Below are 55528 nucleotides of genomic sequence, written 5' to 3' on the forward strand. Positions count from 1 at the left end.
AGCAGCACGGTCAGGGAGGCCCAGGCGAGGTCCTGCCGCTCGCTGTCCTTCCCGATCGCGACGTCGGAACCGCCGGCGAAGCCGGGCGCCGCCTTGCCGTCGGGCGAGGCGCCGCGCGCGCCGACGGCCGTCGTTTTCCGGGCAACGCCGGGCAGCGGGCCGAGGGCCGGCGCGGCGACGGTCACTCCTCCGGCGGCCGTGGCGCCGGCGCGACCGGGTCCTCCGGCGGGGGCGGCGCGGCCGCGCGGAGCAGGGCGTTCAGGCCGGCCCGGCGGGCCACCACCGTCAGCCGGTCCCCCGCCACGATCACCAGCCGCGGGTCGGGCGCCCAGTCGAGGCGCTGGCCGGCCCGGGCGTGCGCCAGCAGGCGTACGCTCTCGGCCCGCCCGACCGCGGCGAGCGGCCGACCGTCCAGCGACGACCCGGCGGCGACGGAGACCTCGGTGACCAGCAGCGCGTGCCGGCCGACCGGGATGGTGGCGATCACCGCGCGGTCCAGCAGCGCGGCCGCGAACGACGGCGCGGCGAGGTACGACACGCTGCGCGAGACGCCGATGCCGAAGGCCTGCTGGATGCGTTCGGCGAAGTGGCCGTCGAAGAGGCGCAGCACCACCTGGAGTTCCGGGTTGACGGCCCGGCCGTTGAGCGCCGCCTGGAGGTTGGTCTCGTCGTCGGTGGAGACCACCACCAGGGCCTGGCAGCCCCCCACGGACGCCGACTGGAGCGTCTCCTCCAGCGCGGCGTCCCCCACGATCAGCGGCACGCCCAGCCGCCGGGCCAGCGCCCCACCGCGCGGCTCGGGCACCTTGTCGATGGCGACCACCTCGACGCCGAAGTCGCAGAGCTGGGCCATCACCCGGGTGCCGACGTTGCCCAGCCCGACCACCACCACGTGCCCGGAGCGCTCGGGCTGGATGCGGCCGGAGTGCAGGGCCAGTCGGGCGTTGACGATGCCGTCCACCACCACGGCGGTGATCAGCGGGATCAGCGCCAGCCCGGCCAGGTTGAGCACCACCTGCATGATCTGCTCGCCGGCCGACTTGTCCGGGTTGGGATCCTGCCCGGTCAGCGTGGTCACCAGCGTGAGGTAGAGCGAGTCGGCCCAGTCCTCCTGCGCGGCGTAGCCGTTGAGCCAGCCGAGCACCCCGATCACCACCAGCAGCACGATCACCGCGACGCCGATCTTGCGGGTGGCGAAGCTGCGCACCGCGCGCAGCAGCACCGTCAGGGGGCGGCGACGCCGGCGGGCCCGTCTCAGCCGGCGGGCGGCCAGCTCCGTCCCGGGCGGCGCGCCGGTCGCCTCGGCGATCACCAGGTCGGCCGCGCGCTCGTCGGCGGGCAGCAGCCGGACCTGCTGCGGGTCGCGGGTGTCGGCCACCCCGCACACCACGTCGGTCGGGCGTACGTCGTCGCGGCGGGCCACGTAGAGGGTGCGCCCGCCGTGCCGGAAGTGGGTGGGGGCGACCTCGCCGAGCGCGGCGGCCACGAAGGCGGGGGCGGCCATGGAGGCGTCGGAGAGCACCGCAGAGTCGGGGAAGATCTGCCGCACCCCGTTGGCGAGCCCGGTGTTGAACATCCGCACCACCAGGCGCAGCCGGGGCTCGACCTCCTGCGCGCAGAGCGCGGCGTGCATGTTGCCCACGTCGTCCTGGTGCAGCAGGGCCAGCCCGTCGGCGCCGGCCAGCCCGGCCCGGCGGAAGGTGACCTCGTCCAGCCGGTCGGCGCGGACGACCTCGACGCCCTGGAGGTCGCGCCCGTCGGGCTCGTCCGAGCGCGGTCGCTCGGGCACGACGAGGGTGATCCGGACGCGGCCGGCCTGGAGCTCGGTGGCGAGCAGCGCCCGCACCACCCAGTAGGCGAGGGCGTCGCGGCCACAGATCACGTAGTGCGCCCGCGCGTCCCCGTTGACCCGGAGCCGCCGGCCGGCACGCCGCGCACGATCCAGCAGGGGCTCCGCCATGTGCCGCATCGTAGTCAGCCGGTCGCGCCGCGCGCAGCCCCTTGATCATGAACGCTGGTCGCACGGCATGTCCCCTCCGGGGGCGGGTAGAGCACCGCCATGCAGACGTTCCTGCCGTACCCGGACTTCCTGGCCAGCGCCCGGACGCTGGACCAGAAGCGGCTGGGCAAGCAGCGGGTGGAGACCATCCAGGTGCTGCGCGGGCTGACCTGGCCCACGTACGGCTGGCGCAACCACCCGGCGGTGAAGATGTGGGCCGGGTACGAGGAGGCCCTCACCCGGTACGGGCTGGACGTCTGCGCGGTCTGGTGCGAGCCCGGCCGGGCCGACACCTGCGCGGGCACGATGACCGCCGACCTCGCCGCCGCCTGCGGCCTGACCCGGGTCCGCACCCAGCGGGAGCTGGCCGAGGCCGGGGAGCTGCCGCCCTGGCTGGGCCGCGACGACCTGCATCTGAGCCACCGCTCGTCGCTGCTGCGCAAGGACCCCGCGCACTACGGGCCGATCTTCGGCGACGACGTCCCGCCCGACCTGGAGTACGTCTGGCCCGCCTCGGACCGGCAGCGCCGCTGCCTACCGCCGACGTGAACGGAAGGGCAGCGTGCGGTCGGGGAAGGCGCCCTTCCCGACCGTCGAGCGGGTCAGACTGGAGACCCACCCGCCGGGAAGGTGCACATGGCGCTGTCGAAAGTGGTCGGTCGGCTCATCGGCGTACGCGAGCACGAGGTGGACCCCGGCGGTGGCGGCGCCCCCCGCGTGCCGGGTCCGGTCGAGGCGGTGGTGGTCGGCGGCGGGATCGCGGGCATGTCGGCGGCGGTGGTGCTGGCGGAGCGCGGGGTGACGGTGACCGTGCTGGAGGCCGCGCCGACCCTCGGCGGCCGGCTCGGGGCCTGGCCGGAGACGCTCGCCGACGGCACCCGCCAGATGAACGAGCACGGCTTCCACGCGTTCTTCCGGCAGTACTACAACTGGCGGTCGATCCTGCGCCGCGCCGACCCGGGGCTCGGCTTCCTGCGGCCGGTCCCGGGCTATCCGATCCTGAGCGAGCGGTGGCCGACGGAGGAGTTCGGCAGGCTGCCGCCCGCGCCGCCGATGAACCTGCTGGCGCTGCTGCTGCGCAGCCCCAGCCTGCGCCTGCGGGACCTGCGCGGGATGGACCGGGACGCGGCGCTGCCGCTGCTCACCTACGACCCGCGGCGCACCTACGCCGAGTTCGACGACACCACCGCCGACGCGCTGCTCACCTCGCTGCGGCTGCCCGACCGGGCCCGCGCGATGCTCTTCGAGGTCTTCTCCCACTCGTTCTTCAACCACGAGGCGGAGATGTCGGCGGCGGAGATGATCGCCCAGTTCCACTTCTACCTGCTGGGCAACCCGGAGGGGCTGGCCTTCGACTGCCCCGACGAGGACTACGCGACGGCGATCTGGGAGCCGCTCGCCCGGCACGTGGAGAAGCACGGCGGCCGGGTGGTGACGGACGCCGCCGCCACCGCCGTGACCGGCGAGGGCGCCGGCTGGCGGGTGGCGACCGCCGACGGCACGTCCTACCCGGCCCGGCATGTGGTGCTCGCCGTCGACCCGCCCGCCCTCGCCGCGCTGGTCGCGGCCTCGCCCGGCCTGGCCGGGCACGCGCCCCGGCTGGCGGCGCGGATGCCCGCGTTCGGCCGGCCCGGCCCGCCGTACGCGGTGGCGCGCTACTGGTGCGACGGGGACGTCTCCGCCGACCGGGCGGTCTTCAGCGGGGTGTCCCGGCAGCCCACCCTGGACTCGGTGACCCTCTACCACCGGTTGGAGAACGAGTCCCGCCGCTGGGCCGCACGCACCGGCGGCTCCGTCGTGGAGCTGCACGCGTACGCCTGCGAGGCGGGGGTGCCGGCCGGGGAACTGGCCGAACGGATGCGGGTCGAGCTGGCCGCGCTCTGGCCGGAGGCGGCGAGGCTGCGGGTCCGCGAGCTGCGCGCCCGGGTGGAGGCGCAGGCGCCGGCGTTCACGCCCGGCAGTCACGCCTGGCGGCCGGGGGTACGCACCGACGCCGACGGGCTCTACCTGGCCGGCGACGGCGTCCGGACGGGCTTCCCGAGCGCGCTGATGGAGCGGTCCGCGGCGACCGGGATCATCGCGGCCAACCACATCCTGCGCGCCGAGGGCGGCGCGGCCGAGCCGGTCCGCTCGATCCGGCCCCGGGGCCTGCTCGCCGGGCGGGGATGAGCAAAACGGGCAAAAGGGTCGACCGGCGGGCATAGGCTGACCGTCTGGGATGAGCCGGGAGGTCAGCGGGATGTCGCCGCGCACGGACGACGACCCGCTCGTCGCCGACGTGCCGCGGGACGACGCGTACCCGCTGATCCGGGACGAGCGGGCCTGCGTCGTGACCGCCCTGCGGCTCGGCTGGTGGATGGCCGACGCCTACCACCACGCGCAGACGGCCGACCTGCTCGACCCCGGGGCCGACCGGCCGGCGGGCGCACCGGCGAAGCTGTCCAACCTGACCGAGATGTCGGGGCGGCGGCGCATGCAGATGTACCTGGACGGCGTGGACGTCGCGCTCGCCCAGATCGCCGAGCTGACCCGGCGCGTCGGCCCCGCGCCCGCCACCGCCGACGCGCGGGACCGGGTGGCCGACGGTTCCGGGGACGTCCTGCTGCTCGCCCTCGACGACCTGAACGTGGAGCTGCTGCGCTGGACCATGGCCACCAACCAGCGGGTGGGGCTGGCGTACCGGCTGGGGCGCTCGCTGGCCGACACCGTCCGGTACGGCGAGGCCGTGCGCAACGGCGACGCCGGGCAGGTGGCCCAGCGCTTCGGCGGGCGGCAGTTCGAGATCGGCCGGTGGCTGGGCGAGCTGGCCAGCGTGCTGCCCCCGTACTCGGCCGCGGTGGTCCGCCGGTCGCTGTCGGCGTGGGCGTCGGCGGTCACCAGGGCGGGCGTGGGCGACCCGACCGAGGCGGGACTGCCCGAGCTGGCCCGCGAGCTGCGCAACCAGGGCGAGCTGTGGCGGGGCGTGCTCACCGGCGGGCTGCACCCCAGGGACCTGCTGGACGAGGAGGACTACGCCATCGTCGCCCGAAACCTGATCATCCGGGACCGGAGGCTGGTGGTGCAGGCCGTCCGGGGCATCTTCTGGCCGGTGCTCGTACCGCTGCTCGCGGTGCTGTTCGCCGTCGTCGGGGTGAGCGCGCTCGCCGCCGCCGGTTCGCCGGTGACGCGGGCCGCCGTGGCCCTGCTCGGGTTGGGCGCCGGGCTGGCCGCGATCTGGCGCACCGTCTCGGGACCGGCGCTCACGGTCGCCGGGGAGGTCAACCGGCCGCTGCTGGAGGCCGAGCTGACCGCGCGGATGGCCGTACGCATCGACCGGCCGCTGGCCGCCGCGCGGGCCGCCGGCCGGGCCCGCCGGCAGCGCCGCCCCGACGAGCCGGGGCCTCGATCGAAATCCGTTGCCCCTCTCTCCCCCGCCGACCTACCGTGATCGCGCAAGGTCAACCACCGCCGCGGGAGCTGGTCATGTCGATGTCGCACGTCACCGGTGTGCCGTCGTGCCTGCCCGTGCGTCCGGCGTCGCCGGCGAGCGGCGGCGGTCACCGCGCCGAAGACCCCCGGGGCGGCCGGCCCGACTGACGTGTGCCCGCACGACATCGAGCCGCCCGTCCGCACCCCGGACCGGGCGGCTCTTTCGCTGTCCGGCCCACCCAGATCGTCACCGCCACGAAGGGAGACACCGGTGGACGCCGTCCTCGTCGTCAACGCCGACCTCGGCCCGCTGCACCGGGTCACCGTCCAGCACGCGATCCGGATGCTCTGCCGGCGGGTCGCCGAGATCCACGAGGCCGAGCCGGACCGGCTGATCGGGGTGTTCCCGGTGCCCCGGGTGGTGCGCCTCGTCCGCTACGTGGTGACCCGGTGGCGGTTCAGCGCCGGCCCGGCCTGGTCCCGCGCCGGGGTGCTGCGCCGGGACGGGCGCTGCTGCGCGTACTGCGGAGGGCCGGCCGACACCGTCGACCACGTCCTGCCCCGCTCGCGCGGCGGCCGGAACACCTGGCGGAACACGACCGCCGCCTGCTACGGGTGCAACCAGCGCAAGGGCGACCGGACGCCGACCGAGGCGGGCATGCCGCTGCGGCGCGAGCCGGTGGCTCCGAGCTGGGCGGCGCTGGCCGGGCGGTGACCGACCGGCCGGCGGGAACGGGGGGCCGCGTCGGGGGTACGACCCTCGGCGCGGCGCCCGCCGGCCCCCGGCGGTCAGTGCCCGGCGGGCGGCGTCCAGCCGAAGCGGGGCGGGCGGCGCTCGTGGAAGGCCGCCACGCCCTCGCGGGCCTCGCCGCTGGCCCGGACCTGCCCGTGCCACCAGGCGATCCGGTCCTCGTCCGCCCGCCCGTCGACGATCTCCTTGGCCGCGGCGACGCTGAGCTGCGACCGGGCGACCACGGCGGCGGTGAGCTCGTCCACCCGGGCGGCGAGCCGGTCGCCCGGCAGCACCTCGTCGACCAGGCCCACCCGCAGCGCCCGCTCGGCGTCGACCAGCTCGGCGGTGAAGAGCAGGTGCTTGGCGGCGGCCGGACCGACCAGCCGGGCCAGCCGGCGGGTGGTCGGCGCCGGATACACCAGGCCCAGCCGCGCCGGCGGCACGCCGAAGCGCGCGTCGGCGGCGGCGACCCGCAGGTCGCAGGCGACGGCGAGCTGGCAGCCGCCCCCCACGCACGCGCCCCGGACGGCGGCGACGGTCGGCTTGGCGAAGGCCGCGAGCCGCTCCTCGGCGGCCACCGCGATGCTGGCGTCGCCGGCGTCCAGCAGCTCGTCCAGGTCGCCCAGGTCCGCGCCGGCGCAGAAGGTGTCCCCGGCGCCGGTGAGCACCAGCACCCGGACGGCCGGATCGGCCTCCAGCCCGTCGAGCAGCTCCGGCAGCCGCCGCCACATCCCGGTGGTCATCGCGTTGCGCCGGGCCGGGTTGTGGATCACCACCGTCGCCACCGGCCCGGCCACCTCGACGAGGAGTTCCGCGTCCGCCACCGTCACCACCCCTTCGACCGTCCGCCGGGACCGGCGGCACGTGCGGCGACCATAACGGCGGGGGCCCGGCGACCATCCTGGCGGGGTGGTCGCCGGGCCCGGCGACGTCAGGAGACGTTGAGCGCGGTGTCGTCCACGACGAAGGACGTCTGGAGCGACGCGTCCTCGGTGCCGGTGAACTTCAGGGTCACGGTCTGTCCCTTGTACGCGGCCAGCGACAGCGACTTCTGCGCGTAGCCGGTGGCCTTGTTCAGGTTCGAGTACGTGGCGAGGGTCGCCAGCACCGTCCCGGAGGAGTTGAGCACCTGCACCCGCAGGGTGTCGTACGCGGTGCCGGTGGTGGTCTCCGCCGAGTCGACGTGCAGCCAGAAGCTGAGGTTGTACGACGTGCAGCCCGCCGGCAGGCTCACCGACTGGGCGAGCGTGTCGGTGCGGGTGGTCCCGTACCCGTTCAGCCACGCGCTCCAGGTGCCGGTGCGGGCCGGCTGCGCCGTGCCGTGCTGGCCGATCACGCCCGAGGTCTGCGACCAGGTGGTGGCCCCGGACTCGAAGCCCGGGTTGCCGAGCTTCTGACCCGGGCTGGTGCAGCCGCCCCCGGTGCCGTTCACGGTCAGCGTGTAGGTGGCGCTGCGGGTGACCGAGCCGGCGCCGTTCACGGTGACCGTGTAGGTGCCCGCCGGCGTGCCGGCAGTGGTGGCGACGGTGAGGGTCGAGGAACCGCCCGAGGTCACCGACGCCGGGCTGAACGAGGCGGTCGCCCCGCTCGGCAGGCCGGTGGCCGACAGCGTCACGGTCTGCGCCGAGCCGCTGGTGGTGGCCGTAGCCACGGTGGTGGAGACCGAGGCGCCGGGGTTCACCGCGCCGGAGGTCGGCGAGAGCGAGACCGAGAAGTCGTTGCCGGTCGAGCACGGCGCGTCGTTGCCGGCCACGTTCACCGCGGTCCAGGCCGCCTGGACGGTCCGGTACTCGGTGGAGCAGCTGCCGTACAGGTCGGTCGCGGCGCGCAGGCTGTACGCCCGGGCGGTGTTCGCCGGGTTGCTGGTGTTCACGTAGGAGGTGTTGGAGGTGAAGTACGTGTCCAGCGCCCGCCACCAGATCTTCTCGGCCTTGGCGCGGCCGATGCCCGTCACCGCCGGGGCGGAGCCGCAGATCGGCGAGGTGCCGTACGGGGTGGCCCCGGTGCCCTCGGCGAGGTTGAAGAAGAAGTGGTTGGCCACGCCGGACGAGTAGTGCACGTCCTTGCTCTTCGTGGCGGTCGACCAGCAGCTGTCGCCCGAGCCGTCCAGGGACGGGTTGTACATGTAGCGCAGCGGCGTCCCGTCACCGTTGATGTTGATCTTCTCGCCGACCTGGTAGTCGCCCGGGTCGGCGGGGCTGTTGGCGTAGAACTCGACCATGTTGCCGAAGATGTCGCTGGTGGCCTCGTTGAGGCCGCCGGACTCGCCGGAGTAGGTCAGGCCGCCGGGGACCACGTTCTCGGTCACGCCGTGGCTCATCTCGTGGGCGGCCACGTCGATGGAGACCAGCGGCCGGGAGTTGCCGCTGCCGTCGCCGTAGGTCATCCGGGAGCCGTCCCAGAAGGCGTTGACATAGTTGTTGCCGTAGTGCACCCGGCTGGGCACGCCCCGGCCGTCGCCGAAGATGCCGTTGCGGCCGTGCACGTTCTTGAAGTAGTCGTACGTCCGGGCGGCGCCGTAGTGCGCGTCCACGGCGGCGGACTGCCGGCTGGAGGTGGCGCCGGTGCCCCAGGTGTTGTCGGCGTCGGTGAACGTGGTGCAGGTGGACGTGCCGTTGTTCATGTCGCACGTGGAGCCGTTGCCGCGCAGCGGGTCGATCATCTGGTACGTGCTGCCGGAGAGCGTGGTGTCCACCGTGACGGCGCCCGAGTAGACGCTGTTGCCCGTGCCGGCGACGGCCTCGATCTCGTCGTACGAGCCGATGGTCTTGCCGGTGACGGCGTCGGTGACGACGTGGAACACCGACGGGGTCTGCCCGTCCGGGTGCCAGCCGGTGACGACGGTCTCCCAGGCCAGCCGGCCCTTGCCGGAGCTGGCGTCGACGAAGAGCTCCGGGGCGCCCACGGCGGTGAGCGTGCCGGAGAACTGGGCGCGGGCGGCCTTCTTCGCCGCCGCGGCCGGGACCTTCGCCGTGGTGGGCAGGGTCAGCGGGGCGTCCAGACCGACCGAGGAGCCGGCGTAGCCGCCGTCGGGGGCCGTGTGGATGACGAAGTCACCGCCGTACACCCGCAGGCCCTGGTAGGTCCGGGTGTAGCGGGTGTGCGCGGCGCCGTTCGGGTCCACCTTGGTGCTGTGCACCTGGTAGGACTCGGCGCCGGTGCCCTGGACGGCGCCGGGGTTGGTGCGCAGGACGCTCGCCGCGGCGGCGGCGGGCCCGCCCGGGGCGGGGGCGGTGGGGGGTGCCGCGAGCGCCGGGGTGGCGACGCCGGTCAGCAGGCCGCTGGTGAGCAGGGCTGTACCGACGGCGGCAAGGGGTCTCTTCACGTGCCCTCCTGAACGGGGGTATGCGTGACGGGGGATAGTCACACATGTAGATATAACGATGGGACGACCCAAAAGAGAAGGGGTGATCCGGATTCCGCCCGGGACACTGACCGTTCGGTGGAACCGGGGCCGACGGGAACCGCGCCGGCGCGCCGCGCGTCCGAGCGGCATGAGATCAGCTTCGATGGCCGGGGTCAAGATCGCGCTGGTGGCGACCGTCCTGTCCGGCTGCGCGGCGACGCAGCCGGCGCACCGGGTGCCACCGCCGGAGAGCTTCCCGGCGAGCCCGTCCGCACCCGACCGGCCGACGGCCGCGCCGCCCACCCCCGCACCGACGGCCGCGGCGCGCGTCGTGCTGACCCGGTCGGGCGGGATCGCCGGGCGCGGCGACACCGTGACGGTGGAGCCCGACGGACGGTGGACCGCCGTCGACCGCGCCGGCTCACGGCGTACCGGCCGGCTCTCCGGCGCGGACCTGGACCGGCTGCGCCGGCTCGTCGCCGACCCCGCGCTCGCCGCCGAGGCCGGCCGCCCGTCGACCCCCACCGCCTGCCGGGACGCCTTCAGCTACCGGCTGACCGTCGGGGCGGTGGAGACCGGCTACGTGGACTGCCCGTCCGACGGCGACGCGCCGACGACGGCCCGCGCGACGGCCCGCGCGGTGGTGGAGCTGCTGGTCGGGGCCACCGGCTGAGCGGGGCGCGGGCTCAGAACCGGTAGCACTCCGGCAGGCCGGTGCCGCGCAGCTCGGGCGGCAGGTGGGCGACGTCGTTGACGGCGACCAGGGTGGGCGGCCCGTCGGAGCGGTAGCGGATCACCGTGAGCCCGCAGTGCTGCGCGTTGAGCCCCAGCCAGCGCCGCTCCGGCGCGTCGAGCGCATGCCGGACGAACCAGGCGATCAGGAACGTGTGCGTGACGACGAGGTCCCGCCGGTCGCCGTCCACCGGCGCGGTGGCGAAGCGCCGCACGGCTGCCGCCGCCAGTCGCGGCCCGTCGGCCCGCTCGGCCGGAGAGAAACCCGCCAGCAGCCGGGCGTACGCGGGCGGCAGGCCGGCCGGGTCGGTGTCGTGCGGCAGGTGGTCGCCGACCTCCTCGGCGGCGTACACGCCGGTCCCGGGCAGCGACGCCGCGACCAGCTCGGCGGTCTCGGCGGCGCGACGCAGCGGGCCGTGGTGGACGGCGTCGACGGGCACGCCGCGCAGCCGCTCGCCGAGCAGCGTCGCCTGCCGGCGGCCCCGTTCGGACAGGCCGGTCGTTGGCGGGTCGACGTCCGGCGGTGTCCCCGCCGGCCGGTCCTGCTCGCCGTGCCGGGCCAGGTAGAGCAGGCGGGTCCCCACGTCGTCCCCCTCGTACGCGACCGGAGGCGTGCCGCCGGCGGCACGCCTCCCGATCATGGCCCCTCGGCGCCAGGGTCAGCCCCGGGGGAACATCTGGCCGATGCGGATCTTGTTGCCGAACGGGTCGCGGATGCCGAAGTCGATCCCGTACGGGCGCTCCATCGGCTCGTCGGTGATCTCGACGCCCTTGGCGACCAGGTCCTCGTACGTCTTGTGCGCGTCGTCGGTGGTCATGAAGAGGTACCCGCCCAGGGCCCCCTTGGTGAGCAGCTCCCGGACCTGCTCGGCGGTGGCCGGGTCCAGAGCGGGCGGGCCCGGCTTCTCCAGCAGGATCTCGCGCTCCGGGTCGCCGGGCAGGTTCACCGTCAGCCAGCGCATGAAGCCGAGATCCTGGTCGGTGTTGACCTCCAGGCCGAGCTTTCCCACGTAGAAGTCGAGGGCCTCGTCCTGGTCGAGGACGTAGATCTGGGAGCGGCTGATCGCGTTCATCGTCATGCCGGGAACGCTACGGGGCCGCCCCGACCTGCTGCTTATCCAAAACTGACCTCTGCTAGCCGAAGCTGCTGGGCCGGGTCCAGGCCTTGGTGAAGCAGGTCGGCACGGCTGCGGACGGCGCCTTGCGCCGGCGGTACTCCGACGGCGGCTCGCCGACGATCTGACGGAACGTGCGGCTGAACGTGCCCAGGCTGGAGAAGCCGACCGCGTAGCAGACATCGGTGACGTCCCGGTCGGTGTGCAGCAGCAGGTACATGGCCCGCTCCACCCGCCGCCGCTGGAGGTAGCGGTGCGGGGTCTCGCCGAAGGTGGCCCGGAAGGTGCGGATGAAGTGCGCCTCGGAGACGTACGCGATGCGGGCCAGGGCGGGGATGTCCAGCGGCTTGTCGTACGCGCGGTCCATGGCGTCGCGGGCGCGCAGCATGGCCCGGTTCGACTCCTCCGCCGCCCTGCTCACGCCGCCCAGCATAGGGTGCCGCCACGCGGGGCCCGCTACCTCGGCGCCATCGCGAGGATGGTGTCGAGGCCGTGTCGAACAAGTCGTCGTCCCATCGAGCGTCGTCGAGATGGCCGGAGGCGCGCCGGGGCCACCTGCCGTTCGGCCACGGCACCGGCCGGGCCGCGTCGTGGCGGCCCACCGCGCGCGTCGGCTGTCGTGACCGCCGCTGCGGCCGGCGCTGCATCCGCGCCGCCCTCGGTGACAGGCCGGTCGACCGCACGGACGGACGACAGCGCCGAGCGCGACGTGACTGATGGAATTGGAGCCCCCGGCCGGGATCGAACCGGCGACATCTCGCTTACAAGGCGAGTGCTCTGGCCAGCTGAGCTACAGGGGCGTGTGGTGCCGACGTCAGCATAGCGACTGACGTCCGGATTTCCCCCTCGGCAGGCCCCCCGAGCACCGGAAACGTCGCCGACCCACCGCGAAGTACCGGTATCGGCGGTCGATTGATGTCCGCCCGTGCCCGAGTGCCCGGAATGTCTATGGAACCTGTCCCATCCCGTGCTCCCCGCCTTGGCACGTGGCGAAAAGCCGTTTACCGTGCAGTGACACGGACGACATCTCGATCATCGAGAGGCTGCCCGTGGGCCGGCGCGTTCCCGTGCCGGCCGCTCCTTCACTCGGATCGTCCGGCACGTTCCTGCCGGTGAAAGGAAGCAGCCCACCATGGCTACGGTCACCTACTCCAAGGCGTCCCGGATCTACCCGGGCCAGGAGCGTCCCGCCGTCAACCAGCTGGACCTGGAGATCGGCGACGGCGAGTTCCTCGTCCTGGTCGGCCCCTCCGGTTGCGGCAAGTCCACCAGCCTGCGCATGCTCGCCGGCCTGGAGGACGTCGACCAGGGCTCGATCCACATCGACGACCGGGACGTCACCCACCTGCCGCCGAAGGCCCGCGACATCGCGATGGTCTTCCAGAACTACGCCCTCTACCCGCACATGACGGTGTACGAGAACATGGCGTTCGCGCTCAAGCTGCGCAAGACCTCGAAGGCCGAGATCGACCGGCGGGTCAAGGAGGCGGCGGCGCTGCTCCAGCTGGAGGAGTTCCTCGGCCGCAAGCCGAAGGCCCTCTCCGGTGGTCAGCGCCAGCGGGTGGCCATGGGCCGGGCGATCGTCCGCGAGCCGCAGGTCTTCCTCATGGACGAGCCGCTGTCGAACCTCGACGCGAAGCTGCGTGTGCAGACCCGTACCCAGATCGCCTCGCTGCAGGCCAAGCTGGGCGTCACCACCGTCTACGTCACCCACGACCAGGTCGAGGCCATGACGATGGGCCACCGGGTGGCGGTCATGCTCGACGGCGTGCTCCAGCAGGTGGACACCCCGCGGGCGCTCTACGACACCCCGGCCAACGTCTTCGTCGCCGGCTTCATGGGCTCCCCCGCCATGAACATCAAGACCGTGCCGCTGACCGAGCAGGGCGCCGCGTTCGCCGACCTGCAGATCCCGCTCACCCGTGAGCAGGTCGAGGCGGCCCGCGCCGACGGCGGCAACAACAAGGTGACCGTCGGCTTCCGCCCCGAGGACTGCGACCTGGTCAGCCCGACCGAGGGCGGCATGCCGGTCGTCGTCGAGCTGGTCGAGGACCTCGGCTCGGACGCCAACATCTACGGCCACGCCGCGCTGGAGGGCAACAACGAGCGCTTCGTGGTCCGTACCGACCGGCGCACCATGCCGAACATGGGCGACACCGTGTTCGTCAAGCCGCGCGAGGGCCGCAGCCACGTGTTCAACGCGGGCACCGGCAACCGCATCTGACGTACCACCGCGAAAGGGGCGGCCCGCCGTTGGCGGACCGCCCCTTTCCGTGTCTGCGGGATCAGCCCTCGGCCGCCCGGCGGCGGGCCACCTCGGCGAGGGTGACGGCGGCGGCGACGCTCGCGTTGAGCGACTCGACGTCCGAGACCATCGGGATGCTGACCGTGAGGTCGCAGGTCTCGCCGACCAGCCGGGAGAGCCCCCGGCCCTCGGAGCCGACCACCACGACCAGCGGGCCGACGGCGGCCTCCAGGTCATAGAGGTCCGTCTCGCCGTCGGCGTCCAGGCCCACCACCAGGAAGCCGGCGTCCTGGCATGCCTTCAACGACCGGGTCAGGTTGGTCACCTGGGCGACCGGCACCCGCGCCGCCGCGCCGGCACTGGTCCGCCAGGCGGTCGCGGTGATCCCGGCCGCCCGCCGCTCCGGTACGAAGACGCCCTGCGCGCCGAAGGCGGCGGCGGACCGGATCACCGCGCCGAGGTTGCGCGGGTCGGTCACCCCGTCCAGCGCCACCAGCAGCGGGGCGGCCTGCTCCAGCGCCGCCGCGACGAGGTCCTCGAACGGCTCGTACGCGAACGGCGGCACCTGGAGGCCGATGCCCTGGTGCAGCACGCCGCCGGTCATCCGGTCCAGCTCGGCCCGGCTGACCTCCAGGATCGCGATGCCCCGGTCGGCGGCGGTCCGGACGATCTCGTTGACGCGGTCGTCGGCGTCGATGCCCTGGGCGGTGTAGAGCGCGGTCGCCGGCACCTGGGCGCGCAGCGACTCCAGCACCGGGTTGCGCCCGACCAGCAGCTCCGGCGTGTCCTTCGACGGGTTGGACTTGCGGCCCGGGGCGACCCGGGGGCCGCCCCGACCGGCGGGCCTGGCGCCCCGGCCGCCGCCCGTGCCGCGCCCGCCGCCGGTCGGCGTGCCCCGGCCACCGCCCTTGCCCCAGGTGGTGTCCTTGCTGCCCGGCTGGCCGATCTTGGGCGCGCGGCCCTCCTCGGCCGCCGCCCGGCGCTCCTTGTCCTGCTTCCAGGCGGTGCGCTGGGGCAGCTTCTCGGTGCCCGAGTAGGCCTTGTGCCAGGGCCGCTCGTCGGCGGGCAGGGTCCTGCCCCGCCCGGCGAGGGCGTCCTTGTTCTTGCCACCGGAGCCCTTGGGGGCTCCCGCCTTCGGCGTCAGACGCCGGCCACGGCGCTGCGAGTTGCCGGCCATCAGTCCTGCTCTCCAATAGTCCAACGGGGGCCCTGGGGGGTGTCCTCGACCACCACGCCGGCCTGCTTGAGCTGGTCGCGTACGGCGTCGGCGGCGGCCCAGTCCTTGCGACCGCGGGCCTGTGCGCGCTGCTCCAAGGCCAGCGCGACCAGTGAGTCCACCACGCCGCGCAGGTCGTCCGTGCGGCCGCCACCGGTCCACGCCGGGTCGAGGGGGTCGACCCCGAGGATATCCAGCATGGCGCGGGCCGCGGCCAGCGCCGTGCGGACGGTCACATCGTCGCCGCCGGTCAGGGCGGTGTTGCCGTCGCGGACCACCTCGTGCAGGACGGCGAACGCGGCGGAGGTGTTCAGGTCGTCGTCCATGGCCGCCGCGAACGCGCCCGGCAGCTCACCGAGCTGGCCGGCGCCGACGCGCTCGACGGCCCGCTGCACGAATCCCTCGATCCGGCGGTACGCGACGGCGGCCTCGCGCAGCGCGTCCTCCGAGTAGTCGATCCGGGACCGGTAGTGCGCGGCGGCGTAGTAGTAGCGCAGCTCCACCGGGCGCACCCCGAGCGAGTCGACGTACGTCAGGTCGAGGGCGTTGCCGAGCGACTTGCCCATCTTGGCGCCGCCGATGCTGAGCAGCCCGTGGTGCACCCAGTAGCGGGCGAACGGCAGCCCGGCGGCCTGCGATTGGGCGATCTCGTTCTCGTGGTGCGGGAAGGTGAGGTCGAGCCCTCCGCCGTGGATGTCGAACTCGGCGCCGAGGTAGCGCCAGCACATCGCCGAGCACTCGATGTGCCAGCCCGGTCGGCCCCGCCCCCACGGCGACGGCCAGTAGGCGTCCGCCGGCTCGTCGGGCTTGGCGCCCTTCCAGAGCGCGAAGTCGCGCGGGTCGCGCTTGCCCCGGTCGGGGGCGTCCCCGGCCGACTGCATCGCGTCCGGCGACTGCCCCGACAGGGAGCCGTACGCCGGCCACGAGCAGACGTCGAAGTAGACGTCGCCGGAGTCGTCGGTGGCCGGGTAGGCGTGCCCGTCGGCGATCAGCTTGGCGATCAGCTCGTGCATCTCCGGGATGTGCCCGGTGGCCCGCGGCTCGTACGTCGGGGGCAGCACGTTGAGCGCCCGGTAGGACTCGGCCAGGATCAGCTCGTTGGCGTACGCGATCGACCAGAACGGCCGGCCCCGCTCCATCGCCTTGACCAGGATCTTGTCGTCGATGTCGGTCACGTTGCGGATGAAGGTGACCTCGTAGCCGGCGGCGAGCAGCCAGCGGCGCAGCACGTCGTAGTTGACGCCGGAGCGAAGGTGACCGATGTGCGGCGGGGCTTGGAGGGTGAGACCACACAGGTAGACCCCCACCTTGCCGGCTTCCCGCGGGACGAAGTCCCGCACCGATCGGGTGGCGGTGTCATACAGGCGTAGCGTCACCGTACAAGGGTAGCCGTCCACGCATTCCGGGGTTGTCCGGAGCCGGGTCGTACGCTGCTGGTCGTGGAGACGACGGCGCGGGGCGGGGAGACGGCGCAGACGCTGGACCGGGGGCTGCGACTGCTGCACCTGGTGGCCGACGCGCCGGGCGGGCTGACCGTGACCGAGGCGGCGAACCGGCTGGGCGTCGGCCGCGCGGCGGTGTATCGGCTGGTCGGCGCGCTCGCCGCGCACGGCATGCTGCGCCGCGACGGCGACGGCCGACTGCGCCTCGGCGCCGGGGTGCTGCACCTGGCGCGGCGGGCCCAGCCGCTGCTCGCCGAGGGGGCGCTGCCCGCGCTGCGCCGCCTCGCGGAGCAGGCCGGCGCGACCGCCCACCTGACGGTGGTCGAGGGCGGCGAGGGGGTCGCGCTCGCCGTGGTCGAGCCGAGCTGGACGTCGTTCCACGTCGCGTACCGGACGGGGGCGCGGCACCCGCTGGAGCGCGGTGCGGCCGGGCGGGCCATCCTCGCCGGCCGGGCGGGCGCCGCCGGCCCGGTGAGCACCGCCGGGGAACTTCAGCCCGGGGCGTACGGGGTGGCCGCCCCGGTGCTCGGCGTGCCGGGCCTGGAGGCGAGCGTCGGGGTGGTGGCGCTGGCCCCGCTGGACGCCGAGGTGGTCGGCGCGCAGGTCCTCGCCGCCGCCACCACCATCGCCGCCGCCCTCTCCTGAGCCGCGACCTTCCTTACCCGAGTCACCGCCCTTCCCGGGCCGTCGCCCGCCCAGGTCCGGGGCGGTCCCCTACCACATCAGGCGGCCGCCGGGCCGGTTGTCCACAGTCGGCGCTGCGCGGGGCGGCCCCGGTTGTCCACAGGGGTGCCGGGCGGGGCCGGACGGCGGGCACGCTGCCCACATGCCACCTCCACCGCACCGGCCCGCCGTCCTGGCCTGGCAGGTCTTCCGCGGCTCCGACGCGATCCGACAGGGGCTGGTCACCGAGCACCAGCTGCGCAGCTCGGCCTGGCTGCGACTGCGCCACGACGTCTACGCCGACGCCCGGCTGGACCGGGACCACGCCCTGGCCTGCCGGGCCGCCGTCCTGCGGCTGCCGCCCGAGGCGGTCGTCGCCGGCCCCTCGGCGGCCTACCTGCACGGCGTCGAGCACGCCGCCTCCTTCACCGACGACGTGCACGTCCTCGTCCCGAGGGCGATGCGCCTCGGCCCGCAGCGGGGCCTGCGCGTGCACTCGACGGGCCCGGCCACGTCGCCGTCGTACGCGCCCGTGCGATCCCGAGGGGCGGGCGACGGTCCGGGCGTGCCGGGCCGCCCGCCCGCCGACCGCCGAAACGTCGCGGTCCGCCCACCCGGCGGGGGCCGGAGGACGGCGGCCCGTCCGTCCGCCACCGGCCGGAGCAGCGCGGTCCTTCCGCCCTCGGGCGGCCTGCTGGTGGCGGAGCTGCGGACCGCCGGCGCGCCGGCCCGCACGGATCCCACTGCGGCGGCGTGGGAGACGGCGGTCTGGTTGGAGCCGCTGCGGGCGGTCGGCATCGTCGACTCGCTGCTCCGGCAGGGGCTGACCAGCCGCGAGGCCCTCGTCGGCGTCGCCGACCGCAACGCCGACCGGCCCGGCGGTCGCCGGGCACGCTGGGTGTTCGAGTTGGCGGATCCGGGCGCCCGGTCGCCGGCGGAGTCCGAGTTGCGGGTGCGGCTGGTGCTGGCCGGGCTGCCGCGCCCCGCCGTCCGGCACCCGGTCCGGGTCGCCTCCGGGCTGGTCCTGCACGCCGACCTGGGGTGGCCGGCGTACCGCGTCGCCGTCGCCCCGGACGGGCGGCACGCCGGGGCCGGTGGCGGGCACCTCGACCGGATCGCCCAGCTGGTCGGTGCCGGCTGGCTCGTGCTGCCCGTCACCGGCAGGCGACTGCGCCACGACTTCCCGGGCGTCCTGCGCGAGGTGCGCGCCGCGCTCGGCGCCCGGGGCTGGCGCCCGTGACCGACGTTCCCCCCACCGTGCGCCCGATCGGCCGCCCGCCGCCGGACATGCGAGGCCCGGCCAGGGTCGGCCAGGCCCCCGTCTTCATCCACAGTCGGGGGCGGCAGGGCGGCCGCCGGCGAGGGCCTGGGCGCTACCATCGGGGCGTTCGCCGCCGGTCTGGTTCAGGTCACGGCAGGGCGGGCTCGGTGGCGCGCGGCTCCGGGCGACCCTCGGCGCGGGGGGCGCGCAGCTCGTCGACGCGCACCAGGGCGACCCCGGCGACGATCAGGGCGCCGCCGAACAGTTGCACCACGGTGGGCAGCTCACCCAGCACCAGCCAGGCGATCAGGACGGCGAACATCACCTCGGTCAACCCGACGAACGACGACAGCCGGGCGCCGAGGATCCGGGTGCCGGCGATCCCGGCGAGGTACGCGACGACGGCGGCGACCAGCGACAGGCCGACCACCGGCACCAGCCAACTGGTCTGCTGCCCGGCGAAGGTGACCTCGCCGAAGGCCGCGCGCAGCGGCAACGCGCCGACCGACCCGAGCAGCAGCAGGACGGCGGCCCCGACGGCCATGCCGCCGCTGGCCAGGGCCACCGAGGGCAGCTCCTCGTCGACCCGCCCGGCGAGCACGAAGTAGCCGGCGAGGCCGACGGCCGCCCCGAGCCCCCAGAGCACGCCCACCGGGTCGAGCCGGCCGGCGCCGGTCAGGTCCAGGACGAAGAACAGGCCGGCGAGGGCCGCCACCGAGCCGGCGACGGTCAGCCGGCGGGGACGCTGCCCGTGGACCAGCCACATCCAGCCCACCACCAGGACGATGCCGAGGTACTCCAGCAACAGCGCGACCCCGACCGGCAGGTAGCGGACCGCGTTGAAGAAGCAGACCTGGGCCGTGGCGACCCCGAGCAGCCCGAACACGCCGATCGCGGCGAGGTTGCGGCGCAGCACGTCCCATTTGCCGCGCAGGGAGAGCACGGCCGGGACCGCCACGACCAGCGCGGCGATGCCGACCCGGGCGGCCACGGCCGCTTCGGCCGACCAGCCGGCGTCGATGAGGGACCGGGCGAACGTGCCCGACGTGGCGAAGGTGACGGCGGAGAGGAGGGCGAGGCCGAGGCCGAGGCCGGCGGCGGGTGGTTGACGCATCGATCCACTCCCACTGTCATGAGTAAACTGCCACTACGCTCGTGACGCTATGCGGGCACCCCGACAGGAGTCAAGTTGCTTTTCACCCATGACACGGAATGCTCCCTGACTGCCATGGCCGCCCTGGTCAACACAGCCGGCCGCGACGGTGAGGGCCTGCCCGACGTCGCCGCCCTGGACGCGTTCTTCGTCGCCCACACCTACAGCGGGCGGCACGAGCACACCGAGGACGAACTGCGGGCGGTGCGCGACCTCCGGCCCCGGCTGCGCCGTGTCTGGTACGCCGACACCGAGGGGATCGTCTCCATCGTCAACGGGCTGCTCCGCGAGAACGACGCGCTGCCGCAGCTCATCACGCACGACGACGAGCCGTACCACATCCACGCCGTGCCGCGCGACGCGCCGCTGGCGACCCGGATGGCCGTCGAGGCCGCAATGGCGCTGGCGGATCTCGTACGCACCGGGGAGCTGCGCCGGCTGCGGATCTGCGACCACCCGGACTGCGAGAACGTGCTCGTCGACCTGTCGAAGAACCGGTCCCGACGGTTCTGCGACGCGGGCTGCGGCAACCGCGCCGCCGTCACCGCCTACCGCGCCCGCAAGGCCGCCGGCGGGCGCTGAACCGAAGGTGGGGAATCGTCAGCGACACGGCCCGTCCCGGGACCGGCTGCCCCCGGCCTTTGAGCTGATGTCGCAGACGACTCACGCTAGACCGACAACAGGCACCGAAGGCGAGAGCACACCGGACGACACCACGCGTCGGCGACGCGAGGGCCGTGATGTCGTAGACGATTCAGCTCCGAAGGCTCGCGGCAGCATCGCCTCGACCAGCCCCGCCGGCATCGCCTCCCGGAACGCCGCCGAGATGCCGAGCCCCACCGGGCCGGACCAGCCGGCGGCACCGGCACGGCTCAGGGGTGGGTCATCCGGAGCAGGTCGAGCGCCTCGTCGAGCTGGGTCTCGGTCAGCTTGCCCGAGTCGACGTGCCCCCGGGCGATGACCACCTCGCGGATGGAGATCTGCTTGGCCAGCGCCTCCTTGGCGATCGAGGCGGCCTCGTCGTACCCGAGGTGACGGTTGAGCGGGGTGACGATCGACGGCGAGCCCTCCGCGTACGCCAGGCAGACCTCGGCGTCCGCGACCAGGCCGACCACCAGCCGGTCGGCGAAGAGCCGGCTCGACGCGGCGAGCAGACGGACCGACTCCAGCAGGTTGCGGCCCATCACGGGAAGCATGACGTTCAGCTCGAAGTCGCCCTGGGAGCCGGCGAACCCGACGGCGGAGTCGTTGCCGATGACCTGGGCGCAGACCTGCCGCATCGCCTCGGCGACGACCGGGTTGACCTTGCCCGGCATGATCGACGAGCCGGGCTGGAGGTCGGGGATGCGCAGCTCGCGCAGCCCGGCGCGGGGGCCCGAACCCATCCAGCGGATGTCGTTGGCGATCTTGTAGAGGCCGACGGCGATCGTGCGCAGCTGCCCGGAGGTCTCCACCAGCGCGTCCCGGGCGCCCTGCGCCTCGAAGTGGTTGCGCGCCTCGGTCAGCGGCAGCCCGGTCGAGCCGCGCAGCTTCTCGATGACCTTCGCGGCGAAGCCGAGCGGGGTGTTGATGCCGGTGCCCACCGCCGTGCCGCCCAGCGGCAGCTCGGCCAGCCGGGGCAGCGCCCCCTCCAGCCGCTCGATGCCGTAGCGGATCTGGGCGGCGTACCCGCCGAACTCCTGCCCGAGGGTCACCGGCGTGGCGTCCATCAGGTGGGTGCGCCCGGCCTTGACCACGGTCTCGAACTCCGCCGCCTTGCCCTCCAGCGCCTCCGCCAGGTGGGCCAGCGCGGGCAGCAGGTCCCGCGCGACGGCCTCGGTGGCGGCCAGGTGGATCGAGGACGGGAAGACGTCGTTGCTGGACTGCGAGGCGTTCACGTCGTCGTTCGGGTGCACGTCGCGGCCCAGCTCCCGGCTGGCGAGCGTGGCGATGACCTCGTTGGTGTTCATGTTCGACGACGTGCCGGAGCCGGTCTGGAACACGTCGATCGGGAACTGGTCGTCGTAGCCGCCGTCGGCCACGTGCGCCGCGGCGGCGGCGATCGCCGCGGCCACGTTCGCGTCGATCACGCCCAGCTCGCCGTTGACCTCGGCCGCCGCCCCCTTGATCTGGGCCAGCGCCCGGATCTGGGCCGGCTCGATCCCCCGGCCTGAGATCGGGAAGTTCTGCACCGCGCGCTGGGTCTGCGCGCGCCACAGCGCCTCGGCGGGCACCTCCACCTCGCCCATCGAGTCGCGTTCGATCCGGTAGCCCGTCGCCTCTGGAGTCGTCACGCGTACCATCCTGCCGCGCCGCGCGCCGACGTGCAGATGATCGCGGCGAGCCGGGCCGGCGCCGGCGGTCACGGCGCCCCGGACGAAAGCCGACAGCGTTCCGAGAGCGGATCGACAGTCCTCACACCGACACTCGTGACCGGGTCGCCGCCGACGGCGACCGAACGGGGGCGGTGCGCCCGCCGACTCCTCAGGTCGGGCGCACCGACGTCACTCGAAAAGCCGAGCGCCTTCCGCGGACGACGTCGTCGAGTACGTCTACAGCTTCGACTACGGCGACCCGCAGACCGTTGCGGCCGGCGGGGTCGTCACGGACGCGCAGTACTACTCGTTCCGGGTCGACCCGCAGAGCCCACTGGTCACCTCCGACGTCTTCAGCTACCAGGGCGGCGCGTGGTCGGCCAGACCGGCGACTTCGTGTTCACCGCTCAACTGCCGGGAACCACCACGTTCCTGTACTCCTTCGACGGCGGGCCGGAACAGTCCGTCGCGGCCGGGCCCGACGGCACGGCCCGGGTCAGCTGGACGGCGGATTCGGCGTACGGCCACCACCTGACCGTACGGAGCCGGACGGCGGCCGGGGTCGTGTCCGGTGAGACGTACTACAACATCTGGATCGACTGGAACTGACGGGCAGGAGCCCTGAGGGGCGCCGGGCTTGCTCCCCGGCGCCCCTTCGCGTACCCGGCCCGGACCGACCGGGCGCGCCCGGGTCGGTCGAAAGTCCGGTGCGTCCCACGTGGTCATGAATCTAAGATCGTGGAAGTATTCGCACTCCATCGGGGGTCTTCCATCTTGCACGGACAACGGGGTTCCACCGGCGTGCCCGCCGTACGCCGTCGGCGCGTTCCGCGCCGACTTCTGGCCACCGGCCTCACCGCCCTGCTCACCGCCACCAGCGCCCTGGTCGTGACCGCCACGCCGGCATCCGCCGGGACGAGCCGGTTCATCCTGCCGACCAGCGGCAGTTGGACGGACGCCCGTCAGCCGTCGACCGCTTTCCCGGAGACCGACGGCACCGTGCCGGTCGGCACCTGGGAGTCCGGCGACGACAGGCACATCTCGCGGGCCTACTTCACCTACAACCTCTCTCCGTTCCAGGGCAAGCACATCATTCGTGCCCTCGGTCTCAGCGAGGAGACGGCGGTCAACGACTGCTCGAAGCCACGCGAAATCGAGCTGTGGCGGACCGACGTACCGACCAGCGCACCGACCTGGGAGACGTCACCCGCGGTTCGAGAGAAGATCGCCGACATCGCGCCGACCGCTCCTTGCCGGGGGCAGCTGGAAGTGCCGCTCACCGAGGCGGTACGGCAGGCGGTCGAGGCCGGACAGACCTCGATCACCTTCATGACACGGATCGCCGGAGATCACGAGGAGAAGCTGCCCTACGGCCGCTGGATCAGGGAACTCGGCATCTCCATCGAGGCGAACACGCCGCCGGACGTACCGACCGACCTGGGAGTCAACGGGCTCCCCTGCGCCGACGAGCTGCACATCGGCACGACCACGCCGTACCTGGCGGCGAAGGTCACCGACGCGGACGCGGCACCGTCGAACGCCGAGCCGGTGACCGCCACCTTCGCCTGGTGGCCGGTGACCGACCCGACCAGGCGGACCGAGTCGACATCCCCGGCCAAGGCCGCCGGGTCGTCTTTCTCGTACAACGTTGCGGCCGGCCAGATGGTCGACGGGACGTACGCCTTCGCCGTCCGGGCCACCGACAGGACGGGCGACACCTCCGCCTGGTCGGCGGAGTGCCGGTTCACCGTCGACAGCACCAGCCCCGCCCAGCCGACGGTCAGCTCCACGGACTACCCGGCCGACGACGGCTGGTACGGCGGTCCCGGCATCCCGGGCCAGTTCACCTTCTCCGCCGGCGGCGACACCGACACGGTCAAGTTCCGGTACGTCCTGGCCGGGCAGCCGACGATTGAGGTGCCCGTGGACGCGCCGGGCGGCTCGGCGACCGTCACCATCACGCCGGACCGGGACGGGCCGAGGACGCTCACCGTCGAGGCGGTGGACCGCGCGGGCAACCGCTCCCCGGCCACGAGCTACGTGTTCCGGGTGCGCACCACCAGCCCGACGATCACCGACGGCAACCCGACGGCCGGGTACGGCCAGCCGCGCACCCTGACCTTCTCGCCCCGGATGGAGAACGTCGTCGAGTACACCTACCGGCTCAACGACGGGCCGGAGCAGACCGTCGCCGCGGTCGCCGACGGCACGGCCACGGTCACGATCACGCCGACCAGGCCGGGCTACAACGACGTGTACGTCCGCAGCCGGACGGCCGGTGACCTGCCCTCCGGCGAGGGCACCTACCGGTTCTACCTGGCGACCAAGCCCACGGTCAGCTCCGTCGAGTACCCGATCAACAAGTTCCAGGGGGCGGTCGCCGGCACGCCGGGGACGTTCGTCCTCCAGGCCGGCATGCCCGGCGTGGCGGAGTTCGTCTACTCCTTCGACGGCCAGCCGGCCCAGACGGTCGCGGCGGGCGCCGACGGGTCGGCGTCGGTGGGCTACACCCCGACGACCGCCGGGATCCACCGGATCACCGTCCACACGCGGACCGGCGACGGGATCGTGTCGGAGACCTTCAGCGGCACGTTCTACGCCAGCCGGGCCAGCTGACCCACGCGAACGACGAGGGGCGCCGGGCGACTGCCCGGCGCCCCTTCGCGTACGTCGGGGTCAGCGGCGGCCGACCGTCAGCACCGGCTTGGTCACCTCGGCGAAGAAGTCGTTGCCCTTGTCGTCGACCACGATGAAGGCCGGGAAGTCCTCCACCTCGATCTTCCAGACCGCCTCCATGCCCAGCTCCGGGTATTCCAGGACCTCGACGTGCTTGATGCAGTCCTGCGCGAGCCGGGCCGCCGGACCGCCGATCGAGCCCAGGTAGAAGCCGCCGTGCTGCTGGCAGGAGCGGGTGACCTGGGCGGACCGGTTGCCCTTGGCGAGCATGACCTGCGAGCCGCCCGCGGCCTGGAACTTCTCCACGTACGCGTCCATCCGGCCGGCGGTGGTCGGGCCGAAGGAGCCGGACGCGTAGCCCTCCGGGGTCTTGGCCGGGCCGGCGTAGTAGACCGCGTGGTCGCGCAGGTACTGCGGCATCGGCTCGCCGGCGTCCAGCCGCTCCGCGATCTTGGCGTGCGCGATGTCGCGGGCCACGACGAGCGGGCCGGTCAGCGACAGCCGGGTCTTCACCGGGTACTTCGACAGCTCGGCGCGGATCTCGTCCATCGGGCGGTTGAGGTCGACCTTGACGACCGTCTCGGCGTCGAGCGTCTCGTCGGTGACGTCCGGCAGGAAGCGCGCCGGGTCGGTCTCGAGCCGCTCCAGCCACACGCCCGACGGGGTGATCTTGGCGACCGCCTGCCGGTCGGCCGAGCAGGAGACGGCGATCGCCACCGGGCAGGAGGCGCCGTGCCGGGGCAGCCGGACCACCCGCACGTCGTGGCAGAAGTAGCGCCCGCCGAACTGCGCGCCGATGCCGAAGTTGCGGGTCAGCTCCAACACCTCCGCCTCCAGCTCCAGGTCCCGGAAGCCGTGCGCGGTCATCGCGCCGGCGGTGGGCAGCGCGTCGAGGTACTTGGCGCTGGCGTACTTGGCGGTCTTCAGCGCGTACTCGGCGGAGGTGCCGCCGATGACGATGGCGAGGTGGTAGGGCGGGCAGGCGGCGGTGCCGATCAGCCGCAGCTTCTCCTCCAGGAACTGCATCATCCGCGTGGGATTCAGCAGCGCCTTGGTCTCCTGGTAGAGGTACGACTTGTTGGCCGAGCCGCCGCCCTTGGCCATGAAGAGGAACTTGTACGCGTCGGGCTGCCCGTCCGGGTCCTCCGCGTAGAGCTCGACCTGGGCCGGCAGGTTGCTGCCGGTGTTGCGCTCCTCCCACATGGTCAGCGGGGCGAGCTGCGAGTAGCGCAGGTTGAGCCGGGTGTATGCCTGGTAGACGCCGCGCGAGACGGCCTCGGCGTCGCTGCCGTCGGTGAGCACGTGCCGGCCGCGCTTGCCCATCACGATCGCGGTGCCGGTGTCCTGGCACATCGGCAGCACGCCGCCGGCCGCGATGTTGGCGTTGCGCAGCAGGTCGAGCGCGACGAACCGGTCGTTCGGCGAGGCCGCCGGATCGTCGATGATCGACCGCAGCTGGGCCAGGTGCGCGGGGCGCAGGTAGTGCGCGATGTCGTGCATCGCCTCGGCGGTCAGCGCGGTGAGCGCGGTCGGCTCCACGGTGAGGAACCGGCGGCCCCCCGGCCCGTTGACGACGTCGACGCCCTCGTCGGTGACCAGGCGGTATTCCGTCTGGTCGGGACCGGTCGGCAGCAAGGGAGCGTACGAGAACGCGGCGGCACTGCTCATGAGCGGAAAGCCTAGGGCAGAAGGGTCGATCAGTCCCACCCGCCGGGTGGGTCCTGGGACGACGCTCTCACCCGGGGCAGAGCTCCCGCTTCGGGCCACAGCTGTCCTCGGGCCCGGGGACCCCCGCCGAGCCGCCGGGACCGGGTACGCCGCCGTCACGCGGCGGGGCGGGGGCGCCCGGCGCGCCGCCGAAGCGGACGTAGCCGATCTCCCGCCCCTCGCCGATGATCATCCCCCGCGGGCCGACCGCGAGGGCGTTCGCGGAGGTCCGCAGGCTCGCCAGCTCCCGCCCGGTACGCGGGTCCAGCGCCACCAGCCGGGACGGCTTCTCGTCGGCGATCACGGCCGCGTACGGGGTGAGCGCGGCGCCGGCCTTCGCCCCGGTGGGACGGGTCCACCGGACGCGCCCGCCGCCCAGCTCCCGGCCGATGACCGCACGCCTGTCGGCCGGTCGGACCAGGGCGTACCGGTCGTCGACCGCGAGCAGCCGTTCCCCGGCGGCGGTGACCAGCAGCAGCCGCCCGTCGTAGCCGTCGAGGACCGCCTCGCGGGCGTCCGGGGCCACCCCGATCAGCACGTTGCGCGCGCCGTGCGGGTCCTCCCGCTGTGCGCAGCCGGCGTTGTCGGCGGTGCGCAGGTTGATCCCGGCCCGCCGCCACGTCTCCTGGCCGGTCGCCGGGTCCCGGCCGGAGATGGCGAAGTAGCAGGTGCCGTCCTGGGAGCGGGCGGTGACCCGCAGCAGCCGGCCGCCGACCACCGACAGCCGCTCGTCCCGGCCGGGCTCGACGTCCTGGAGCACCCGCCCGGTGGCGGTGTCGAGGACGTGCACCCGGCCGTCGATGGGGAAGCCGAGCAGCGGCGGTACGGGCTCCGGGCCCGCCACCTCCTCGTCGATCCGGACGGCGTCGAGCCGGCGGGTGCCGAGCAGCCCGGGGTTGTCGCCGAGCAGCCCGCTGCGCACCCCCGGCACGAAGGCCGTCCAGAGCGGGTCGGTGCCGCGCGGGTCCCAGGCGCTCACCGTGCAGTCGGTGGCGTCGACGCAGCGGGCGTCGAGCAGCATGTTGCGGTACGTCCAGACGGCCACCGCGTCGCCGTTGCGCCGCCGCGTGGCGCCGGTCGTCGGGTCGAGCACCTCGTACCCCTTGACCAGCAGCTTGCCCACGACGACGACCGGGTCCCCGTCGCCGCCGGCCACCGCGGACCAGTCGGCCTTGCGCTCCCACAGCTGGGCGCCGGTGGCCAGGCTGCGCGCCTCCACGCGGGTGCGCTGCTCGACCACCACGGTGTCGCCGGCGATGGTCACGCTGCGCGGGGTGCCGCCGACGCGCTGCTGCCAGACCACGTCCGGCTCCGAGATCGGCTCGCTGCGGTCGACCCAGTCCCACACCCCGGGGAACGGGTTCCACACCCCGGTCGCGGCGAGCGCGACGACCACGGCGAGCGCGAGCAGCAGCCCGCCACGCCACCCCCCGAGGCCGCCCGCCTTCGCCACACGCACACGGTAGCGACGACCGCCGCGCCGCCGCCCTCCCGCGCGCCCGTGTCGCCGCCCTTTCTGGGGCGCCCGATGGCGTACGGAAGAACGCGCGCGAAGGGCCCAATCCTCACCGCTGGGCGGCGGAGCGGACCAGGGGGAGGGTGCGGTAGGGGATCTGTTCGGCCAGGGCGATGATCGTCGAGGCGCGGCGGATGCCCTCGTACGAGACGATCTGGTCGATCACCCGCTGGAGGTCGGTGTTCGAGCGGGCCACGATCCGGCAGAGCAGGTCGCTGGAGCCGGTGATGGTGTGCGCCTCCAGCACCTCCGGGATCGCGGCCAGGTGCGCGGCGACCAGGTCGTGCCCGTGCCGCTGGCTGATCTCCAGGGTGACGAAGCTGGTCACCCCGAACCCGATCGCCGCCGGGGAGATCTCCGGCCCGAAGCCTGAGACGACGCCCCGCTCGACGAGCTTGTCCAGCCGGGCCTGCACGGTGCCCCGGGCGACCCCGAGGCGCCGGGAGCACTCCAGCACCCCGATCCGCGGTTCCTCCGCGAGCAGTTCGATCAATCGCGCGTCGAGGGCGTCGAGCTGTACACGTTGACCAGCAGTCATGCCGTTGCACCCTACTGAATGCGCAACCTGACCAGGCGCTGGCCCGACAGTTGCCCAGTGCGGCACCTCACCGCGATCCTCGCCACAGGAACACCGGCACACGACCGACGGCGGCGGCCACGAGGCCGACCGGAACACGAGGGAGACCGCGATGACCCAGGCGATCGACCGACCCCAGGCGACCGACGACGTCGACGTCGACGTGCTCGTCGGCGCAGTCGACCACGACATCAGCCGCGACCCGTTCCCGGTCAAGGGCCTCGACCACGTGCACTTCCTGGTGGGCAACGCCAAGCAGGCCGCGCACTACTACTCCACCGCGTTCGGCATGACCTGCGTGGCGTACCGGGGCCCGGAGCAGGGCTACCGGGACCACGCCCAGTACGTGCTGACCAGCGGCTCGGCCCGGTTCGTGCTGACCGGCGCGGTCCGCCCGGACGCCGAGGGCGCCGAGCACGTCGCGAAGCACAGCGACGGTGTCTCCGACATCGCGCTGGAGGTGCCGGACGTCGACGCCGCGTACGCGCACGCGACCGCGCAGGGCGCCACCGGCCTGCTGGAGCCGCACGACGTCAGCGACGAGCACGGCACCGTCCGGCTCGCCGCCATCGCGGCGTACGGCGACACCCGGCACACCCTGGTCGACCGGTCCCGCTACACGGGCCCGTTCCTGCCCGGGTTCGTGGCCCGCAAGCCGATCGTGGACCGGCAGCCGATGATCGACGCCGGCCTCCAGCCGAAGCGCTTCTTCCAGGCCGTCGACCACGTGGTCGGCAACGTCGAGCTCGGCCGGATGGACGAGTGGGTCGACTTCTACAAGCGCGTCATGGGCTTCTCGAACATGGCCGAGTTCATCGGCGACGACATCGCCACCGACTACTCGGCGCTGATGAGCAAGGTCGTCGCGAACGGCACCCGCAAGGTGAAGTTCCCGCTCAACGAGCCGGCGATCGCCCGCAAGAAGTCGCAGATCGACGAGTACCTGGAGTTCTACCAGGGCCCGGGCGCGCAGCACATCGCCGTGGCCACCAACGACATCCTGGCCAGCGTCGACGCGATGCGCGCCGCGGGCGTCGACTTCCTGGACACCCCGGACTCGTACTACGACGACCCGGAGCTGCGCGCCCGGATCGGCCAGGTCCGGGTGCCGATCGAGGAGCTGAAGGCCCGCAAGATCCTGGTGGACCGGGACGAGGACGGCTACCTGCTCCAGATCTTCACCAAGCCGGTGCAGGACCGCCCGACGGTCTTCTTCGAGCTGATCGAGCGGCACGGCTCGCTCGGCTTCGGCAAGGGCAACTTCAAGGCGCTCTTCGAGGCCATCGAGCGGGAGCAGGAGAAGCGCGGCAACCTGTAACACTGACGGCGTGACGCAGCCTCCGACGTACCCGACGCCGCCGGCCGGTGGGCCCCCGCCCGCCGCCGGCGGCTTCGCGCCGCCATCCGGTCCCGCCAGCCAGGGGTACGCGGTGCCGCCGCAGTACGGCCCGCCCGGCCAGCTCCCGCCGCCGGGCTGGACCCCGCCGCCGCCCGGCTGGGCCCCACCGCCGCCGGGCTGGGCCGGGCCGCCCCACCCGCCCCCGGCGCTGGCGCCGGGCGGTCAGCCGCTCGCCAGCTTCGGTGACCGGCTGCTCGCCGCGCTGATCGACGGCGCGTTGAGCGCGCTGGTGGTGATGGTTCTCCTCCTGCCGCCGTTCGTGTTCCTGTTCTGGAACATGACGACCGAGCTGGCCCGGACCAACCCGGACGGCACGGTCGGCCCGCGTCCCGACGTGTTCCTGAACGAATTCGTGCTGCCGCTGATCCTGCTCGAACTGGGACTGATCGTGGTGATGCTCGGGATCTACTGGCTCTACCACGTGGAGTACATGAAGCGCACCGGGCAGACGTTCGGCAAGCGGGTGATGAAGCTGCGGGTCGTGCCGCTCGACCCGGCCGCCACGCTGGACCGGCGGATGGCCGGCAGGCGGTACGCCGTGCAGTACCTGGCCGCCGCTTTCCTGCCCGGCCTCAGCTACCTCGACGGCCTCTGGCAGCTGTGGGACAAGCCCTGGCAGCAGTGCCTCCACGACAAGTTCGCCGGCACCGTCGTCGTTAAGGTGTCTGCGTGAGCGAGCGCAGCGAGGCCAGGCCATGAGCGTCGAACCGGGGTGGTACGTCGACCCGGCCGATCCGGACACCCGGCGCTACTGGGACGGCGGGGGCTGGATCGGCGCGCCGATCCCCGTCGACGCCACCCCGCCCGAGGGCCCGCCGCCGGCCGAGCCGCCACCCGCGCCCGCCCCGACGTCGCCCGTGGCCCCGGTTCCCGCGCCGGGCGTCCCCGCGGACGGGCCACCCCTGCCGGGCCAGCCGCACCCGGGCCAATCCTATCCCTGGCCGCCGCCGCAGGGGCACGGCCACCCGCACGGCCACCCGCAGGGCCCCCCGCCCGGCTGGCCGCCCGGTGGCGGTCCGCCGCCCGGCTGGCCGCCCGGGGGTTGGCCCGGCCGGCCGCCCGAGCCCCGCCCGCACGGGCTCCCGCTGGCCGGGTTCGGCGCCCGGCTGGTCGCCCGGCTGATCGACTTCGCAATCGTCTTCGCGCTGAACGCCGTGGTGAACGGCTGGTTCGTCTGGCGGCTGGTCGAGGAGGTCACGCCGTACTGGCGGGAGGTGTTCCGGCGGGCGATGGCCGGCGACAGCTCCACCGACGGCCTGCCGCAGCCCAGCGAACAGGCCGGCGGCCTCCAGGTCGTCATCCTGCTGATCGCCACCGCGCTCTGGCTCGCGTACGAGGTGCCGACGATGGCCTCGGGCGGGCAGACCTTCGGCAAGCGGCTGGTGGGCGTCAAGGTGGTGCCGATGAGCGCGAACGAGCCGCTCGGCTTCGGCCGGGCGCTGCGCCGGTGGAACACCCTCGGCCTGCCCACCCTGCTCTGGTACTGCTGCGGCCTCGGCCTGCTGCTCCAGCTCGTCGACGCGCTCTCGCCGCTCTTCGACCACCCGCTGCGGCAGGCGTTGCACGACAAGCGGGCGCAGACCGTCGTGGTCCAGCTCCCCCGCGGCAACCGCACCACCAACGGCGCACGCACCACCCCGGACGAGCGCGCCGCCCCGAACGACCGCACCCCCGACGACCGCACCGACCCCTCGGGAGACACTCCATGACCGACCCCGGACGTCACCAGCCGGCGCTGCGGCTGACCCGTGCAGACCTGGACGCGCTGCCCAACTACGTGCCCGGGCGCAGCCCGGCAGACCTGGCCCGCGAGCTCGGCCTGCCCGAGGCGATCAAGCTGGCCAGCAACGAGGTGCCGTACGGGCCGCTGCCCGGCGTGGTGGAGGCCGTCGCCTCCGCCGCCGCCGGGGTGCACCGCTACCCCGACATGGGCGTGCTCGCGCTGCGCGAGGCGCTGGCCGAACGGTACGGCGTGGACGTGGACCGGATCGCCACCGGCTGCGGGTCGGTGGCGCTGGCCGAGCACCTCGTCCGGGCCACCTGCCTGCCCGGTGACGAGTTCCTCTACGCGTGGCGCTCCTTCGAGGCGTACCCGATCATCGCGGCGACCAGCGGCGCGACCAGCGTGCGGGTGCCCAACGACGCCGGGCACGGGCACGACCTGGCGGCGATGGCGGCGGCGGTGACCGACCGGACCCGGCTGATCGTGGTCTGCAACCCGAACAACCCCACCGGCACGACCGTGCGCCGGGCGGAGCTGGACCGGTTCCTCGACGCGGTCGGCGAGGACGTGCTGGTCGTGATCGACGAGGCGTACCGCGAGTTCGTCACCGACCCGGAGGTGCCGGACGGCCTCACCTACCTCGACCGGCCGAACGTGGTCGTGCTGCGGACGCTCTCCAAGGCCTGGGGCCTGGCCGGCCTGCGGATCGGTTTCCTGGTCGGCCAGCCGGCGGTGGCGGCGGCCGTGCGCAAGGTCGTGACGCCGTTCTCCAGCAACATGGCCGCGCAGGCGGGGGCGCTCGCCGCGCTGGCCCAGGAGGACGAGATGCGGCGGCGGTGCGCCCTCGTGGTGGCCGAGCGCGACCGCGTGACGGAGGCGCTGCGCAAGCTGGTCCCGGACGTGCCGGACAGCCAGGCCAACTTCGTCTGGCTGCCGCTGGGCGACCGGGGCGTGGACTTCGGCAAGGCGTGCGAGGCGCGGGGCGTCATCGTCCGGCCGTTCGCCGGCGACGGGGTCCGGGTCACCATCGGCACCCCCGCCGAGAACGACGCCTTCCTGGCGGCGGCGGAGGCCGCGCTGGCCTGAGGCGGGTGCCGGTCCGGTCCGCCATCCCCTCGCGGACCGGACCGGACGTCTCAGGCGGCCGCCACCGGCTGCCGCACCCGGGCCCGACGTCGGTACGCGTGGACCGCGAACAGCACCAGGACCAGCCCCGAGGTGGCCAGCCCCCCGGTGAGCACCTCGTCGGAGCGGTCGGCGGTGGTGGCCGCGACCGGGAGCGGCCCGAAGCTGACCCTGCCGGTGGCGGAGCGCTTCGTCCAACCGCTGGCCAGGTCGAGCTTCGCCGCCCAGGGTCCGTCCGGCAGCCGACGGTCCAGGGCGACCCGGGCGGTGGTCGTGCCGCCCAGCGCGAGAGTGCCCGCCTCCACCTTCACCGGCCCGACCGAGAGCCCGCCGGGGCCCTCGGCGAGCCGCAGCTCGCCGGCCAGGTCGAGCGCCCGCCTGCCGGTGTTGCGCACCTCCGCGGTGAGGACGGGCGTGCCGTCCTTCTCCCGCCCGCCGGTCAGCGGGCCGATCTCGAAGCCGGAGGGCGGCTCGCCGCCCGGCCCGACGGAGAGGTAGACCCGAACGCCGACCCGGCCGACGTTGCGAATGGTCTGCCCCTCGGCACCGGCGACCTCGGCCCACACGACCGCGTACCGCTCGGCGGCCTCGGCGTCGCGCGGCACCTCGATGGTCACCAGGACCTCGGTCTCCTCGCCCGGTTCCAGGTCCAGTTCCGGGCGGTTGACCGTGATCCAGCTGCTCAGCTCGTTCTCGGTGCGGTCGGGCGCGAGGACGAACCCCGCGCCGGTGACGTCGGCGGCGGCGGCGTAGACCGCTACCGGGCGGCGGTCCTCGGACAGGTTCTTGACCATGATCCGGCGCTCGATCGTCGTGCCGGGGCGTAGGTGGTCGACGATGTACTTGTGCGCCCGGCTGTCGTCCCGGCGGTTCACCGGCGCGTCGAGCAGCCTGATCCCGACGGCGGACGCCGGCCCGACCGGGCTCGGGCTGGGCGACGGTTTGCGTGGGCCGTCCCGGCCGGGCCGCTTGGCCGCCGGCTGGTCGGCGTCGGGCAGGTCCGGTGCCTGCGCCATCGAACCGGAGCGGACCGGCGGCCCCGACCCGTGCGGTGCGGCCGACGCCGGTGCCCCGACCGTGACCAGGAGGGTCAGGGCCAGGGCGACGACGCGGGCCGGGTCATGCCACCGAATGGGTCACCGTCGCACTGTAGGTGCCGCTCACCGCCGTTGCCGGAACGTCGACGCGGATGGTCGGGTTCCAGGTGGCCGAGTTGTTGCCGCTGCCGGAGGTCTTGGAGAAGGCGGTCCGGGGAGTGGAGAGGGTGACGGCGTCCGCCTCGGTCGGCTGCCCGGGCACGAACGTGCCCGGGCCGGTGGTGGCGGTCGCGGGTCCCGACCAGTACTCGACCAGGTTGGGCGTGATGGTCTCCTCCGGGCTGCCGGCGCCGCTGACGAACTCCGTGACGCTGACGGTGGCGACCCAGGTGGCGTTGAGCGCCGCGCGCTGGTCGACGACCTGCACCGGGCCGATCTGCCCCTCGATGGTGCTGCCGGCGAAGGTGGACCCGAGGTTCACCGCGGGCGGCGCGAAGACGTCCAGGTTCGCGGCTCCCACCGTGAAGGTGACGATGGTGTCGTCGGTGGGTGCGGCCGTGGCGGGCGAGGCCAGGACCACCACGGCGGCCGCGGCAGCGGTCAGGGCAACAAGTGGCTTCCTCATGGGGTCCACACTAAGGCAGAAGTCGGACATTAAGGGCTTTTCGTCAAATAACTCATCACGCGACGGAGTGCACGATCTCGCCACGGTAGGAGCCCCTGACGACGCCGGTCGGGATGGCGATCCGGATCGTCGGCCCCCAGGCCACCGTGTTGCTGTCGGCGCCGGTGGTCTTGCGGAACGCCTCGCGGGCGACGTCGAGGGTCACCGCCTGCGCCGAGGTGGGCTGCCCGGGCACCAGCGTGCCGCCGCCGGTGCTGCGCACCGCGGGTCCGGACCAGTACGAGACGCGGCCGGCGTCGATGGTCCGTTGGGGACCACCGGCACCGGCGACGAAGGCGGTGGCGGAAACCGTGGCGACCCAGGAGTTCGGATTCACCGGCCCGCGCGAGTCGCGCACCTCGACCGTGCCCAACCGCCCGGTCAGGGTGCCGCCGACGAAGCCGGCGCCGAGGTTCACCGCGGTGGGCACGATGATGTCCACCCCCACGGTCCGGGAGAGCCGGGCCGCCCGGCCGGACGGCGCGGCGTCGGCGGGCGACGCGGTGACGAGGATGAGGATCGCGCCCAACAGGGCGGCCAGGAGACGCACAGTGGGACTATAAATAACTTATGTCCGTTTTGTCGAGCAGCGGGGCGGGGCCGGCGTTTCACGTCGCCGCGAGGATCACCGGCTCCGAGGTCAGGTAGTAGCGCTGGTCGTCCCCCATCGGGTCGACCGGCTTGCGGAGCCGCTCGACGGCCACGAACCCGCCGGCCGCGTACGCCGCGCCGGGCGCCCAGCCGACGCCGTCCGAGCCCGCGTTCAACGCGAAGAAGGACCGCTGCGCCCCCGTCGCCGGGTCGAGCGTCACCAGGTCGTTCGTCTCCGTCAGCAGGTGCACCCGGTCGGGCTGGACGGCGAGCAGCCGCACCTGCGGCAGGCCGGAACGGCGCCACAGCTCCGCCCCCGTACGCGCCGAGCGGCCGACGGGCACCCCGTCCACGACCGCCACGGCGGTCCCGCCGACGAGTTCGGCGTCCGGCCGGTCCAGGGCCGGGGCGGCGACCGGCTCACCGTCGCCGAGCAGCCAGCCCCGGCCCGCGTCGTCGCCCGGCCTCGCCGTCCGCAGCCCGGTGCACCCCGTCCGGCCGGCGCCGCAGCCCACCGGGGTCGCCACCAGCTCGTCGCCGGCATCCGGCGGCCGCCAGCGCAGGCTCACCGCCCCCGTCACGGCGTCGCGGAACTCCACCACCGCCGGCCCCGCGCAGGAGTCGACGATGATCACCTGTCCCGACCCGGTCGTGCCGAGCGCGTCCCGGCACCCGCCGACCGCGTCGTCGTCGCCCGGTGGCACCGTGACGGTGACGTGGGACCGCCACAGTTCGCGGCCGTCGGCCAGGTCCACGGCACCCACCCACTCCGCCCCGGCCGCCACCACCACCTGCCGCCCGTCGCGGGCCCGGGCCACGAAGGTTCCCCGGGGATCCCAGACCGTCGCCGCGCCGGTGCGCCGGACCGTCCGCTCCCCCACCGGCTCCGGCCCGTCCGCCCGCCAGGCGACCCGGCCGCTCCGCGCGTCCAGCGCCACCAGCCGCCCGTCCGACCAGCGGGTGACCACCGTCGTCCCGCTCGCCACGACCCCGTCGAGCGCCGCCGGCCAGCGGCGGTACGACCAGTACGGGGTCGTCCGGTGCCGGCCGTCGACCGGCCGGTCGGCGTAGACCTGGCGGTGGGCCGCGTACACCCGCAGCCGGCCGTCCACGACGAGCGGGGCGACGGGGAGCCGGCCGACCACGCCGGCGACGGGGGACGCGGCCGGCGGGTACCCGGCCCGGGCGGGCGTGCTGACCTCGGCGGGGGCGAGCACCCGGTAGACCGTCGCCGCGACGGCGGCGGTGGCGAGCAGCGCCGTGACCGCCACCGCGACCCGCCGCCGGCCCTTCGGGAACCCCATGCCACACCTCCGCCCGGCACCCTACCCAGCGGGACCGGTCAGGGCCCTGTCAGGTCACCGGCGGACGGGTGTTCCGGCGGTGCCCCTGCCGGCGTGCGCGCGGGCCCGGTGTCGCAGCGTGCGCCCCAGGCCACCCGGGAGTGCGCCTCAGGCCGCCTCGGCCGCGCCAGCGACCGCCGCCTCGGCGAGGTCGGCGAGGTCCTGCCGCAGCGCGCGCTCGACCGCCCGGGCGGCCAGCCCGCCGAGCAGCAGCGCGACCACCCGGCCGTAGGGGGCGGTCGGCACCGACTCCTGCTCGACGGTGACGGCGGTGCAGCCCCGGCGACGCCGCTCGACCGGGCGCAGCGTCCAGGTGATCCGGTAGTCCACGCCGGCGCCCCGCGAGCCGAGCACCAGCCGGCGGGGCGGCTCGGCCTCGATGACGACGAACTCCTCGACCAGCGCGGTGCCGTCGGGCCGGGAACGGGTCTCCCGCCACGCGGTGCCCGGGCCGAGCCGGCCGGGGGTGAGCACCTCGACCGGGCCGGTGAAGCGCCGGGTGCGGGTGGTCAGGTCGGTCAGCAGCCGCCAGAGGTCGACGTCGTGCGCCTGCACGAACTCCGTGACCGCCACCGTCGACATGCCACCTCCCGTGGCCTCGACGGTACGCCGGGTGAGCGCGGATCGGGGCCCCCGGAGCGGAATTTCCACCGCCGGGCGCCCCGATCCGCGACAGTCGACCGTCAGCGACCGTACTGGCCGGTCCTGATCGCGCCGACGAAGGCCGCCCACCCCGGCGAGCTGACCGCCAGCGTGGGGCCCGCCTGGTCCTTGGAGTCGCGTACGCCCACCACGCCGAGGGCGTCGACCAGGTTGTCGGCCACCTCCACGCAGAGACCCTGGTCGTTGGAGCGGCTGCTGGTACGCCAGACCGCGCCCGGGAGATCGTTCATCGTCGTCACCTTCCTGTCGTCGGTACGCCAACCGGCGGCCGGGCCCGGGACCGGAAGGGGCGTCCGGTCCGGCCCCGGCGCGGCATGGCGACGGAATCCGGGACGATCAACGCGCAAAGGACGGTCCCCGGTCGCACAGTTGGTGCGACCGGGGACCGTCGATGATCGGAAGGCGGGTCAGCGGGCGGCGAGGACCTTTCCGGTCACCTCGCCCAGGGCGATGGTGGTGCCGTCCGGGCCGGGCGCGGTGGCGGTGACGGTCACCGTGTCGCCGTCCTCCAGGAACGTGCGGGTCTCGCCCCCGGCGAACTTCACCGGCTCGGTCCCGCCCCAGGTGAGTTCCAGGAACGAGCCGACCTGTCCCCGCTGGGGCCCGGAGACGGTGCCCGAGGCGTAGAGGTCGCCGGTGCGCAGCGAGGCGCCGTTCACCGTGAGGTGGGCCAGCTGCTGGGCCGGCGTCCAGTACATGGTGGCGAACGGCGGCTCGCTGACCCGCTCGCCGTTCCACTGCACCGACAGGCGCAGGTCCAGCCCGAGGTGCGGCACGTCGCGCAGGTAGTCGGCGACCGGCGGGTCCTGCTCGGGGGCGGGGACGAAGGCGTCGCCCAGCGCGTCCAGCGGGGTCACCCAGGCCGAGACCGAGGTGGCGAAGGACTTGCCCAGGAACGGGCCGAGGGGCTGGTACTCCCAGGCCTGGATGTCGCGGGCCGACCAGTCGTTGACCAGCACGACGCCGAAGACGTGGTCGGCGAAGTCGTCGGTCGGGACCCGGTCGCCCAGCGCGCTGGGCACGCCGACCACGAAGCCGACCTCGGCCTCGATGTCGAGGCGTACGGACGGGCCGGTGACCGGGCCCTGCGGGGTGGCCCGCTGCCCGCTCGGCCGCACCACGGGGGTGCCCGAGACGACCACCGTGCCGGCCCGGCCGTGGTAGCCGATCGGCAGGTGCTTCCAGTTGGGCAGCAGCGGCGGCTGGCCGGGGCGGAAGATCTGGCCCACGTTGGCCGCGTGGTGCTCGGAGGAGTAGAAGTCGACGTAGTCGGCGACCTCGAACGGCAACTGCATCCGCGCCTCGGCCAGCGGCACCAGCAGCGGCTCCACCGCCGGCCGGTGGGCGGCGTCGGTGAGCAGCTCGGTCACCCGCTGCCGGACGGCCGTCCACTGTGGGCGGCCGAGGGCCATGAAGTCGTTGAGGGTGGGCCGGCCCAGCGTCCCGGCGGCCAGCACCAGGCCGGCCTCCTCCGCGCCGGCCAGGTCGAGCACGAAGTCGCCGATGCGTACGCCGACGCGCGGCGCGCCCTCCGCACGGCGGAACACCCCGTACGGCAGGTTGGCCACCCCGTACGGCGAACCGTCGGCACCACTCACCCAGCTCATGCCGGCCCTCCGCTGCGCTCCAGGCCGGCCTGAGGCACCACCGGCCCGCAGAGATGATTCGCTCGCTGACGCTCGCTCATGCGTCGAAGCCCCCGTTCACCAGCCCCAGCCGGATCAGATCGGTCAGTGGTTCCAGGATGCTGCACGAGCCGAAGCCGATCCACAGCGGGCGCGGGCCGGCCAGCCCGGCCTCGGCGTACTGCACCAGCGGGCGCGGGTCGGCCGCGGTGAGCAGCTCGGCGACCCGGGCCACCGGGGCGCCCCCGGCGGCCGCCAGCGTCGCCGCGAGCACGTTGACGAAGCCGTGGTGGGTGAACCCGGTCTCCGGGTCCAGGTGCCGGACCGCCTGGTGCAGCCCGGCGGTCAGCTTGAACGGCAGGCCCCGGTCCCGGCAGGCGCAGATCACCGCCGCCAGCTCCGCCGGGCTGGGGAACAGCTCGGCGGCCAGCCCGCCGGTGCGGAACTTCGCGGCGACGGACACCCCGTCGGCGCGGGCGGCGGCGAGCGCGTCCAGCGCCCCCATCAGCCCGAACGTGAGCGGCAGCTCGGCGTAGACGGCGTCGAGGGCGGCCGGACCGGCACCGGCCCGGCGGGCCAGGGCCACCAGCTCGGTCAGGCCGGGCAGCGGGTCCTCGCCGCGCCTGGCGACCGCCGCCTCCACCTGGCGGACGCGGATGCGCGGGTCGGCCGTGGCGCGTACCTCGTCGAGCCGGTCGAGCGGCACGTCGCCGATGACGCCGACCGCGATCCGCTCGTCGGCGCCGAGCAGACCGGCCAGCTCGGGCAGCCTCGTGGCCGGGACCAGGAGCGGGCCGACCAGGTCCGCGTACCAGGAGCTGCGGTGCCGCCGGTGCGCGGCGACGGCGTCGGGCAGCGGCGCGCTGCCGGGCGGGAAGACGGCGGCGTCGTCGACGAGGCCGTCGAGAAGCGCGGGCACCTGCGTTGACACGAGACAAGAATGTACGGGACGCTACAAGGAACGGACAACAGCGTCCGATTATCGGACGCCATTGGATCGGCGAACGGGACGAACCGGGAGGCGAGATGCCGTACTACCGCAGCGTCGGCGAGGTGCCGCGCAAGCGCCACACCCAGTTCCGCCAGCCCGACGGCAGCCTCTACGCCGAGGAGCTGATGGGCCAGGAGGGCTTCTCCTCCGACTCGTCCCTGCTCTACCACCGGCACGCGCCGACCGCGATCGTGGCGGCCGAGGAGTTCACCCCGCCGGCGTTCACCCGGGTGCCGAACCTGCCGCTCAAGCCCCGGCACCTGCGCACCCACAAGCTCGACGGCACCGGCGCCGACCCGGTGCTCGGCCGGCGGTACCTGCTCGCCAACGACGACGTGCGGATCGCGTACGTGCTGGCGGACCGCCCGTCCCCGCTGTTCCGCGACGCCACCGGCGACCACTGCCTGTACGTGGAGTCCGGCACCCTGCGGGTCGAGTCCACGTTCGGCGTGCTCGACGCGGTGCCCGGCGACTACGTCGTCATCCCCACCTCGACCATCCACCGGCTGGTGCCCACCGGCGACGCGCCGACCCGGCTGCTCGCCGTCGAGGCGGCGGGCCACATCGGCCCGCCCAAGCGCTACCTCTCCGTGCGGGGCCAGTTCCTGGAGCACTCGCCCTACTGCGAGCGCGACGTCCGGGGACCGGACGCGCCGCTGCTCGTCGACGGCGAGGACGTGGAGGTGCTCGTCCGGCACCGGCGTGGTTGGACGCGCTACGTCTACGCCAACCACCCGTTCGACGTGGTCGGCTGGGACGGCCACATGTACCCGTGGGCCTTCTCCATCCACGACTTCGAGCCGATCACCGGCCGGATCCACCAGCCCCCGCCCGTGCACCAGACCTTCCAGGGCCCGAACTTCGTGATCTGCTCGTTCGTGCCCCGCAAGGTCGACTACCACCCGGACGCGATCCCGGTGCCGTACAACCACCACAACGTCGACTCCGACGAGATGCTCTTCTACACCGGCGGCAGCTACGAGGCCCGGCGCGGCTCCGGCATCGAGCAGGGCTCGATCTCGCTGCACCCGTCCGGCTTCACCCACGGCCCGCAGCCGGGCGCCGCCGAGCGTTCCATTGGCGCCGACTTCTTCGACGAGCTGGCCGTCATGGTCGACACCTTCCGACCCCTGGACCTCTGCGACGCCGCGTCCGCCTGCGAGGACGACGGCTACGCCTGGACCTGGGCCCGCAGCCCCTAGACCGCGGTGCGGGAGAGGACGGCGAGTTCGGCGGCGGTCGCGACGGCGATGGCGAGCACCAGTGGCCACGGGGTGCCGACCAGGGCGTAGAGCAGGATCAGCGCCGGCGCGACGGCCGCCGCGTAGACGGCCAGCGCCAGGATCCGGTCGGAGCGGAGCAGGCTCGGCAGGATGGTCCGGGACAGGCCGGGCAGCCGGGCGGCGAAGCGCCAGACCACCAGGGCCCCGCCGAGCGCCGCGAACGCCGCCGCGAACCGGGAGAGCCCCGCGCTGCCCGGCGCCAGGCAGGCGATCAGCACGGCGGTGACCATCGTCCAGCCCGCGCCGTAGACCACGAGCTGGCGCAGGCCGACCGAGATGGTCCGGCCGGAGTCGACCCGGCCCGGGCTCATCGAGGCGGCCTCGGCGAGGTGTTCCAGCGCCTCGCTCCAGCGCCGCTGCTCCAGCCGCAGCACCCCGATGTCGTGCCGGGCCTCGGCGAGCTGCGGGTCCAGCCGGAGCGCCTCCCGGTAGGCGCGCTCGGCCAGGTCGAACATCTGCATGTTCGCCGCCACCAGCCCGAGCACCAGGTGCGCCTGGGGATTCTCGGGCGCCAGCTCGACCCCGCGCCAGGCCGCGTTCAGCGCCGGCTGCCCGTTGCGCGAGCCGGCCAGGATCGCCGCGGCGCTGCTCTGGGCGTACGCGTCGTCGGGACCCAGCGCCAGGATCCGGTCGGCGGTGCGGGCCGCCTCGGCGTACTCCTCCTGGTCGCTCAGGGCCAGCGCGCGGGCCACCAGCGCCGGAACGCTGTCCGGGGCGACGGCGACCGCGGCGTCGGCGGCGGTAAGCGCCTCGGCCGGCCGGCCGGCCGCGAGGTGGACCCGGGACAGCATGGTCAGCGCCCCGGCGTCGGCCGGGTCCAGGGCGACGGCGTAGGAGACCTCGGCCGCGGCCTCGTCGTAGCGGCCCAGCTCGGCCAGGAGCTGGGCGCGCTGGAGGTAGCCGTCGGCGGCGGAACGGTCGGAGGTGGCGTCGCTGGACATCGCGGCGAGCCTAGGCGGCCGGAGCCTCGTACACCAGGGCCACCGCGATGCCGGTGAGGCCCTCGCCGCGCCCGGGGAAGCCGAGGCCGTCGGTGGTGGCCGCGGAGACGGTCACCGGCGCGCCTACCGCCTCGGAGAGCACCCGCTGGGCCTCCTCGCGGCGCGGCCCGATCTTGGGCCGGTTGCCGATCACCTGCACGGACACGTTGCCGATCGCGAAACCGGCGGCCCGCACCCGGCGGGCGCTCTCGCCGAGCAGGTCGACGCCCGACGCGCCCGCCCACTCGGGCTGCCCCACCCCGAAGTTGGCGCCCAGGTCCCCGAGGCCGGCCGCCGACAGCAGCGCGTTGCAGGCGGCGTGCGCGGCCACGTCGGCGTCCGAGTGCCCGGCCAGGCCGTCCTGGTCGGGCCAGAGCAGACCGGCCACCCAGCACGGCCGGCCCGCCTCGAAGGCGTGCACGTCGGTGCCGATGGCCACCCGGGGAACGATCATGGGAAGAGGGTACGCGTCAGGCGCCGGTGGCGAGCAGGTGCTCGGCCAGCGCCAGGTCGAACGGGCGGGTGACCTTCAGCGCGTACTCCGAGCCGGGGACGCAGGCCACCGGGACGCCCTGCTTCTCGACCAGGCCGGCGTCGTCGGTGAGCGGGTCGCCGGCGGCGGCGTGCGCGGCCGTCAGCACCGCCCGGCGGAAGCCCTGCGGGGTCTGCACCGCCCGCAGCGCGGAGCGGTCGACGGTGCCGAGGACGACCTCGTCGGCGCCGACCTCCTTGATCGTGTCGACCACGGGAAGCACCGGGATCACCGCGTCGCTCCCGGCGCGGACCGCCGCCGCGACGGACTCCACCAGATCGGGCGGGGTCAGCGCCCGGGCGGCGTCGTGCACGAGGACGATCTCCGGCCCGGCGGGCACCGCCGCGAGGGCCGCGGCGACCGACGCCTGCCGCTCGGCGCCGCCGGGCACCACGGTCACCGGGGCGACCGGGGCGAGCAGGTCGCGCACCGCCGTCACCTCGGCGGCCGGGGCGGCCACGACGATGGTGTGCACCGACGGCGCGGCGGCGAGCCGGCGGACGGCGTGCACCAGCAGGGGCTCGCCGCCGAGCAGGCGCAACGCCTTGGGCCGGCCGGGGCCGAGTCGCACGCCGGCACCGGCCGCAGGCACGAGGACCGCGACGTCACCGCACGGATTGAGCTGCGCGGTCACGTCGCGGTCCTCGGTGGTTTCTTCGCTACGAATCGGGTACGACGATGCTGTGGGGACTAGGCCTCGGTGAGGACCTTGTCGAGCAGCGTCTCCGCCTCGTCCTTGGTGCTCTTCTCGGCCAGCGCGACCTCGCCGACGAGAATGTCGCGGGCCTTCGCGAGCATCCGCTTCTCACCCGCGGAGAGACCCCGCTCCCGCTCCCGGCGCCACAGGTCGCGCACGACCTCGGCAACCTTCAGCGGGTTACCGGAGGCCAGCTTCTCCAGATTCGCCTTGTAACGCCGCGACCAGTTGGTCGGCTCCTCGGTGTGCGGTGCACGGAGCACGTCGAAGACCTTGCCGAGGCCCTCTTCGCCGACCACCTCGCGCACACCCACGATCTCGGCGTTCTCGGCGGGCACCCGGACCGTCAGGTCACCCTGTGCGACCCTCAGGACGAGGTATTGCTTAGGCTCGCCCTTGATGACCCGAGTCTCGATTGCCTCGATGAGTGCGGCCCCGTGGTGGGGGTAAACAACGGTCTCGCCGACACTGAAAACCATAGGTTCGAAACCCCTTTCGCTGTGTCTAGGGTAACACGCTCAGGCACCGATGTCTCACCGCTGTCCTGACCGTTGGCGCAGCTCAGGGGCCCTGTGAGAGGTATTTCTTCAGCTTGACAGGCCGCCAAACCGGTGGTTTGACCACGCTCCGTAACGCTCAGATGACGTCCCGGTACGAGTGACGCGAACGTCGAGATCAAGGGCTATGCGCTCCTCCCATGGTAGCCGGCCGGCCGGGTACGCGCCCAGGTGTAGCGGCAGCCCGTCCCGTGCGGGACGCTGGAGGTCGAGCCGCTGTCCGCTCGCCGAGACGTCCTGGGGGTCCGATGGGCAAGCCCGACGCAGACGGCCCCGGACTGCCCGACCTGCCGCCGGAGTGGGGTCGGGTGGTCGTGCCGGACGACGCCTCCGCACTGGCGGCCGAGGCCGAGCAGATCCGCCGCGAGCTGCACGCGACGCCCCGCCGCGCCGCCGCCCGTCGGGCGGTCCGCTCCCCGCTCGCCCTGCCCCTGCTGGTGCTGCTGGTGGCGGTGCTGACCACCCTGGCCGGCCTCGCGGCGGTCACCTGGCCCCGGTCCGGCCGGTCCGTCCCGGAGCCCGCCCTCACCCCGTACGCGCCGCCGGCCGGGTCGGCCGGACGGCCGCTGCCCGCGCTGGACCTGGTCGACGCGGGGCAGTCACCGGTGCCCCTGCGCGCACTGGTGCCGGCGATGATCATCCTGGTGGACGGCTGCCCCTGCCCGCAGGACGTGGCCACCGCAGCCGCCCTGGCGCCGGCCGGCGTCACGGTGGTCACCGTCGCCGGCGACCGGCCCGTACGCGTCACGCCGCCCGCCGGGGCGACCGTGCGACCGCTCGCCGACCCGGCCGGCGGGCTGCGGGCGTTCCTGCACCTGCCGGCCCGCCCCAACGCCGCCACCGCGCTGCTGGTGGACCGGGCCGGCGTCCTCGTCAAGGTGGTGCCCGAGGTGCGCTCCGCCGAGGACTACCGCGCCGACCTGGCCCGCCTCGCCTGAGCGGACGGGCCCTCCACCGCCCGATGCACCGCCCCCGGACCCGCCGCCACCCGTGCGACGACGCCGTCCGTCGATGCGCTCCGGACGCCCCGGGCGGACGCGGAGGCGGTCAGGGCAGGGCGACCAGCTGCGCCTCGACCCGGAGCGGCTCGGCGTTGGCGCTCGACAGCGAGACCTGGAACGGCCCGCCCCTCCCGGTGACCTCCGTCGAGGTGACCGAGCCGTCGCAGGCGCTGGTGATCGGGTCCGCCGCCCGGGCCCCGTCGATCACGATCAGCAGCTCGCCGGGGCCGACGCAGCGGAACTGGAGCAGATGCCGGGCCCCGCCCTCGGCGGAGGCGTGCTTGACGAGCCCCTCCGCAGGGCCCAGCCGACCTTGAGCGGACCAGACCGTGTCGGGGAACGAGTCCAGCCGGCCGCCCCGCGCGGCCTCGTCGAGCCGTCCGTCCATGAACCGGCGGGCGTCCGGCCCCGCGGGTCCGACGTCGGCCCGGACGGCGTCGCCGCTGCGCGGGTCGACCCGGAAGGTGAGGCCCCTGCGCGGGTCCGTCCTGGTCGCGTCGCCGGTCTTCGGGTCGACGAGCCAGAAACCGCTCGCTCTCACCGGCCCTTCCGGCGGGACGGCCCGGCCCCGGGCCGCCGCGGACCCGTCCCCGACCCGCGGTGCGGCGCTCGAAGCGGCGCCGACCGGTCCGGTGCGGGGCGCCTCGGCCTGCCACCACCAGCCTCCGCCGACCAGCGCGGCCAGCCCCGCCACCGCCAGCACGGCGGTGCGTAGCCGGTCGTCGGCCTCCACGGGAGTCGCGTGCTCACCCGCGTCCGGCCCGGATTCCGGCCGGCCTGCCGCATCGGCGTCCATCACCAGAGGGTAACCGCACCGCGCGACGGTTCACTCCTGTCGTTCGAGCAACGCGGCGTAGAGGGTCAGGCCCGGGCCGAACGCCAGCATCACCACCCGGCGCGGCGGCGACGCAGCCCGGCGCAGCCGGTCCAGGATCAGCAGCACCGTCGGCGACGAGCAGTTGCCGTGCTCGTCCAGCGTCGCCCGGGACGCCGCCAGGCCCTCCGGCGGCAGGGCCAGCTCCCGCTCGACCACGTTCAGGATGCGCGGACCGCCCGGGTGCACCGCCCAGCCGTCCAGCTCGGACAGCGTCGTGCCGTGCCGGGCCAGCAGCCCCTCGACCAGGCCCCGGACGTGCGTGGAGAGCACCTGCGGCACCTTCGGCGACAGCCCCATCCGGAAGCCCGTGTCGGTGACGTCCCAGGTCATGTGGTCGGCCGTCGAGGTGTCCGTGACGGAGGCGACCTCGCGCAGCGCGTACCCCCGGCCGCCGGGAACGACCACGGCGGCGACCGCGGCGTCCGAGAAGAGCGCGTGGGAGACGATCTGCTGGGTGTCCACCCGGGCGTTGGAGGGCTGGATGTGCAGGCTGGTCAGCTCCGCGCAGAGCAGCAGCGCGGGCCGGCCCCGGGCGGTGACGAAGTCGCTCGCCGCGCCCAGCCCCGGCAGCGCGGCGTAGCAGCCCATGTGCCCGACGAACATGCGCTGCGTGTCCGGGGCCATGCCCAGGTCCCGGGCGAGCAGGATGTCCAGCCCCGGGGTGGCGTACCCGGTGCACGAGCAGACGACGAAGAGCCCGACGTCGCCGGCGGAGAGGCCGGCGGCGGTCAGCGCCCGGCCCACCGCCTCCTTGCCCAGCGGCAGCGCCTCGACCAGGTAGCGGCGCATCCGCCGCTCCGTGGGCCAGTCGGAGACGTCCTCCAGCAACGGGTTCACGGCGGCCTGGCGGCGGGTGACCCCCGAGTGCGCGAAGATCCGCTGCGCCAGCGCCCGCGTGCTGCCGGAGAAGTGCTTCGAGAAGAAGCCCTCCCACAGGTCGTCCTGCGCGGCCGACGGCGGGTGTGCCGTCCCCAGCCCCGCGATCACCGGTACGGCCACCATGCCCACCTCTCGTCCGGCCTTGCGCACCGGGCGGCCCACCCCGCCCCTGGACGGGCCCCCCGCGCCGTGCGCCCGCGCGTCCGCCGCCTCGGCGGACTCCCCACGCTCACCAACGAGGGACCGTCGTGTCGCGGTCCGGGTCGCCGCCCAGCGCGGCGATGCCGAGCCAGTCCGCGCAGACGTCCGACGTCGCCGGGTGCAGCGAGCCGCAGCGGGCGTCCCGGTAGAGCCGCTCCAGCGGATGCCCCCGCCGGGTGGCGGACGTGCCGGCCGCCTCCAGCATGGACGCCGCCACCTCGGCGGCGGTGGTGCCGGCGAGCAGCTTGGCCCGCCAGACCCAGCGGTTGGTCTCCGCGTCACCCGGCGCCTCGTCCACCCGGCGGGCCGCCTCCGCGACCACCAGCTGCGCCGCCGCCACCGCCGCGTCGGCCCGGCCGAGACGGGACCGGACCGCCGGCAGGCCGGCGAGGTTGCGGGCGTTCAGGTGCTCGGCCGCCGCGTCGACCGCTGCCCGGGCGACCCCGACGTAGACGGCGGCGTAGCTGGCCACCAGCCAGTGCGGCATGAGCTGGGCGACCACCAGGGCCAGCCCCTCCACGCCCCCGAGCAGCCGGTCGGCCGGCACGGCCACGTCCAGGTGCAGGTCGTGCGAGGAGGTCGCGCGCATGCCGAGCGAGTCCCAGGTGGGCTCGACGGTCAGCCCGTCGCCGGCCGGCACCAGGAACTGGGAGACCACCGACTGGTCGGCGGCGCTGCGGGCGGCCACCAGGTAGCCGTCCGCGTGCCCGGCCCCGGAACAGAACGTCTTGCTGCCCTTGAGGCGCCAACCGCCGTCGGTCGGCTCGTAGACGGTGCTCAGCTGGGAGAGCCGGGCGCCGGCGCCGCGCTCGCTCATCGCCACGGCGTACCAGGAGCCCTGGGCGGCGGCGCTCAGCAGCCGGTCCCGGGCGGCCAGCGCCTCGTCCGGCACCCCGAGCGCCTCCGCCAGCTCCTCGGTCACCGCGCCGAGCGCACCGGTGACCGAGGCGTGCATGTTGAAGACCAGGGCCGTCGCGCCGTTGCCCCGGGCCAGCTCGGTGGCGACCGCCGCGTACTCGGCGAAGGTGGCGCCCATCCCGCCGAGCGCGGTGGGCACCATCAGGCCGAAGAGCCCCGCCTCGCGCAGGTCCCGGAAGTCCTCGACCGGGAACGAGCCGTCCCGGTCGTGCCCCGCCGCCCGGGCGGCCAGCCTCGGTGCCAGGCGGCGAGCCGCCTCCAGCGCGTGCTGCGTCATACAGCCCCCTTCTCGGCCCTCTCCCTACCCAGGGACGGGCACCGCTATCCGCTCCGTCGACCACGCCCCTGGTAGAGCACGGCGGTCGACCACGTCGGCACGATCCGCGGCGTCGGGCCGGCGACCGTCGCGTGCGGACGGCCGCCCGGAATCACGTCCGGACGGTCGGCGGCGCGCATCCGGCGGACCAGCCAGCCGAGCAGGCCGGGCACCCCCGGCCGGATGCCCCGCAGCCGCAGGTCGACCCCGTGCCGGGCGCACTCGGCCACCAGCGCCCGGGCGTCCACGAACAACCGTGGATCGTGGATGCCCCTCGGCACCGTGGGCAGCCGCTCGGCGATCCGCACGGCGAGCAGCCGGCTCAGCGCCGTGTCGTTCAACGTGTCCACAACGAGCAGGCCGCCGGGCCGCAGCAGCCGGCACGCCTCGGCCACCGCGCGCCGCCAGTCCGGCACGTGCTCCAGCAACTCGCCCGCGGCGACCACGTCGGCGCAGCCGTCCGTCAGCGGCACGGCGGTGACGTCGCCGTTGACGACGCTCACCCCGTGCGCGGCGGCCTGCTCCAGGGCCGACCGGGTGAGGTCGACGCCCACGTGCCGGTAGCCCTTGCCGGCCAGGTGCGGGGCGAGCAGCCCGGCGCCGCAGCCGAGGTCGACGAGGAGGGCGCCGGGGCGGGACGCCGTCGGCACCAGCGCCGCGCGGGCCTCGGCCAGCCAGTGCAGCATCGCGAACGCCCCGTCCGGCCGCCACCACTCGCCGGCCAGGTCGTCGTACTGGCGCGGATCGTTGCGTGGCAGGGTGCGGCCCGCGTCTGGCATGGACCGAGCGTGGCACGACTGCCCGGTAACGACCAGACTTTCCTCATGTCGCCAACGGTGCTAGGGCTGGTCAGGGCGAGTCACCCGGAGCCGGCCGCCGCGGTCACCACGGTGGCCGGGCTGCTGGCGTGGGGCGTCGGGCACCGGCCCGTCGGGATCCTCGCCGTGGTGCTCACCGTGGCGTCCAGCCAGCTCGCCGTCGGCTGGGCCAACGACGCGCTCGACGCGGAGCGGGACGCCACGGTGGGGCGTACCGACAAGCCGGTCGCCGCCGGCGCGGTGGGCCGGCGCGCGACGGCCGTGGCCGCGACGGTGGCCGCGCTCGCCACCCCGGCGCTGGCGCTGGCGACCGGTCCGGCCGCCGCGCTCTGCGCCACCCTCGGGCTGCTCTCCGCGCTGCTCTACGACTGGCCGCTGAAGTCGACCCCGGTCTCGGTGCTGCCCTACGCGGTCTCCTTCGGTTCGCTGCCCGCCTTCGTCGTGCTGGCGCTGCCCGGGCCGGTGGTCCCGCCGGTCTGGCTGGTCGCCGCCGCGGCCTGCCTGGGCGCCGGGGCGCACTTCGCCAACGTCCTGCCCGACCTGGCCGACGACGCCCGGACGGGGGTGCGCGGGCTGCCGCACCGGCTGGGTCCGGCCGGCAGCCGCGCCGCCGCCGCGCTGCTGCTGCTCGCGGCGACCGCCACGCTGGCCCTCGGGCCCCCCGGCCCGCCGTCGGGCGTCGGCGTCGCCGCGGTCGCGACCGCCGTCGTGGTGCCGCCGCTGAGCTGGTACGGCGGGCGTGCCACCGCCCGGGCCGGAGGCCGGCAGGTGGCCGCCTTCCGAGCCGTGATGCTGGTCGCCCTCATCGACGTCGTCCTGCTGGTCACGAGCGGCCGACTGGTGTGACGCGGGCCCCCTCGGGTGGCATCTCCGGGTCGGCGTGCGGGGGCGGATCAGGCCCAACTACCCTGGAGCGCGGTCTGCGCGGGCAGGGCCACCACCCCCGGCGTGAGCACCGGGTGGGATCGTGACGAGGAGGACCGACGTGACGCGCTCGATCAGGGGTTCCCGGCGGGCGGCCCTGCTGCTGTCCGGGATGGCCGCGGCGACCGGGCTGCTGCTGTCCGGCTGCGGCGCCGGCCAGGTCTCCGAGACCGCCAACAAGGAGCCGTCGGTCCAGGGCGTCAACCTGTCGGCCCGCAACGGCGAGTACGCGGTCCGCGGCCTGCTGGTCGACTTCCCCGGCACCGAGGGCTACCAGGCGGGCGCCAACGCCGTGCTGAACGCCGTGATCTACAACGACTCGCGAAACCCGGTCACCGTGACCGTCACCACCGACAGCGCCCGCGAGGTGGTGATCACCGGCGCCGGTGCGACCGCCAGCCCGTCGGCGTCCCCGAGCGGGTCGCCGTCGCCCGAGCCGTCGGCGCCGGCCAGCCCGGGCACCTCCGAGAGCCCGTCGGGGACCGCCAGCCCGGGTGCCCCCGAGAGCCCGTCGGGTTCGGCCAGCCCGGCCGCGCCGGAGAGCCCGGCCGCGCCGGCCGGCGAGCCGGCCCGGATCGAGATCCCGCCGCTGAGCTACGTGCAGCTCAACACCGGGTCCGCCCGGTTCTTCCAGCTCGTCGGCCTGAACGAGGCGCTGCGCTCCGGCCAGAACGTCTTCGTGACCTTCGACTTCGGCAACGGCGTCACGATCACCGGCCCCGCGCCCGTCGCCGTGCCGCTCACCCCGGCGGCGCCCCCGTCGCCGATCATCGAGCGTGAGGGCGGCTACGAGGGCCAGGAGGACGGCGGCCACTGACCCCCGCCCTGTCAGACCGACGACACCGTCGGCGTGGTGACCGCCACGCCGGCGGTGTCTTCGTCGTACCCGGGGACTAACGTCCCGGTGTGACCACCTCACGATCGACCTCCTCCCGCGCCGGCGGGGTCGGCGGGCGCGGACGCGCCGCCGCCCGCGAGCCCCGGCCGGCCTACGAGTGCGACGCCTGCGGGCACCAGCCACCGAAGTGGGTGGGGCGCTGCCCGGAGTGCGGCGAGTGGGGCTCGGTGGTCGAGTGCACGGTCACCGGCCCGACGGTCTCCGGAAAGGTGGTCAGCTCCCGGATGCCGGCCGAGCCGGCCCGGCCGATCGCCACCATCAGCGCCGCGCCGGCGCGGGCCCGCCCCACCGGGGTCAGCGAGCTCGACCGGGTCCTCGGTGGCGGCCTGGTCCCCGGCGCGGTGGTGCTGCTCGCCGGCGAGCCGGGGGTCGGCAAGTCCACCCTGCTGCTCGACGTGGCCCAGCAGTGGGCTGCCGGCGCCGGCAGCCCCTCCCTGGTGGTCAGCGGCGAGGAGTCGGTCAGCCAGGTCCGGCTGCGCGCGGAGCGGATGGGCACCCTGCACGACCAGCTCTACCTCGCGGCCGAGAGCGACCTCGCCGCCGTGCTCGGTCACCTCGACGCGGTCAAGCCGGGCCTGCTGGTGCTCGACTCGGTGCAGACCATCTCCACCACCGGCGCCGAGGGGGTGTCCGGCGGGGTGACCCAGGTGCGGGCGGTCACCGCCGCCCTGGTCTCGGTGGCCAAGGAGCGCGGCATCGCCACCGTGCTGGTCGGCCACGTCACCAAGGACGGCCAGGTGGCCGGTCCCCGGGTGCTGGAGCACCTGGTCGACGTGGTGCTGCACTTCGAGGGCGACAAGCACTCCTCGCTGCGGATGGTGCGCGGCGTGAAGAACCGGTTCGGCGCCGCCGACGAGGTGGGCTGCTTCGAGATGCACGAGGGCGGCATCAGCAGCCTGGCCGACCCGTCCGGGCTCTTCCTGACCCGCTATTCGGAGCCGGTGCCCGGCACCTGCGTCACGGTGGCGATGGAGGGGCGCCGGGCGCTCGTCACCGAGGTGCAGGCGCTGATCGGCGCGACCGTGGCCGGCTCGCCCCGGCGGACGGTCTCGGGGCTCGACTCGGCCCGGCTCGCGATGGTGCTGGCCGTGCTCCAGCGGCGCACCGAACGCCTGACGCTGCACGACCGGGAGGTCTTCGCGGCCACCGTCGGCGGCATCCGGGTGGTGGAGCCGGCGGCCGACCTGGCCGTCGCCCTCGCCGTCGCCTCCGGCGGGCTCAACCTGGCCATCGCGCCGCACCTGGTGGCGATCGGCGAGGTCGGCCTGACCGGCGAGGTGCGCCGCGTCGGCGCGGTGCCGCGCCGGCTGGCCGAGGCGGCCCGGCTCGGGTTCCGGCTCGCGCTGGTGCCGACCGGCTGCGGCCCCGAGAGCACCGGCGTCACGCCCGAGCACATGCGGGTGGTCGAGGTGACCGACGTGCGGTCGGCGCTCCAGGCCGTCGCCCGGGCGTCGGCCGAGTGACCGCCGGTGGCAGTCGGCGGAACGCCCGGCCCGATATCGGACAGCACGGACTCCGGCCCACGGTCCGGGCGAGGCGGGGCATCGTGACACATCACAGTAACCACGACAGCACCCACCGCAGGGCAGTCCGTAGACTGTGCCCGTGCCGATCGACCGCGACACCGCCAAGCCTGCCGGTGCGACGCCTCACGCCCGCACCGGCGCCGTGGGCTCGCCCGCCCGCCCGATCAGCGTGAGCGTGACCGGCGGCGCCGGGGGCGCCGGCGACCCGTTGCGGGCGAACCTGGCCCTGATGGCCCCGGGCACCGCGCTGCGCGACGGCCTCGAGCGCATCCTGCGCGGCCGGACGGGCGCCCTGATCGTCCTCGGCTACGACAAGGTGGTCGAGGGTCTCTGCACCGGCGGGTTCCCGCTCGACGTCGAGTTCTCCGCCACCCGGGTGCGGGAGCTGTGCAAGATGGACGGCGCGGTCGTGCTCTCCAGCGACGGCACCCGGATCGTACGGGCCGCCGTGCACCTGATGCCCGATCCGACCATCCCGACCGAGGAGTCCGGCACCCGGCACCGCACGGCGGAGCGGGTCGCCCGACAGACGGGCTACCCGGTCATCTCGGTCAGCCAGTCGATGCGGATCATCAGCCTCTACGTCAACGGCCAGCGGCACGTGCTGGACGACTCGGCGGCGATCCTGTCCCGCGCCAACCAGGCGCTCGCCACGCTGGAGCGCTACAAGCTCCGGCTGGACGAGGTCTCCGGCACGCTCTCCGCCCTGGAGATCGAGGACCTGGTCACCGTACGGGACGCGGTCGCCGTGGTGCAGCGGCTGGAGATGGTCCGCCGGATCGCCGACGAGATCGCCGGCTACGTGGTGGAACTCGGCACCGACGGCCGCCTGCTGGCTCTCCAGCTCGACGAGCTGATGGCCGGCGTCGACGCCGACCGCACCCTGGTGATCCGGGACTACCTGCCGGCCGGCCGGAAGTCCCGCACTCTCGACGAGGCGCTGGTGGAGCTCGACCTGCTCGGCGCGACCGAGCTGATCGACCTGGTCGCGGTCGCCAAGGCGATCGGCTACCCGGCCGCGTCCGACGCGCTCGACGCGGCGGTCAGTCCGCGCGGCTTCCGGCTGCTGGCCAAGGTGCCCCGGCTGCCGGTGGCCGTGGTCGACCGCCTCGTCGTGCACTTCGGCAGCCTCCAGCGCCTGCTGGGCGCCACGGTCGAGGATCTCCAGGCCGTCGAGGGGGTCGGCGACGCGCGCGCCCGGGGCGTCCGCGAGGGGCTGTCCCGGCTCGCCGAGGCGTCGATCCTCGAACGCTACGTCTGACCGGTCGGGCCGCGGAGCAGCCCGCCCACGGTCGCTCAGCCGGTGACGGTGAGCTTGACCGGCTCGCTGAGCTTGGTGCCGACCCGGGCGAAGACCTGGTACGTCCCGGCCGGCGGGTTCGGGCCCGCCGCCACGCCGTTGGCGCACTTGGTGGTGTCGCGGCCGTTCCAGCCCACCTGGTAGGAGCGCTCGAAGCCCGGCGTGAAGGACTGCACGTCGGCGCCCTGGCCGGTGCCGCAGGTGTCGGACGACCAGATCTTCTCGGCCCCCGACTTGATAAACAGCTCCTGCACGGAGGCGCCGACGTCGCGGCTGCACGTCCGCTCGGACCGGTTCTTGATTTTGAGCTGGAGGTCCACCACGGCCCCCCGGACCACCGAGGCGGGCTGGGCCACCGGGGTCACCGTGATCTCCGCGTCCGTGCAGGCGCCGTCGTCGGCGGCCGGCACGACGGGCGCCACCGGCGGCGAGTCGGTGGTGACCGGTCCGCCCGACGGGTCGCCGGCGTCGGGGCCGCCCGCCGCCCCCGGCGAGGGCGCCCCGGTCTGCGGGGTGAGCACCGAGCCGGTGGGCTCCGGCGAGGCACCGGACGACGTCGCGCCCGCGGTGGGCTGCGCGTCGCCGCCCTTGTTCGCGTTCCGGTTCGACCCGGTGCACGAATAGAGCAGGACAATCAGGAAGAGAAGCCCCGCTCCGAATACGACGGCGCGACGCCGCCAGTAAACGGCGGGTGGCAGGGGGCCGACCGTCAGACGCATGATGCCCCCACCGTAGCGGCGCGGGGCACCCCAGCCCCGCGCGACGCGCCGAGTCGTCCGCCGCTCACCGCATCCACCCTCCACATGCGACGGCTCCGCCTGCCGACCGTGTCCCGCCGGCGACGCTGGGTCGCCGCGCCGCCGCCACTCAGAGGTACACCTTGCGCTGGTAGATGGCGTGGGCGCCGGCGACCCGGTCCAGGAAGAGCAGGCCGGCGCAGTGGTCGATCTCGTGCTGGAGGGCCCGCGCCTCGAACCCGTCCGTCACCAGCCGTACGGGGCGGCCGGTGCCGGGCAGCACGCCCTCCACCACCAGCCGGCTCGCCCGCTTGACGTCCCCGGTCAGGTCGGGCACCGACATGCACCCCTCGCGGGCCACCTTCCACCGGCTCGCCTCGACGACCCGCGCGTTGCAGAGCACGAAGGTGCCGTGCACGGTGAGCGCCTTCGGGTGGCCGGTCACGTCCACCGCGAAGACCCGCGCGGCCACGCCGACCTGCGGGGCGGCCAGCCCGACGCAGCCCGGCGACACCCGCATGGTGGCGATCAGGTCCGCGGCCAGCCGTACGGTCTCCTCGGCGGTCGGGTCCACCTCGCCACCGACGTAGGTGAGCACCGGCTCCGGGGCGGACACCACCGGTCGCACCTCCCCCGGCACGCCCAGGGAATCCGGGGTCCAGTCGCCGAGGCCGGCGTAGGCCTCGGTCTCCGGACCGCGCTCGCCGCCGGTCACAGCAGATCCGGATCGGCCGGCCGGAGGCTCACCCCGACGCCCAGCTCCGCGGCCGTCGCCGTCAGCCGCCCGGCCAGCTCCTCGGCCGTGCCGGGCGGCAGCTCCACCTCGGCGACCACCACGTAGAGCGAGCCGGTCAGCCGGGTGCTCAGGTCGGTGACGTTGCCCCCGGCGTCCGCGAGCACCCGGGTCATGGCCGACACGATGCCCATCCGGTCCGCGCCGTGCACCGCCATCACGTACGGCTCGCCGGCGGGAGCCGTCTCACCGTCGGGGGTGACCGCGCGTACGGTGGCCAGCAGCTGGCCGTCGGCGGAGAGGGGCGCCAGCGCGGCCTCGACGTCGGCGGCGCTCGGGCCCACGCAGATCAGGGTCATCGCGAAGTGCCCCCGCAGCCGGGTCATGGTGCTGTCGGTGAGGTTCGCGCCGAGCCGGGCGAGCAGCTCGGCGACGTCGGCCACGATGCCTGGCCGGTCCCGACCGATGACGGTGATCGCGAGCTCGTTCATCCGGGCATTCTGCCCGATCCGTCCGCCACCGCCGCAGCACCCCGCCCGGACCGCCCAGCCAGCGGGACGGCGGCGGTGCCGGTCGTCGTCGCCCGTGCCCGGCCTCGTCGCCCGCGCCACCCCGGCGGTGGGCCGCGTGACATCATCGGCGGCGCGATGTCTGAGCCCACTTTCGCCACCCTGGTCAGCCGGTGGTACGAGGAGAACGCCCGCGACCTGCCATGGCGCGGGCCCGACGTGAGCCCGTGGGCCATCCTGGTCAGCGAGGTCATGCTCCAGCAGACGCCGGTCGTACGCGTGCTCCCCGCCTGGGAGGCCTGGCTGGCGCGCTGGCCGGAGCCGGCCGCGCTGGCGGCGGACAGCCCCGCCGAGGCGATCCGGATGTGGGGGCGGCTCGGCTACCCCCGCCGGGCGGTGCGGCTGCGCGACTGCGCGCTGGCGATCGTCGAGCGCCACGGGGGCCGGGTCCCGGACCGGCTGGACCAGCTGCTGGCCCTGCCGGGCGTGGGCACGTACACGGCCCGGGCGGTGGCCGCGTTCGCGTACGGCCAGCGGCACCCGGTGGTCGACACCAACGTGCGGCGGGTGGTCTGTCGGGCGATCGCCGGCGAACCGG

The 55528-nt window shown here is 74.6% G+C and carries 55 protein-coding genes and 1 tRNA gene (1 of these 56 cut by a window edge); 22 read left to right on the forward strand and 34 right to left on the reverse strand.

Annotation, left to right across the window (positions count from 1 at the left end; all coding sequences use genetic code 11):
* On the reverse strand, nt 1-185 hold a 185-nt coding region (locus AB0G13_RS14215), incomplete at its 3' end, for a hypothetical protein (protein ID WP_357873645.1).
* Nucleotides 182-1969, reverse strand: coding sequence for an NAD-binding protein (locus AB0G13_RS14220; RefSeq protein WP_357873648.1), 1788 nt, complete (start codon nt 1967-1969; stop codon nt 182-184). The genes AB0G13_RS14220 and AB0G13_RS14215, both read right to left, overlap by 4 nt.
* Before the next feature lie 90 nt (nt 1970-2059).
* Between AB0G13_RS14220 and AB0G13_RS14225 the strand changes: the two genes are divergently transcribed.
* From AB0G13_RS14225 to AB0G13_RS14240, 4 genes are all read left to right on the forward strand, one after another.
* Nucleotides 2060-2548: an MSMEG_6728 family protein gene (locus tag AB0G13_RS14225; protein WP_357873651.1), complete on the forward strand. Its 489-nt coding sequence runs from the start codon at nt 2060-2062 to the stop codon at nt 2546-2548.
* A gap of 87 nt (nt 2549-2635) precedes the next feature.
* The gene (locus AB0G13_RS14230; protein ID WP_357873654.1) at nt 2636-4168 is read left to right on the forward strand and encodes an FAD-dependent oxidoreductase; all 1533 of its coding nucleotides are present in this window, start codon (nt 2636-2638) and stop codon (nt 4166-4168) included.
* Between the two features lie 70 nt (nt 4169-4238).
* The gene (locus AB0G13_RS14235) at nt 4239-5426 is read left to right on the forward strand and encodes a hypothetical protein (RefSeq protein WP_357873657.1); all 1188 of its coding nucleotides are present in this window, start codon (nt 4239-4241) and stop codon (nt 5424-5426) included.
* A gap of 252 nt (nt 5427-5678) precedes the next feature.
* The gene (locus AB0G13_RS14240; protein ID WP_357873660.1) at nt 5679-6122 is read left to right on the forward strand and encodes an HNH endonuclease; all 444 of its coding nucleotides are present in this window, start codon (nt 5679-5681) and stop codon (nt 6120-6122) included.
* A 74-nt stretch (nt 6123-6196) separates the two neighbouring features.
* Here AB0G13_RS14240 and AB0G13_RS14245 read toward each other — a convergent pair whose 3' ends face one another.
* Together AB0G13_RS14245 and AB0G13_RS14250 are read right to left on the reverse strand one after the other, a co-directional pair.
* Nucleotides 6197-6970, reverse strand: a complete 774-nt coding sequence (locus AB0G13_RS14245) for an enoyl-CoA hydratase/isomerase family protein (protein WP_357873791.1) — start codon at nt 6968-6970, stop codon at nt 6197-6199.
* A gap of 101 nt (nt 6971-7071) precedes the next feature.
* On the reverse strand, nt 7072-9465 hold the full coding sequence (locus tag AB0G13_RS14250; RefSeq protein ID WP_357873663.1) for a M4 family metallopeptidase: 2394 nt from the start codon (nt 9463-9465) through the stop codon (nt 7072-7074).
* Between the two features lie 184 nt (nt 9466-9649).
* Between AB0G13_RS14250 and AB0G13_RS14255 the strand changes: the two genes are divergently transcribed.
* Nucleotides 9650-10159, forward strand: coding sequence for a hypothetical protein (locus AB0G13_RS14255; protein ID WP_357873665.1), 510 nt, complete (start codon nt 9650-9652; stop codon nt 10157-10159).
* Between the two features lie 13 nt (nt 10160-10172).
* Here AB0G13_RS14255 and AB0G13_RS14260 read toward each other — a convergent pair whose 3' ends face one another.
* The 4 genes from AB0G13_RS14260 to AB0G13_RS14275 form a co-directional block, all read right to left on the reverse strand.
* Nucleotides 10173-10859, reverse strand: coding sequence for a histidine phosphatase family protein (locus AB0G13_RS14260; RefSeq protein ID WP_357873668.1), 687 nt, complete (start codon nt 10857-10859; stop codon nt 10173-10175).
* 18 nt (nt 10860-10877) lie between these two features.
* Nucleotides 10878-11297, reverse strand: a complete 420-nt coding sequence (locus AB0G13_RS14265; protein ID WP_121401524.1) for a VOC family protein — start codon at nt 11295-11297, stop codon at nt 10878-10880.
* A gap of 55 nt (nt 11298-11352) precedes the next feature.
* Nucleotides 11353-11754 (reverse strand): AraC family transcriptional regulator, encoded by a 402-nt coding sequence (locus AB0G13_RS14270; protein WP_357873671.1) that lies wholly within the window; start codon nt 11752-11754, stop codon nt 11353-11355.
* A gap of 302 nt (nt 11755-12056) precedes the next feature.
* Nucleotides 12057-12133: transfer RNA gene (locus tag AB0G13_RS14275), tRNA-Thr, on the reverse strand.
* Between the two features lie 332 nt (nt 12134-12465).
* On the opposite strand from AB0G13_RS14275, the gene ugpC reads away from it, so the two are divergent.
* Nucleotides 12466-13557, forward strand: coding sequence for a sn-glycerol-3-phosphate ABC transporter ATP-binding protein UgpC (ugpC, locus tag AB0G13_RS14280; RefSeq protein ID WP_357873673.1), 1092 nt, complete (start codon nt 12466-12468; stop codon nt 13555-13557).
* A gap of 61 nt (nt 13558-13618) precedes the next feature.
* Here the strand turns inward: ugpC and rlmB are convergent, their stop codons facing one another.
* Together rlmB and cysS are read right to left on the reverse strand one after the other, a co-directional pair.
* Nucleotides 13619-14755, reverse strand: coding sequence for a 23S rRNA (guanosine(2251)-2'-O)-methyltransferase RlmB (rlmB, locus tag AB0G13_RS14285; protein WP_357873676.1), 1137 nt, complete (start codon nt 14753-14755; stop codon nt 13619-13621).
* On the reverse strand, nt 14755-16170 hold the full coding sequence (gene cysS / locus AB0G13_RS14290; RefSeq protein ID WP_357873680.1) for a cysteine--tRNA ligase: 1416 nt from the start codon (nt 16168-16170) through the stop codon (nt 14755-14757). Before cysS ends, rlmB begins: the two co-directional genes overlap by 1 nt.
* A 63-nt stretch (nt 16171-16233) precedes the next feature.
* On the opposite strand from cysS, the gene AB0G13_RS14295 reads away from it, so the two are divergent.
* Both AB0G13_RS14295 and AB0G13_RS14300 read left to right on the forward strand, forming a co-directional pair.
* Nucleotides 16234-16881 carry a helix-turn-helix domain-containing protein gene (locus tag AB0G13_RS14295; protein WP_357873683.1) on the forward strand — a complete coding sequence of 216 codons (648 nt, stop codon included), beginning with the start codon at nt 16234-16236 and terminating at the stop codon, nt 16879-16881.
* A 181-nt stretch (nt 16882-17062) separates the two neighbouring features.
* Nucleotides 17063-18139 (forward strand): hypothetical protein, encoded by a 1077-nt coding sequence (locus AB0G13_RS14300; RefSeq protein WP_357873686.1) that lies wholly within the window; start codon nt 17063-17065, stop codon nt 18137-18139.
* Between the two features lie 169 nt (nt 18140-18308).
* Here the strand turns inward: AB0G13_RS14300 and AB0G13_RS14305 are convergent, their stop codons facing one another.
* Nucleotides 18309-19274, reverse strand: coding sequence for an EamA family transporter (locus tag AB0G13_RS14305; protein ID WP_357873689.1), 966 nt, complete (start codon nt 19272-19274; stop codon nt 18309-18311).
* Nucleotides 19275-19349: 75 nt separating this feature from the next.
* On the opposite strand from AB0G13_RS14305, the gene AB0G13_RS14310 reads away from it, so the two are divergent.
* Nucleotides 19350-19895 carry a CGNR zinc finger domain-containing protein gene (locus tag AB0G13_RS14310; protein WP_357873692.1) on the forward strand — a complete coding sequence of 182 codons (546 nt, stop codon included), beginning with the start codon at nt 19350-19352 and terminating at the stop codon, nt 19893-19895.
* A gap of 290 nt (nt 19896-20185) precedes the next feature.
* On the opposite strand, the gene AB0G13_RS14315 is transcribed toward AB0G13_RS14310, so the two are convergent.
* Nucleotides 20186-21595: a class II fumarate hydratase gene (locus tag AB0G13_RS14315; RefSeq protein WP_357873695.1), complete on the reverse strand. Its 1410-nt coding sequence runs from the start codon at nt 21593-21595 to the stop codon at nt 20186-20188.
* 384 nt (nt 21596-21979) lie between these two features.
* Here AB0G13_RS14315 and AB0G13_RS14320 point away from each other — a divergent pair, with 384 nt between their 5' ends.
* Together AB0G13_RS14320 and AB0G13_RS14325 are read left to right on the forward strand one after the other, a co-directional pair.
* Entirely contained in the window at nt 21980-22216 is a 237-nt protein-coding gene (locus AB0G13_RS14320; RefSeq protein WP_357873698.1) for a hypothetical protein, read from the forward strand.
* A 192-nt stretch (nt 22217-22408) separates the two neighbouring features.
* Nucleotides 22409-24223 (forward strand): hypothetical protein, encoded by a 1815-nt coding sequence (locus AB0G13_RS14325; protein WP_357873701.1) that lies wholly within the window; start codon nt 22409-22411, stop codon nt 24221-24223.
* A gap of 60 nt (nt 24224-24283) precedes the next feature.
* Here the strand turns inward: AB0G13_RS14325 and AB0G13_RS14330 are convergent, their stop codons facing one another.
* From AB0G13_RS14330 to AB0G13_RS14340, 3 genes are all read right to left on the reverse strand, one after another.
* The gene (locus AB0G13_RS14330) at nt 24284-25951 is read right to left on the reverse strand and encodes a fumarate hydratase (RefSeq protein WP_357873703.1); all 1668 of its coding nucleotides are present in this window, start codon (nt 25949-25951) and stop codon (nt 24284-24286) included.
* A gap of 67 nt (nt 25952-26018) precedes the next feature.
* Nucleotides 26019-27443: a PQQ-binding-like beta-propeller repeat protein gene (locus AB0G13_RS14335; RefSeq protein WP_357873706.1), complete on the reverse strand. Its 1425-nt coding sequence runs from the start codon at nt 27441-27443 to the stop codon at nt 26019-26021.
* 112 nt (nt 27444-27555) lie between these two features.
* Nucleotides 27556-28044 carry an Lrp/AsnC family transcriptional regulator gene (locus AB0G13_RS14340; RefSeq protein ID WP_357873709.1) on the reverse strand — a complete coding sequence of 163 codons (489 nt, stop codon included), beginning with the start codon at nt 28042-28044 and terminating at the stop codon, nt 27556-27558.
* A gap of 151 nt (nt 28045-28195) precedes the next feature.
* Between AB0G13_RS14340 and hppD the strand changes: the two genes are divergently transcribed.
* Genes hppD through hisC form a run of 4 tightly spaced genes read left to right on the forward strand, consistent with a single transcriptional unit; the run spans nt 28196 to nt 32291 of the window.
* Nucleotides 28196-29401 carry a 4-hydroxyphenylpyruvate dioxygenase gene (gene hppD / locus AB0G13_RS14345; RefSeq protein WP_357873712.1) on the forward strand — a complete coding sequence of 402 codons (1206 nt, stop codon included), beginning with the start codon at nt 28196-28198 and terminating at the stop codon, nt 29399-29401.
* 10 nt (nt 29402-29411) lie between these two features.
* The gene (locus AB0G13_RS14350; protein WP_357873715.1) at nt 29412-30155 is read left to right on the forward strand and encodes an RDD family protein; all 744 of its coding nucleotides are present in this window, start codon (nt 29412-29414) and stop codon (nt 30153-30155) included.
* Nucleotides 30156-30177: 22 nt separating this feature from the next.
* Nucleotides 30178-31191, forward strand: a complete 1014-nt coding sequence (locus AB0G13_RS14355) for an RDD family protein (RefSeq protein ID WP_357873718.1) — start codon at nt 30178-30180, stop codon at nt 31189-31191.
* Nucleotides 31188-32291 carry a histidinol-phosphate transaminase gene (gene hisC / locus AB0G13_RS14360; protein ID WP_357873721.1) on the forward strand — a complete coding sequence of 368 codons (1104 nt, stop codon included), beginning with the start codon at nt 31188-31190 and terminating at the stop codon, nt 32289-32291. The genes AB0G13_RS14355 and hisC overlap by 4 nt, the downstream gene beginning before the upstream one ends.
* A 50-nt stretch (nt 32292-32341) precedes the next feature.
* Here the strand turns inward: hisC and AB0G13_RS14365 are convergent, their stop codons facing one another.
* The 8 genes from AB0G13_RS14365 to AB0G13_RS14400 form a co-directional block, all read right to left on the reverse strand.
* Nucleotides 32342-33346 carry a hypothetical protein gene (locus AB0G13_RS14365; protein WP_357873724.1) on the reverse strand — a complete coding sequence of 335 codons (1005 nt, stop codon included), beginning with the start codon at nt 33344-33346 and terminating at the stop codon, nt 32342-32344.
* Nucleotides 33347-33449: 103 nt separating this feature from the next.
* On the reverse strand, nt 33450-33992 hold the full coding sequence (locus tag AB0G13_RS14370; protein ID WP_357873727.1) for a hypothetical protein: 543 nt from the start codon (nt 33990-33992) through the stop codon (nt 33450-33452).
* A gap of 55 nt (nt 33993-34047) precedes the next feature.
* Nucleotides 34048-34581, reverse strand: coding sequence for a hypothetical protein (locus AB0G13_RS14375; RefSeq protein ID WP_357873730.1), 534 nt, complete (start codon nt 34579-34581; stop codon nt 34048-34050).
* A 58-nt stretch (nt 34582-34639) separates the two neighbouring features.
* A complete protein-coding gene (locus AB0G13_RS14380) occupies nt 34640-35926 on the reverse strand; it encodes a PQQ-binding-like beta-propeller repeat protein (RefSeq protein WP_357873733.1) in 1287 nt (428 codons plus the stop codon).
* Nucleotides 35927-36073: 147 nt separating this feature from the next.
* The gene (locus AB0G13_RS14385) at nt 36074-36547 is read right to left on the reverse strand and encodes an SRPBCC family protein (protein WP_357873736.1); all 474 of its coding nucleotides are present in this window, start codon (nt 36545-36547) and stop codon (nt 36074-36076) included.
* 101 nt (nt 36548-36648) lie between these two features.
* Complete coding sequence (locus AB0G13_RS14390) at nt 36649-36858, reverse strand: DUF397 domain-containing protein (RefSeq protein ID WP_357873738.1); 210 nt, start codon at nt 36856-36858, stop codon at nt 36649-36651.
* Between the two features lie 177 nt (nt 36859-37035).
* Complete coding sequence (gene fahA, locus AB0G13_RS14395; RefSeq protein ID WP_357873741.1) at nt 37036-38235, reverse strand: fumarylacetoacetase; 1200 nt, start codon at nt 38233-38235, stop codon at nt 37036-37038.
* Nucleotides 38236-38311: 76 nt separating this feature from the next.
* Nucleotides 38312-39184, reverse strand: coding sequence for a hypothetical protein (locus AB0G13_RS14400; RefSeq protein ID WP_357873743.1), 873 nt, complete (start codon nt 39182-39184; stop codon nt 38312-38314).
* Between the two features lie 95 nt (nt 39185-39279).
* Here AB0G13_RS14400 and AB0G13_RS14405 point away from each other — a divergent pair, with 95 nt between their 5' ends.
* Nucleotides 39280-40446 (forward strand): homogentisate 1,2-dioxygenase domain-containing protein, encoded by a 1167-nt coding sequence (locus AB0G13_RS14405; RefSeq protein ID WP_357873746.1) that lies wholly within the window; start codon nt 39280-39282, stop codon nt 40444-40446.
* Here the strand turns inward: AB0G13_RS14405 and AB0G13_RS14410 are convergent.
* Genes AB0G13_RS14410 through AB0G13_RS14425 form a run of 4 tightly spaced genes read right to left on the reverse strand, consistent with a single transcriptional unit; the run spans nt 40443 to nt 43215 of the window.
* A complete protein-coding gene (locus AB0G13_RS14410) occupies nt 40443-41468 on the reverse strand; it encodes a tetratricopeptide repeat protein (RefSeq protein ID WP_357873749.1) in 1026 nt (341 codons plus the stop codon). The two genes, AB0G13_RS14405 and AB0G13_RS14410, sit on opposite strands and share 4 nt — an antisense overlap.
* 10 nt (nt 41469-41478) lie before the next feature.
* Nucleotides 41479-41961 carry a 2-C-methyl-D-erythritol 2,4-cyclodiphosphate synthase gene (gene ispF / locus AB0G13_RS14415; RefSeq protein ID WP_357873752.1) on the reverse strand — a complete coding sequence of 161 codons (483 nt, stop codon included), beginning with the start codon at nt 41959-41961 and terminating at the stop codon, nt 41479-41481.
* A 16-nt stretch (nt 41962-41977) separates the two neighbouring features.
* Nucleotides 41978-42673, reverse strand: a complete 696-nt coding sequence (ispD, locus tag AB0G13_RS14420) for a 2-C-methyl-D-erythritol 4-phosphate cytidylyltransferase (protein WP_357873754.1) — start codon at nt 42671-42673, stop codon at nt 41978-41980.
* A gap of 56 nt (nt 42674-42729) precedes the next feature.
* Nucleotides 42730-43215, reverse strand: a complete 486-nt coding sequence (locus AB0G13_RS14425) for a CarD family transcriptional regulator (RefSeq protein WP_007073334.1) — start codon at nt 43213-43215, stop codon at nt 42730-42732.
* 326 nt (nt 43216-43541) lie between these two features.
* Here AB0G13_RS14425 and AB0G13_RS14430 point away from each other — a divergent pair, with 326 nt between their 5' ends.
* The gene (locus AB0G13_RS14430; RefSeq protein ID WP_357873757.1) at nt 43542-44231 is read left to right on the forward strand and encodes a hypothetical protein; all 690 of its coding nucleotides are present in this window, start codon (nt 43542-43544) and stop codon (nt 44229-44231) included.
* A gap of 109 nt (nt 44232-44340) precedes the next feature.
* Here AB0G13_RS14430 and AB0G13_RS14435 read toward each other — a convergent pair whose 3' ends face one another.
* From AB0G13_RS14435 to AB0G13_RS14450, 4 genes are all read right to left on the reverse strand, one after another.
* Entirely contained in the window at nt 44341-45090 is a 750-nt protein-coding gene (locus tag AB0G13_RS14435) for a hypothetical protein (protein WP_357873760.1), read from the reverse strand.
* A gap of 30 nt (nt 45091-45120) precedes the next feature.
* A complete protein-coding gene (locus AB0G13_RS14440) occupies nt 45121-46179 on the reverse strand; it encodes a type III polyketide synthase (RefSeq protein ID WP_357873793.1) in 1059 nt (352 codons plus the stop codon).
* Nucleotides 46180-46279: 100 nt separating this feature from the next.
* Entirely contained in the window at nt 46280-47446 is a 1167-nt protein-coding gene (locus AB0G13_RS14445; RefSeq protein ID WP_357873763.1) for an acyl-CoA dehydrogenase family protein, read from the reverse strand.
* Between the two features lie 44 nt (nt 47447-47490).
* A complete protein-coding gene (locus AB0G13_RS14450) occupies nt 47491-48264 on the reverse strand; it encodes a methyltransferase domain-containing protein (protein ID WP_357873766.1) in 774 nt (257 codons plus the stop codon).
* A 45-nt stretch (nt 48265-48309) separates the two neighbouring features.
* On the opposite strand from AB0G13_RS14450, the gene AB0G13_RS14455 reads away from it, so the two are divergent.
* The 4 genes from AB0G13_RS14455 (at nt 48310) to disA (ending at nt 52912) form a co-directional block, all read left to right on the forward strand.
* Complete coding sequence (locus AB0G13_RS14455; protein WP_357873769.1) at nt 48310-49149, forward strand: UbiA family prenyltransferase; 840 nt, start codon at nt 48310-48312, stop codon at nt 49147-49149.
* 139 nt (nt 49150-49288) lie between these two features.
* A complete protein-coding gene (locus AB0G13_RS14460; protein ID WP_357873772.1) occupies nt 49289-50044 on the forward strand; it encodes a hypothetical protein in 756 nt (251 codons plus the stop codon).
* Between the two features lie 89 nt (nt 50045-50133).
* Entirely contained in the window at nt 50134-51588 is a 1455-nt protein-coding gene (gene radA, locus AB0G13_RS14465; RefSeq protein ID WP_357873774.1) for a DNA repair protein RadA, read from the forward strand.
* 142 nt (nt 51589-51730) lie between these two features.
* Nucleotides 51731-52912 (forward strand): DNA integrity scanning diadenylate cyclase DisA, encoded by a 1182-nt coding sequence (gene disA / locus AB0G13_RS14470; protein ID WP_357873776.1) that lies wholly within the window; start codon nt 51731-51733, stop codon nt 52910-52912.
* Between the two features lie 35 nt (nt 52913-52947).
* On the opposite strand, the gene AB0G13_RS14475 is transcribed toward disA, so the two are convergent.
* The 3 genes from AB0G13_RS14475 to AB0G13_RS14485 form a co-directional block, all read right to left on the reverse strand.
* Nucleotides 52948-53670, reverse strand: coding sequence for a hypothetical protein (locus AB0G13_RS14475; RefSeq protein ID WP_357873779.1), 723 nt, complete (start codon nt 53668-53670; stop codon nt 52948-52950).
* Nucleotides 53671-53818: 148 nt separating this feature from the next.
* Nucleotides 53819-54403: a peptide deformylase gene (locus tag AB0G13_RS14480; RefSeq protein ID WP_357873782.1), complete on the reverse strand. Its 585-nt coding sequence runs from the start codon at nt 54401-54403 to the stop codon at nt 53819-53821.
* Nucleotides 54400-54912 carry an ACT domain-containing protein gene (locus AB0G13_RS14485; protein ID WP_357873785.1) on the reverse strand — a complete coding sequence of 171 codons (513 nt, stop codon included), beginning with the start codon at nt 54910-54912 and terminating at the stop codon, nt 54400-54402. The genes AB0G13_RS14480 and AB0G13_RS14485 overlap by 4 nt, the downstream gene beginning before the upstream one ends.
* Before the next feature lie 156 nt (nt 54913-55068).
* Here AB0G13_RS14485 and AB0G13_RS14490 point away from each other — a divergent pair, with 156 nt between their 5' ends.
* On the forward strand, nt 55069-55528 hold the 5' portion of the coding sequence (locus AB0G13_RS14490; RefSeq protein ID WP_357873788.1) for an A/G-specific adenine glycosylase. It continues 440 nt past the right edge of the window; only the first 460 of its 900 coding nucleotides appear in the window; its start codon is at nt 55069-55071; its stop codon lies beyond the right edge, outside the window.

Origin of the sequence: Micromonospora sp. NPDC023633 (assembly GCF_040640035.1) — a bacterium.
Lineage (GTDB): Bacteria > Actinomycetota > Actinomycetes > Mycobacteriales > Micromonosporaceae > Micromonospora.

Coding starts and splice junctions, on each gene's coding strand:
- AB0G13_RS14370 (WP_357873727.1), bottom strand. CDS start 33,992: ATGAGGAAGCCACTTGTTGCCCTGACCGCTGCCGCGGCCGCCGTGGTG.
- AB0G13_RS14485 (WP_357873785.1), bottom strand. CDS start 54,912: ATGAACGAGCTCGCGATCACCGTCATCGGTCGGGACCGGCCAGGCATC.
- AB0G13_RS14390 (WP_357873738.1), bottom strand. CDS start 36,858: ATGAACGATCTCCCGGGCGCGGTCTGGCGTACCAGCAGCCGCTCCAAC.
- fahA (WP_357873741.1), bottom strand. CDS start 38,235: ATGAGCTGGGTGAGTGGTGCCGACGGTTCGCCGTACGGGGTGGCCAAC.
- AB0G13_RS14405 (WP_357873746.1), top strand. CDS start 39,280: ATGCCGTACTACCGCAGCGTCGGCGAGGTGCCGCGCAAGCGCCACACC.
- AB0G13_RS14435 (WP_357873760.1), bottom strand. CDS start 45,090: ATGGACGCCGATGCGGCAGGCCGGCCGGAATCCGGGCCGGACGCGGGT.
- AB0G13_RS14355 (WP_357873718.1), top strand. CDS start 30,178: ATGAGCGTCGAACCGGGGTGGTACGTCGACCCGGCCGATCCGGACACC.
- AB0G13_RS14455 (WP_357873769.1), top strand. CDS start 48,310: ATGTCGCCAACGGTGCTAGGGCTGGTCAGGGCGAGTCACCCGGAGCCG.
- AB0G13_RS14315 (WP_357873695.1), bottom strand. CDS start 21,595: ATGGTACGCGTGACGACTCCAGAGGCGACGGGCTACCGGATCGAACGC.
- AB0G13_RS14365 (WP_357873724.1), bottom strand. CDS start 33,346: ATGGCGCAGGCACCGGACCTGCCCGACGCCGACCAGCCGGCGGCCAAG.
- AB0G13_RS14300 (WP_357873686.1), top strand. CDS start 17,063: ATGCCACCTCCACCGCACCGGCCCGCCGTCCTGGCCTGGCAGGTCTTC.
- AB0G13_RS14445 (WP_357873763.1), bottom strand. CDS start 47,446: ATGACGCAGCACGCGCTGGAGGCGGCTCGCCGCCTGGCACCGAGGCTG.
- AB0G13_RS14265 (WP_121401524.1), bottom strand. CDS start 11,297: ATGACGATGAACGCGATCAGCCGCTCCCAGATCTACGTCCTCGACCAG.
- hisC (WP_357873721.1), top strand. CDS start 31,188: ATGACCGACCCCGGACGTCACCAGCCGGCGCTGCGGCTGACCCGTGCA.
- AB0G13_RS14225 (WP_357873651.1), top strand. CDS start 2,060: ATGCAGACGTTCCTGCCGTACCCGGACTTCCTGGCCAGCGCCCGGACG.
- ugpC (WP_357873673.1), top strand. CDS start 12,466: ATGGCTACGGTCACCTACTCCAAGGCGTCCCGGATCTACCCGGGCCAG.
- AB0G13_RS14450 (WP_357873766.1), bottom strand. CDS start 48,264: ATGCCAGACGCGGGCCGCACCCTGCCACGCAACGATCCGCGCCAGTAC.
- AB0G13_RS14410 (WP_357873749.1), bottom strand. CDS start 41,468: ATGTCCAGCGACGCCACCTCCGACCGTTCCGCCGCCGACGGCTACCTC.
- AB0G13_RS14385 (WP_357873736.1), bottom strand. CDS start 36,547: ATGTCGACGGTGGCGGTCACGGAGTTCGTGCAGGCGCACGACGTCGAC.
- AB0G13_RS14475 (WP_357873779.1), bottom strand. CDS start 53,670: ATGCGTCTGACGGTCGGCCCCCTGCCACCCGCCGTTTACTGGCGGCGT.
- rlmB (WP_357873676.1), bottom strand. CDS start 14,755: ATGGCCGGCAACTCGCAGCGCCGTGGCCGGCGTCTGACGCCGAAGGCG.
- hppD (WP_357873712.1), top strand. CDS start 28,196: ATGACCCAGGCGATCGACCGACCCCAGGCGACCGACGACGTCGACGTC.
- AB0G13_RS14255 (WP_357873665.1), top strand. CDS start 9,650: ATGGCCGGGGTCAAGATCGCGCTGGTGGCGACCGTCCTGTCCGGCTGC.
- AB0G13_RS14430 (WP_357873757.1), top strand. CDS start 43,542: ATGGGCAAGCCCGACGCAGACGGCCCCGGACTGCCCGACCTGCCGCCG.
- AB0G13_RS14380 (WP_357873733.1), bottom strand. CDS start 35,926: ATGGGGTTCCCGAAGGGCCGGCGGCGGGTCGCGGTGGCGGTCACGGCG.
- AB0G13_RS14260 (WP_357873668.1), bottom strand. CDS start 10,859: ATGATCGGGAGGCGTGCCGCCGGCGGCACGCCTCCGGTCGCGTACGAG.
- AB0G13_RS14305 (WP_357873689.1), bottom strand. CDS start 19,274: ATGCGTCAACCACCCGCCGCCGGCCTCGGCCTCGGCCTCGCCCTCCTC.
- AB0G13_RS14235 (WP_357873657.1), top strand. CDS start 4,239: ATGTCGCCGCGCACGGACGACGACCCGCTCGTCGCCGACGTGCCGCGG.
- AB0G13_RS14340 (WP_357873709.1), bottom strand. CDS start 28,044: ATGACTGCTGGTCAACGTGTACAGCTCGACGCCCTCGACGCGCGATTG.
- AB0G13_RS14330 (WP_357873703.1), bottom strand. CDS start 25,951: ATGAGCAGTGCCGCCGCGTTCTCGTACGCTCCCTTGCTGCCGACCGGT.
- AB0G13_RS14425 (WP_007073334.1), bottom strand. CDS start 43,215: ATGGTTTTCAGTGTCGGCGAGACCGTTGTTTACCCCCACCACGGGGCC.
- AB0G13_RS14230 (WP_357873654.1), top strand. CDS start 2,636: ATGGCGCTGTCGAAAGTGGTCGGTCGGCTCATCGGCGTACGCGAGCAC.
- ispF (WP_357873752.1), bottom strand. CDS start 41,961: ATGATCGTTCCCCGGGTGGCCATCGGCACCGACGTGCACGCCTTCGAG.
- AB0G13_RS14220 (WP_357873648.1), bottom strand. CDS start 1,969: ATGCGGCACATGGCGGAGCCCCTGCTGGATCGTGCGCGGCGTGCCGGC.